Raw genomic sequence first — 55,432 nt, forward strand, 5'->3', positions numbered from 1 at the left:
CACTGGCTCGAGAGCGAGATTAGCCTGGTGCGACCCGCGGCGGTGATTGCGTTGGGCGCTACCGCAGCCGCTTCGCTGCTTGGCCGCCATGTGCCCGTCATGGCGGAGCGCGGACAATGGGTCACCCGTGCCGATGGCCTCCGCGTGCTGATCACCCTCCATCCCGCCGCGCTCTTGCGTACTGACGAACACCACCAACCAGCGGCCTATGAGGCATGGCTGAACGACTTGCGCCAAGTTAGTGCGTTCATGGACCCGCCCATCATTTAAGCGGGCTTTCGCTGCTGCCCAACCGAGGGGGAAACCCCGATCAATGCCGACCTGCTGGCGTTCCTCTGGCGTGGTGACTGAAATATTGGCTTGAATACCTTGATTTTTGCGATGGGATAACTGGTTCGGGCTAAGCCGGCTTCGTCGTCGCTTTCAGACGAGCAAAGTATCACCAAGAAGGCAGCGTTGCGTGCGCAGAAAACGAATGAAGCAAGGCGGTTACAACTGGCAACGGCAAAAGCTCATAAAGTTCCGGGATAATAATTGTCAACCTTTACTTTTCACAAGGGCGCCGCCTGCCTGCATTCAATGCCTTCCACCTGCCAGGCAGAAAAAGGCGTTCATAACCCCGTTGATTTGGGCCCGCTTCTGTAACCGTTGGCTTTTGTTGTTTTAAATCAGGCGATCCCGTCCTTCCTGTTCATTCTCCACCCATGATTGTTGCCATGCGGGCTACTACCTCCGCCACCTTTGAAATCAAGAGCGCCAGCCTTCCGTTGGTCGCGCTGCTGCTTAAATCCCTGGATTTGCAGGCTCTAGCGAGCGAGTTGAAGCTTAGGTTTGGTGATATTCCCGATTTCTTCGATCAAGATCCGCTGATGATCGATCTGTCGCCGCTAGAGGCGTCAGCGCACGCGGACGTCGGCCCGGCAGAGATCGATTTTTTGGCACTCGTGGCGTTGCTTCGCAGCTACCGTTTGGTACCCGTGGCCGTGAAAGGCGGTAGTCCTGCGCAGATGGCAGGGGCGCAGCAAGCGGGGCTACTGTTTGCGCCGGACGCGCATCTGGTGGGGGCCCGACCTGCCCCTCCCTCTACCGCAGCACCGGCTTTAGCCTCTTCCACGGCACCTCTTGGAGCGCTGGTTATCGACAAACCGCTGCGATCGGGTCAACAGGTGTATGCCCGCGGGCGGGATTTGGTGGTCATGGCCATGGTCAATGCGGGGGCCGAGGTCATTGCCGACGGGCACATTCATGTTTACGCGCCATTGCGCGGTAAAGCCATGGCTGGCGCGCGAGGAAACACCGATGCGCGCATTTTTGCGCTGGCGCTGGAGGCTGAGTTATTGTCTATCGCGGGTGTCTACCGCACCAGCGAAAATCCACTCCCACCCGGCGTGGCGGGCCAGCCTGCGCAGGTGCGGCTGCTACCCGGTCCTGACGGTGACAGGTTGGTTATGAGTGTCATGACCCACTGAAAATGACGCTTCGCCGATCGTTACTGCCCGCAGTGCGCAACCGGGCGCACGCTCCGCACGAACACCTCTCTATTGTTTTCAAAAGGACTTTTATCTGATGGCAAAAATTATTGTGGTCACCTCCGGCAAAGGCGGCGTGGGTAAAACCACCACCAGTGCCAGCTTTGCAACCGGCCTGGCCCTGCGGGGCCACAAAACTGCAGTGATCGACTTCGACGTCGGCTTGCGTAATCTGGACCTCATCATGGGCTGCGAACGTCGTGTGGTGTATGACCTGATCAACGTCATTCAGGGCGAGGCCACGCTCAACCAGGCGCTTATCAAAGACAAGCAATGCCAGAACCTCTATGTGTTGGCGGCCTCGCAAACTCGAGATAAAGACGCTCTCACCAAAGACGGCGTGGAAAAAATTCTGAAAGACCTCGCCGCGATGGAGTTTGAATACATCGTCTGCGACTCGCCCGCGGGCATTGAAACCGGTGCGTTGATGGCGATGCACTTCGCCGATGAAGCGCTGGTAGTCACCAACCCGGAGGTGTCGTCGGTGCGCGATTCGGACCGTATTCTGGGCATGCTGTCCAGCAAGACCAAACGGGCGATTGACGGCGGTGATCCCATCAAAGAGCACCTGCTCATCACCCGCTACAACCCGAGCCGCGTCGATCAGGGGCAAATGCTCTCGCTGGAAGACATCAAAGACATTCTGCGCATCAAGCTGATTGGCGTAATTCCCGAGTCCGAGGCGGTGCTGCAAGCCTCCAATCAAGGCGTGCCGGCCGTCCATATGCAGGGCAGCGATGTGTCTGAAGCCTACAAAGATGTGATTGATCGCTTTCTGGGCGAAGACAAGCCAATGCGATTTATTGATCCGCAAAAGCCCAATTTCCTAAAACGCTTGTTCGGAGGGAAATAAAGCGTCATGACTTCATTCCTGTCCTTTCTGCTGGGCGAAAAGAAAAAAACTGCCAGCGTCGCCAAAGAGCGGCTGCAGATCATCCTGGCGCACGAACGTTCTGGCCGAAATAGCCATCAGCCCGACTACCTGCCTGCGCTGCAGCGCGACCTGATTGCCGTGATTTCCAAGTACATCAATATCAATCCCACCGACATCAAGGTAAATCTTGAGCGTCAAGACAACCTCGACGTGCTCGAAGTCAAGATCGAGCTGCCGGACGCTAAATAAGCGGCCGCCCGCCCGCAACCCAGTTAGCGCGGGTTTCAATAAACCGCGTTCGCTATGCTGCGCGTACAAGCCTTCGCCTGACAAACGTTGCGTACGGGCGCATTCCCGTTGCCGTTAAGTAGATAAACGGCAAAAGCGTGATTTAGGTCACGGTTCAGACTTAAATGTTTTGCACACTACCGTTGACTAAGTCCGAATGACTCGGTAAATCCTAGCAACTTTAAGTGAAAGCAAAAAGAAAATGAACAGATTCCAAAGCTTATTCAAGCCGCTGATGTGGCTGATGGCATTACTATTGGCCGGTTTTGCAGCCGGATGCGGCGGTGGAGGAGGAAATCAGATTGGCGCCGCTGCAGGCGCAAGCCCCTCGGCGGATGCCGCAAGCGGGCCGATAGTGCTTTCGACCAGCCCCAGTAATGGGGCTACAAATGTGGCGACCCGCACCAATAGCAGCGACAACGTTGTGACCGGGATCGCGGTGACAGCCACCTTTAGCCAGCCGATGGATCCGGCATCGATCAACTCGTTCCCGGCCGGAACGCTGCTAACGTTCACGCTGAAAGAGACCACCGGATTGAACGTCCCCGGCACTGTCGCCCTGAATGCCGCGAACACGGCCGCCACCTTTACGCCCACCGCGTCCGCGCTGATCCCGAATACCAACTACACCGCGACTGTGAGCACTGCGGCCAAGAACGCTGGCGGCACTCGGATGGCCAGTCCGGTTGTGTGGAGCTTTACGACCAACGCCATCGCCTCCACCGCTCAGGCACCGGTTAACCTCGGAAGCGCTGGTACCTTCGCGATTCTGAGCAAAACCGGAATCACCGACGTCTATAAATCGGCCATTGTTGGGGATGTCGGAACAAGCCCCATCACCGGTGCGGCGCTCCTTCTCACATGCGGGGAAGTGACGGGCAAAATCTACGTCGTCGATGCTGCGGGCCCACTTCCCTGCGCAGTGACTGATGCTACCGCCCTGACGGCCGCAGTGGGCAGCATGGAAACCGCGTTCACCAGCGCAGCCGGACGGACCTTACCCAATTTCACTGAGCTGGGTGCCGGGGAGATTGGCGGACTCACTTTGGCTCCCGGTCTCTATAAATGGGGTACCGATGTCCTGATTAGCACGGATGTCACGCTTTCGGGCGGTCCGAACGACGTCTGGATCTTCCAGGTAGCGGGTAAATTGGTCCAGGCCAATGCGAAACGGGTGACTTTGGCTGGCGGTGCGCTGGCGAAGAATATCTTTTGGCAAGTCGCTGACGATGTGTCCATTGGAACAACGGCTCACTTTGAGGGCGTTCTTTTGGCTAAAAAACTCGTTGCCGTGAATACCGGCGCCTCTGCAAACGGCCGACTGCTGGCGCAAACTGCGGTCACGCTTCAATCGAGCGCCATCACACAGCCGGCCCCGTGACGGAGCGAGAGCAACCGGACTAGACCAGGGCGACGGCAACGCGTCCGTTTGGTCTGGTCTCCGAACTTTTGATTTCCTGAGGTGCCCCGAAAGTTTGAACAGCGCCCAGTGAAATGGAGCTTCAATTGGGATGAACTAGGCCGTTTGCAGCCCTGCCGCACTTCGCCGCGACTGCTCAACGCTGTCGGCCTGGTTTGAAGACCGACTAGCGCTTTTTTGTTATGTCTTGGCTGCCGACACCCAAGTTGGCGTCGCCACCAGCAGACACCCCGCCGCTGGCATCGCCCGCGCTTTGCTGACGATGTTTGCCGCTTCCTACACCGCCTCTCACGCCATGGGTCGCACGTTTGCCGGCTACCGCCGCATCGTCTCCGGTGGTTTTCGCCGTGTCGCGTACAGCGCCGAGCTCCCGGCCTACGCCGTCGGTGGCTCGGTTCACGGCGCCTGGGGCCTGTATCTCGCCGCCACCTTGTGCTCCGACGCTGGCCCCCCCTGCGCCCATGCGTTGGGCCTGTTCGTCAGAGCTGACATTGCCGCTGGCAGCTGCGGGCGAAACGGCAACACCTTCCGCGCCAGCGTTGATAGCGGCGTTTCCCTTCACGGCACCACTACCGGCATTGCCACCAGTATTGGCACCCAGGCTTGCGCCACCACCTCCACCAAGTCCGGGGCCGGCCGCGATGGTCACGCCGGCGTTTGTACGCAAGACGCCATCGAGCCCTAACACGCCAGCTTGGGAGGAGGCCCCCCATGCCATCGCCGTGGTTAGCACGACTAATGACGGAATGGCCCGTAAAAACCGAGGGCGGGCCACGCGAATGGGAATTTGAAAGCTTGGGGACTGAGCGTGTTTAAAACCGTGCATTGGGGCTCCTGTGTTGAAGAAAAGTTCATCTTCCGCCTCCCCTATGTCCACGAAGTTTCTGGTTTGTTGACTTTGTAAGTCGATGCACAGTTACCGTTCTAATTGGTTTAATTGATAAGTGTGCGCATACATCGACAATGATCTTCACCATGCGGAACGACATTACCGCCAGTGTGTAGTCGCTGTCAGGACCCGCAACAGGATGAACGCCCCCTGGCTCCGAAAAGCTGTCTACTTAGTAGCTGCACGCGACCGTTCTTTATCGGTCGGCGGCTGATCTATCCATCTTTTCGGCGCCAGTACCGCCATCGTGATGCGCGACACGCAACTCAGCTCGCCAGCGTCGTTGGTAAGCTCGATCTGCCAGACTTGCGTGGTACGGCCTATGTGCACCGGGCGCGTGATGCCCGTCACCCAGCCATGCGTTGCGCCCTTGAGGTGGTTGGCGTTGATATCCAGTCCCACCGTACGGTGACCCTCAGGCGCCGCATACGCCGCGCCGCAGGAGCCCAGCGTTTCAGCCAGCACCACCGACACACCGCCGTGAAGCAAACCGTAAGGCTGGACAGTGCGGTGATCCACCGGCACGCGCGCGCGAATGAAATCATCGCCGACCTCCAAAAACTCTATACCGAGGTGGGCGACGGCCGTATTCGCGCTAATCGCGGTCAGCAATTCGACGGAGACGGGTTGTTTCCAGATGCGCATGGGGACTCCAGGGTTTGGGTGCCTCCACTATAAGGGGACTACCCTCAGCGGTCGGCTTGCGCCGGCCGGCGACGATCGTCAGGGTTGCCGCGCGGAACCATGAAGTTTCACGCAATGGGTAAAAAAATTCGGTATCGACCCAGGGCTGCATCCACGTTTCGCAGGGCAAAATCCGGGCGTTGGCTCCAATTACTCTCCTCAACAGGCTCACATGCACAGAGTTACCCCCATTTTGCAGGCTGATGGTCTTTCTTTTGGCTACCCCAATGCCTCTGATGGCACCCTGTTCGATGGCCTGGACGTCCTTTTGCCACCCGGCGTGACTTGGGTGTCCGGGGATGAGGGTGCTGGCAAAACCACCTTGCTCCAACTGCTGGCGGGCGCCTTGCCGACGACCGGTCAGATCGAGATCAACGGGGTGAGCCTGCGGGAAAATGCGACGGCCTATAAAGAGCAGGTGGCCTGGTTCGATCCGCGTGACAACGCGCTGGACCAGCACACGGCCCGGCAACTCTTCTCCACCCTGCCCCAGCGCTACATCGGCTGCGACCTGGATTCCCTGCGCACCCATCTAGAGGGGCTGTCCCTCGCGCCCCATTTAGACAAGCCGCTTGCCACGCTCTCCACCGGCACCAGACGCAAAGTCTTGCTAGCCGCCGCCCTGGCCAGCCAGGCGGCCGTCATTCTGCTCGACCAACCCTTTATGGCGCTTGATCGGCCCTCCATCGATTATGTGCTGGGCGTGTTGGCGGAAGCGGCACGCCATCCAGACAGGGCTTGGGTTGTGGCCGATTACGAAGCCCCCATAAACGTCAGACTTGCAGGAGTTCTCAAGTTGAAGCAGTAAGGACAAAAGGGGAAGGAAAGAACCTTCAACGCTGCCGCACCGGCATGATGTGAACCGCTGCGGGTGGAATGTGCAAATACAGCACGGAGCCCGGGCTTGCGTTCAATTTCCGCAGCATCGCAGTGGACAAGTTCAGGGTGACGCGTTGGGACGGCAGTTGCAGCGGCACCAACGTACACAAGGTGATTTCCCCAAGCGGCAGCACTTCACGCAGCGTACAGGCCAGGGTGTTGATCGCGCCTGCATCCGCCTGGACCTGCAAGTCCAGCAGCTCGCCAGCAACCACCCACGACACCTCGACGCCGTCGTCGATCCGATGTTTGTCAAGCACGCGCAAAGTAAGCGGCGGCTCGCACGAGACGTCCGTGTGCCACAGTAAGCGGCCGAAACCGGGTGCCTCGGCGGAACCATTCGAAAAAAACTGGCCTTTGAAATGATTTTGAATGCCCACCAGCTCGGCCACCCGGGCGTTGCGCGGACTGGCGAATACGCTGGCGGGCGGCCCGATCTGGAGCGACTCGCCCCGATCCAGAATCACGACCCGGTCAGCCAGCCGGCGAGCTTCCTCCAGATCGTGCGTAACCAACACCATCGGAATTGCCACGCTTTGCCGTAGCGCTGCCAGCTCGCGATAAAGGGTCTGGCGTGTCGGCGCATCCACCGCCGAAAAGGGTTCGTCAAGTAGCAGCACCTGAGGTTCGCGAGCGAGCGCGCGCGCCAAGGCGACGCGCTGCTGCTGGCCACCGGACAGCTGGGACGGTCGACGGTTCTGGAGGCCCGTCAGACCCATGCGCTCAAATAAGGCGTCAAAATAATCGCTGGTCTTTTCAGGCCGGGCCGCAAGTGCGACATTTTCGAGCGCGGTGAGATGCGGAAACAGCGCGTAGTGCTGAAACACCAGTCCCACTCGGCGCTGCTGCGGTGCCTGCCAGAGGCCGCGTGTGCTGTCGAACCAGACCTCGTCGGGTTGTTCTCCGATACTGACCCGGCCCTGCAAACCAGGGGGTTTCAGCAGGCCGGCAATAGCGCGCAGCACACTGGTCTTGCCGCTGCCTGAAGGACCGACCAGCGCGAGTAACTCGCCTCGAGCGCAGCCAAACTCGGCGTTGAGCCGGATCGGCCCGTCATTTTTTAGTAAAACCTGCAGCATGAGCAATGAGGACGTGCGCAGTGCGCTATCTTTCTTGGAGTGGCCGGACTTTGTCCGCCGCAAAAACAAACACCAGCGCAGCGAGCGAGCACCCCACCAGTGTCAACGCCATGATGTGGGCAGCAGCCATGTCAAAGGCTTGTACGCGGTCATAAATGGCAATCGACAACGTCTTAGTTTCACCGGCGATGCTGCCGCCCACCATCAGCACCACACCAAACTCACCCAGCGTGTGCGCCATGGTCAGCGCCACGCCGGCGAGCAGGCCCGGCCAGGCCAGTGGCAACTCAATTTTCCAAAACGCACGCCAAGGACTCAGACCGCAGACCCAAGCGGCCTCGCGCAAACTGCCCGGAATGGCGACGAAAGCACGCTGCAGTGGCTGCACCATGAAAGGCAGGTTTACCAGCACGCTGGCCAGAAGCAAGCCCTCAAAGCTGAATACCAGCCGCAAGTTGATGCTAGCCGCTAGCCAGCCGCCCACCAGGGACCCCTGGCCCAGCGTGGTCAACAAATAAAAGCCGATGACTGTCGGCGGCAGCAGCAGCGGCAGCATGAGCAAGGCCTCCACCAGCGGGCGGCCGCGCCATGACGTGGCGCTTAGCCAGCGCGCCAGCCAAACGCCAAGCGGCAAAAGCAAAGCGGCTGTGAAAACAGCGAGAAGCAGTGATACGCGCGCGGCTTGCCAATCCATAGCGAGATTATGCAGGCTCTGAACCGATAACGTCGTTGTTTATGCTACTAAAAGCATAGCAACAATGACCCGTAAATCTGCGTTTATCAGTAGGTTTCACGCTGAAAATCCATAGCGGCGAAGGATCTCGCGCGCCGCTGCACTTTGCAGGTAGTCATACAAAGCCACCGCCGCTGGTGCGGCAGACTTCAGCAACACCATGCGCTGGCGAAGCGGTGCGTGCAGGCTGGCAGGCAGTGCCAGGTGGCGCCCGGCGCGGGCGACTTCAGGGGCCAGCGCCAGTGAAAGTGCCGTAATGCCCGCTTGGGCGGCACCTGTCGCCACGAACTGGGTCGCCTGGCTAATGTTTTCCCCCATCACCAGCTTGGGCAAAACTTGCGCCCACAGACCTAGCTTTTGCAGCGCTTCACGTGCGGCGCGGCCATATGGTGCATGTTCGGGATTTCCGATGGCAAATTTGTCGATCTGGCCCCACTGGGCCTTCAGCCCGTTGAGTCCGACATCCAGCACCAACGTGGAATGAATGGGAACGTACAGCGCGATGCGGCCCACGGCGTACAAGGCACCACGGTCAGAGGTCTTGCCCCTCGCACCGGCGACCTCGCGGGTCAAGCCTGCATTGGCCAGCTGGAACACAAAGTCCTCATCGGCGGACAGGAATAAATCCACCGGCAGGCCTTGCTCAATCTGCCGGGCGAAGCTACCCGAAGAACCGAAGCTGGCTTCTACCGGATGGCCGGTTTCGGCTTGAAATTGCGCCAATACCAGGGAAAGCGCGAACTTTAGATCACTCGCGGCGGCAAGCCGCACAGGGATGACAGATTGCGCCCGGGCTCGCAGGGGCTGCTGCAGCACCAACGCCGCTAGCAGCGCCGCCGACATCCAGCGTCGCTTGGAAATAGCGGACTGCAAGCAATGCTGAGGGTCAATGTGAAGCGTGTTACCTGGCAAATTCGACATGAATTTTCCCTAATTTTTAGCACATAACAGCATGCAACTTTTGCATATCTTTTGGACGTAACGGCGAAGTATCTCAGGCTGAAGTTCTTAAAATGACCCTTCTGACCAACCCGTGGACCCTGAAAAGCAACACACAAACTGCTTTTCTGCTGGTTGCGCCGCAGCCCATCCTCAGCTGCGGTTCCGCTCGCCGACCGAAACTTGGTTACTCTTTGATCGTACGCGCTGCTTCTTTCTGGCTGTGACGGCCTCATTTGAAGCGTCGTCGAGCGTCATTTTGACAAACGTCTGGATGGGCAGTTGCCGATGCTACTGCCCATCGCCAGACGTTTATCGAAAAAACGCTTTTTAACTTTGGAGTTTTTCGATGAATCAACTTGTGATGCAAGGGCTGAAGCTCAACACGCCCAGCTACGTCCGGAATGCGAAACTGATCGCCTGGGTCGCCGACATGGTGGCTTTGTGCAAACCCGATGAGGTGCACTGGTGCGACGGCAGCGACGCCGAATACCAACGCCTGTGCCAGCAGCTGGTGGAGACAGGGACCTTTAAAAAGCTCAATCAAAGCAAGCGTCCCAACAGCTTTCTGGCGCAGAGCGACCCGAGCGACGTGGCGCGCGTAGAAGACAGTACCTACATTTGCTCGGCCCAAAAAGAAAACGCTGGCCCGACCAACAACTGGATGGCTCCGGCCGAAATGCGCGCCACGCTGCAGCCTTTGTTTGATGGCTGCATGAAGGGGCGCACCATGTATGTTGTGCCTTTCAGCATGGGCCCGTTGGGCTCGCCGATTGCGCACATTGGCATGGAGTTGACAGACAGCCCTTATGTGGCCGTCAACATGAAAATAATGACGCGGATGGGCAAAGCCGTGTTTGAGGTGCTGGGCACGGATGGCAACTTTGTACCTTGCGTGCACACGGTGGGCGTACCGTTGGCCGAAGGCCAGAAAGATGTGAAATGGCCGTGTAACAAGACCAAATACATCGTGCATTACCCCGAGACCCGCGAGATCTGGTCCTTCGGCTCTGGCTATGGCGGCAACGCGCTATTGGGCAAAAAGTGTTTTGCGCTGCGCATTGCGTCCAACATGGGCCGTGACGAGGGCTGGCTGGCCGAGCACATGCTGATTTTGGGCGTCACAAATCCCGAAGGCAAAAAATACCACGTGGCGGCCGCTTTCCCGTCTGCCTGCGGGAAGACCAACTTCTCGATGCTGGTGCCGCCCGCGGGTTTTGAAGGCTGGAAAGTCACCACTATTGGCGACGATATTGCCTGGATCAAACCCGCTGCAGACGGCAAGCTTTATGCCATCAACCCCGAGGCGGGGTACTTTGGCGTGGCACCCGGTACCAACCTGCTCACCAACCCAAACTGCATGCGCAGCCTGGATCGTGACACGATTTTTACCAATGTCGCGCTTACTGACGATGGCGACGTGTGGTGGGAAGGGATGGAGCGGGATGCGCCCGGCAAGGCACTGCCTGCTCACCTGATCGACTGGCAAGGCCGGGACTGGACGCCGCAAATCGCCAAGGAAACCGGCGCCAAAGCCGCCCACCCCAATTCCCGTTTTACCGTAGCTGCCACCAACAACCCGGCGCTCGACAGCGCCTGGGATGACCCGAAAGGCGTGCCGATCGACGCCTTCATCTTCGGTGGCCGCCGTTCCACCACCGTGCCACTGGTGACCGAAGCCCGCAATTGGGTGGAAGGCGTGTACATGGCTGCAACCATGGGCTCCGAGACCACCGCCGCCGCCACCGGCCAGGCTGGCGTGGTGCGCCGCGACCCGTTCGCCATGCTACCGTTTACCGGCTACAACATGAGCGACTACTTTCAGCATTGGCTGAACATGGGTAAAAAGCTGGCAGCGGCAGGTGCTACGCTGCCGCGTATGTACACCACCAACTGGTTCCGCAAGGGCGCAGACGGCAAGTTCACGTGGCCTGGCTACGGCGAAAACATGCGCGTGCTGGCGTGGATAATTGGCCGTATTGAAGGCAAGGCCAAGGGCCAAGAAAACATCACCGGCATCAGCCCCCGTTATGAAGACCTGAACTGGACCGGCCTCGACTTCAGCGCTGAGCAGTTCAACACCGTCACCAGCATGAACAAAGCCGACTGGCTCAAGGAGTTGGAACTGCACACGGCGCTATTTAAACAACTCGAGCATCATTTGCCAAAAGAGCTTGCGGAGACCAAAACCGCGATTGAGCGCCGTCTGGCAGCCTGACCGGCACGCTGGAAGCGCTGAGGTGACGCCTCGGCCAAGCCGCCCGTACGCAAAAAAGCCACCTGACCGGGTGGCTTTTTTTACGCCCATAAAAATACGAACCGGTTTAAGAATCGGCGACGACAAGCCTGAGTAAAACTGTCTGCTATTGTGGCGCCGGATTGACAAACATCAAAAGGAGCAGAAGAAGACGGGCGTAACCTTCAATGCCATGCGAAGGCTCTGCTTTGGGGTCGGCATCAGAACCCTATCTGCATGGAATCCTCGACTTCACTTACTTCGGCTGTGGCGCCTTCCGACCCCGCCACTTCTGGTCTCCGACCGTTGGAGCTGGTGTGCCCGGCCGGAAGCCTGCCAGCCCTGAAAGCCGCTGTGGACAATGGCGCCAGCTGCGTCTACTTGGGCCTGCGCGATGCCACCAACGCGCGCAATTTCGCCGGTCTCAATTTTGACGAGGTCGCCATCGCCACAGGTCTTCGCTACGCCCACCAGCGCCACTGCAAGGTCTTCATGGCGCTCAACACCTACCCCCAGGCGTCGAAGCCAGAGCCCTGGCGAACGGCTTTGGACAAGGCCGTCGATCTTGGCGTGGATGCCGTGATTTTGGCGGATCCGGGACTGATGCAATATGCAGCCCTGCAGCATCCGCAATTACGCCTTCACTTGTCGGTTCAAGGCTCTGCCACCAACCATGACGCCATTAATTTCTACCGCGAACAGTTTGGCGTGGTGCGTGCCGTACTGCCACGCGTGCTGTCGCTGGCGCAGGTGCAGCAGGTGGTTGAAAAGACGCCGGTCGAGATCGAGGTGTTCGGCTTTGGCAGCCTGTGCGTGATGGTGGAGGGGCGTTGCGCGCTGTCGTCGTACGTCACAGGCGAGTCGCCGAACACGCACGGCGTATGTTCGCCCGCCAAGGCAGTACGCTGGCAAGAAACCCCTAAAGGGTTGGAGTCGCGTCTGAACGGCGTGCTGATTGACCGCTATGCCGAGGGCGAAAGTGCCGGCTATCCCACGCTGTGCAAGGGGCGCTTCGAGGTGGGCAGCGAAGAAAGCTATTACGCCATCGAAGAACCCACCAGCCTGAACACGCTCGAGTTGTTGCCGCAACTGATGAAGATTGGCGTCCGTGCCATCAAGATTGAGGGCCGCCAACGCAGCCCCGCTTATGTGGGGCAAGTCACCCGGGTCTGGCGAGAAGCCATCGACAACTGTGTCGGTAATCCGCACCGCTACTCGCCGAAAGCGACCTGGATGAGCAGTCTGGACAAGGTGGCCGAAGGCCAGCAGCACACGCTCGGTGCCTACCACCGGCCCTGGAAATAATACTTTGAACCGACGTACCACGGGCTTGAGAAGCCGGAAATCCGCACCATGAAAATTGCCTTGGGCCCACTGCTGTATTACTGGCAGCGCGATACCGTTCTCAGTTTCTACAGCACTATGGCCACCGCGCCGATCGACGTGGTGTACCTCGGCGAAACTGTGTGTTCGCGCCGTCATGAACTGCGCCTTGCCGACTGGCTGGAGATCGCCGCTCGCTTGCGTCATGCGGGCAAAGAGGTGGTGCTTTCCTCGCAGGTGCTGCTGGAGTCGGGCGCGGACGTGGGTACGATGCACAAGATCACGGACAACGGCGATTTTCTGGTCGAAGCCAACGACATGGGCGCCGTGCGCTGTCTGGCGGGCAAGGGGCCGTTCGTGGCCGGGCCGCACCTCAACCTCTATAACCTCGCCTCGTTGCGGTGGATGGCGTCTTTAGGCGCGAGCCGCTGGGTCATGCCGCTGGAGATGAAGCGGGAGGATCTGGCCCAGCTTCAGCAGGAGCGTCCCACCGGCCTGCAGACCGAGGTGTTCGCATACGGCCGCATGCCGCTGGCTTATTCGGCACGCTGTTTCACCGCAAGGCATCGGAATTTACCGAAAGATGACTGCCGCTTCAGTTGCATGGATCATCCTGATGGCCAGATGCTCAGGACACGCGAGCGTGAAGAATTTCTGGTGCTTAACGGCACGCAAACGCAGTCCGCGCGGGTCTACAACCTGGTGAACACGCTTGGCGACATGCGCGCGCTGGGCGTGGAGGTGATTCGCCTAAGTCCGCAGGCGCACCACATGGCGAAGGTGATCGATGTGTTCGATGCAGCGCGCACGCAGGCGCTGTCGCCGAAGGAGGCGTTGGCGCGCACGCAACCCCTGATGCCGGACCAAGGCTGCAACGGCTACTGGCACGGCCGTCCTGGCATGGAGCAGACCGTACCGGTCTGAGGCCATGTATTACGGCGAGATTTTTAGCTCCGTCTGCCATCGCCTGCGGCGCCTGTTTGTGCTGGACTGCACCTCTCATTTCTTTACCGCGCAGTGCTGCGCGGTATCACCTTCTGGACTGCAATGAACTCGTCGTCTTCTTTTGTGCTTCCCGTCGCCGCGGCATCGCTACTGGCCCGTCTGCCCGCCTACCCGGGCTCGGTGCTGCTTGTGAGTGCGCTCAATGTAGGCTTGGCGCGCCACCTTCCTGCCGACGTGCGCCAGTTTCTGTTGGAAAAAAAACTGCGCATCCATGTTCGTGATGCGCGGCTGACGTTCGATTTTGCGTGGAGGGGTCAGTGCTTCGCTGCCTGCCCCGAGCAACAGTCCACCGACCTGATCCTGAGTGCCAGCGCCCATGATTTTCTGCGCCTCGCCCAGCGACAGGAAGATCCGGATACGCTGTTCTTTAGCCGCCGGCTGTCGATTGAGGGCGACACAGAACTGGGCCTGGTGGTCAAGAACGCGCTTGACGCTTTGGAGCTTCCCGTGCTCGATCTGCAGCACTGGATGCCAAAGCAGCTGCTTGCCCGGTTCACCCTCTGGCGGTCTGCCGGAGAGGCCCCGCGCGATTTCCGAGAGAAGGCATGAGCACCTTTGAAACACGCCTTCCGCTGGTGTATTCCTGTTCGGGTTGCTCTAGCGCCGCGCAGCTGGCCAACCAGGTTGCGCTGCAACTGGACCGGCGCGGTGTCGCCGAAATGTCCTGCATTGCCGGCGTCGGCGGCGACGTGCCCTATCTACTGAAGATTGCACGCTCCGGCAGGTCCATTGTTGCGCTCGACGGGTGCTCGCTGGTCTGCGTACAAAGCTGTTTGGCGCGTCACGGCATCACCGCCGACCGCCACTACCAGCTGCAGCAATACGGTGTGAAAAAACGCCAACATGAGGACTTTGATGCAGAGCAAGCGCGACGGGTGCTTGAGCGCGTCGAGGCTGATCTGCGGACCGCAGCGCTGGCGAAGGCTGCTGCAGAACCGGCGCAGGCCCATGGCTGATAGTTCACCCTCACGCCGTATCATCGTCGCCATCTCGGGTGCGAGCGGCGCGGTATACGGTGTGCGCCTGCTAGAGGTATTGCGCACCCTGCCGGGCATTGAGATCCACTTGGTGGTGTCGGATGCTGGCTGGTGCAATCTCCACCAGGAGCAGAGCAGCAGCCGCGCTGCTGTCGAGGCCCTGGCCGATCAGGTGCACGATGTGCGCAACGTGGGCGCCACGATTGCCAGTGGCTCCTTTCCTTGCAGCGGCATGGTGATAGCGCCTTGCTCGATGCGCACACTGGCGGCGGTGGCGCACGGCCTGTCGGACAACCTCATCACCCGCGCAGCCGACGTGGTGCTCAAGGAGCGTCGGCGCCTGATCCTGATGGTGCGGGAATCGCCGCTGCATCTGGTTCATCTGCGCAACATGATCAGCGTGACCGAGATGGGCGCTATCGTCTGCCCGCCGCTTCCCGCATTCTATTTACGCCCGCAGTCCGTGAGCGATATCGTGGACTACAGCGTGGCGCGCGCGCTAGACCTGCTCGCGGTGCCCCATAACCTGGCGCCGCGCTGGGAAGGGCTTGCAAGGCCCGATGCAGCGTGTAATCCACCCCCGGATTGACATGCCCTATCGTGACCTGCGTGACTTCATGGCTCAGCTGGAACAGACCGGCGGCCTGCGCCGGGTGGCTGCGCCGGTATCGCCGTATCTCGAGATGACGGCGTTGTGTGACCGCGTTTTGCGCGTCGGCGGGCCGGCCCTGCTGTTCGAGCACCCCACTGGGCACCAGATGCCCGTACTGGCTAATCTGTTTGGCACTCCCGAGCGCGTCGCGCTGGCCATGGGGGTGTCAGACCTGCGCGCGCTGCGCCCGTTCGGCGAGGTGCTGGCCTCGCTCAAGGAACCGGAGCCGCCCAAGGGATTCAAGGACATGTTGGGTCTGGGAGGTCTGCTCAAGACCCTGTGGCATATGGCGCCCAAGGAGCTGGGATCTGCCCCATGCCAGCAGGTGGTATGGGAAGGCGCTGATGTGGACTTGGCGCGGCTGCCGGTGCAGCATTGCTGGCCCGACGATGTGGCGCCCTTAATTACCTGGGGCTTGGTCATCACGCAAGGACCGCACAAACCGCGCCAAAACCTGGGCATCTATCGCCAGCAGGTGCTGTCGCGCAACCAGCTCATCATGCGTTGGCTCGCGCATCGCGGCGGCGCACTTGATTTTCGCGACCATTGCGCCCTGCACCCAGGGCAGCCGTATCCGGTGGCAGTGGCGCTGGGCGCGGACCCGGCCACTATCCTGGGTGCCGTCACGCCGGTGCCCGACAGCCTCTCGGAATACCAGTTTGCCGGCTTGCTGCGCGGCGCCCGCACGGAGGTTGTACGCGCTTTGGGCAGCAGCCTTCGCGTGCCAGCGACGGCCGAAATCGTGCTCGAAGGCCATATTTACCCCGATCCCAACCACCCCAGCGGTTTTGAGCATGCGCTCGAAGGCCCGTTTGGCGACCACACAGGCTACTACAACGAACAGGCCTGGTTCCCGGTGTTCACCGTGGACCGCATCACGCTACGCCGCGACCCGATCTATCACTCCACCTACACCGGTAAGCCCCCAGACGAGCCGGCGGTGCTCGGTATGGCCTTAAACGAACTGTTCATTCCGCTCCTGCAACGCCAGTTTCCCGAAATCACCGATTTCTACCTTCCGCCCGAAGGCTGTAGCTACCGCATGGCCGTGGTGCAGATCAAGAAGGCCTACCCCGGCCACGCACGGCGCGTCATGATGGGCGTGTGGAGCCACCTGCGGCAGTTCATGTACACCAAGTTCATCGTTGTCGTGGACGAGGATGTGGACGCGCGCGACTGGTGCGAGGTGATCTGGGCGCTGACGACGCGCATGGACCCGGCACGCGACACTCTACTGGTCGAAAACACGCCTATCGACTATCTGGACTTCGCCTCGCCCGTGAGTGGACTGGGCAGCAAGATGGGGCTCGACGCCACCAACAAGTGGCCAGGCGAAACGCAGCGCGAGTGGGGCCGCCCGATCGTCATGGACGCTGCCGTTCAGGCACGTGTCGACGGCATCTTCCAGTCATTGGGACTGTGATCAGTGAGGATGCAAGTCACTCGGCCCGACGCGTGTCGCCTGCGTTCTGACAGCGCGCCCTGACGCTTGGACAATACGGCATGGACTTTGCCCATTCCCCCAGAGCGCAGGCTTTGCGCCAGCGCCTTGAAGCTTTTATGCAGCGCTATCTGCTGCCTTACAACGCCGCCTGGTACCGGTCGGTGCAAGAGGGCGTTTACCCGCCGCCTTTTTTAGAAGACCTCAAAGCCTTGGCGCGCGAAGAAGGGTTGTGGAATCTATTCCTGCCCGATTTGCAAGAGGACGAGCCCGGCACGCGCCTGGGCCACCTTGACTATGCCCCGCTGGCAGAAATCATGGGCCGCCTGCCCTGGGCTTCGGAAGTGTTTAACTGCAGTGCACCCGACACCGGCAACATGGAGCTACTGCATCGTTTCGGCACACCTTCACAACGCGCGCAGTGGCTGCAGCCGCTGCTGGAAGGCCACATCCGTTCCGCCTTTGCCATGTCAGAGCCCGACGTTGCCTCGTCTGATCCCACCAACCTGCAGACCGCGGTACGGCGAGAAGGCGGGAAACTGGTGCTCAACGGCCGCAAATGGTTCATCACTGGTGCCGCGCACCCACACTGCAAGCTGCTGATCGTCATGTGCCGCAATGGCAGCGATGTCGACGACGCGAAGGCTGAAGCGGGATCCCAAGGCCGCGCCCACCATCAGCACAGCATGGTGCTGGTGCCACTGGACACGCCTGGCGTGCAGGTGGTGCGCAATATTCCCGTGGTCCACCACCACGCGCCAGAAGGGCATTGCGAAATTCTGCTGCGCGATGTCCGCGTGCCATCTGACCACTTGCTGGGACTCTGGGGCGAAGGCTTTGCCATGGCGCAGGCCCGCTTAGGCCCGGGGCGCATTCATCACTGCATGCGGGCTATTGGGCAATGCGAGCTCGCGCTGGAACTGACCACCGAGCGCACGCTCGAGCGGCAAGCCTTCGGAAAATATCTGTCGGATTTTTCGAACGTGCAGGACTGGATTGCCGAGTCCCGCATCGAGATCGATCAAGTGCGGCTGCTGGTGCTGCGCGCCGCCTGGACGCTCGATCAACAGGGAGTCGATCCGGCACTGCTGCGCGCGCAGGTGGCCGCGATCAAGGTGGTGGCGGCTCGCCTGCAGACGCGCGTGGTGGACCGCGCTATGCAAGCGTTCGGCGCCATGGGCTTGTCGCCCGATACCCCGCTGGCTTATTTTTGGACTTGGGGCCGCGCTCTGCATCTGATGGACGGACCCGATGAGGTCCACCTGCGCACCGTAGCTCGATACGAGTTGGCGCAGGCACGCGCCCACAAGGGTGACACCGCCGCCTACTTCACCACCCCCGAACAGTTGCAGGCACCGCCACGCATCCGGTAGGCGGGCATCAAAAACCTAGACGCATCGCAGGCCAAAACTAGCCTGTCAGGCACAACGGCCGCATTTTCTTTATGCGAGTTCGGCTTTGGCTTCCTCGCGCAGGATGGCCATTTGGAGGTCGCTCATGACGCGAGAGTCGCTCTTGGCCAGAGCCCACAGACGCTGGTCGGAGCGCTTTTCGGCCATTTTGCGCCACCAGCCACTCAGGCCGACTTTCAAGCGCGCGGCTACATTGGTGGCCATGCCCGCAAAGAGCGCGAGGGCAGTAAATGCCACGGCCCATAGCGCCATCCACATTACGACCAGATGGCCTTCCGTCACGCTGCCCAGTAAGCGGTAGGCAATCACCATGACGGCGGCGGCCATGGCCGAAAGCAGGAAAGTAGCCAAACCGCGGGTGCCGAAGAAACCTTGGCGCATCTTCCGCGCAGTGTCATAGGCCGACTCGGCATGGCCATCGACCAAGTGCTGAGCAGAATATTTGAGGTTGACGAAAGCAGTCATGAAAGACTCCGGTTATTTAGCTGAACCACTCCCAAAGAGCTACAGCGGATATCGGCATATTAGGGTTAATACTAATGTTATTCAACTTTATCTTTGTGATGCTACTCATTTGAGTTGGTGATAACTTATTGCGCCATACAGCGAAAACCTGAGGACCGTTCTTGAGTTCCCCCAACTTTCGTACTCTGGACCTGAATCTGCTTCGCGTTTTTGACGAAGTCATGGCCGAACGGAGTCTCACCCGGGCGGCGCGCAACCTGTCGCTGACCCAGCCTGCCGTGAGCAATGCCCTGCGCCGTCTGCGCGAAACGCTGGGGGATGAATTGGTGCAGCGCAGCGGCCAAGGCATGGCCCCTACCGCTCGCGCTATTGCCATCTGGCCCGCCGTGCGTGATGCGCTGGAGCAGTTGCAGGCGACGATCGCACCAGGCGCGTTCGTACCGGGCCAGGCCACCACCACCTTCGTGCTGGCCATGGCCGATGCCACCGCAGCCGAGCTGATGCCCGGGCTGATTGACATTCTTGAGCAGGAGGCGCCTGGCGTGTCGATGCGCGTGGTGCCGCTGACGACGCGCGATCCGCGCGGTCTGCTCAACGATGAAGTGGCTGACCTGGCGGTGGGACATTTCCCGTCCGTGCCAGCCGATCTGACGGTGCGGGCGCAAACTGGCGAGGCGGTCGCTTTTTCCCACGAGCGCCTATACGACGGAGAGTATGTTTGCGTTATGCGCGCAGGCCACCTTCTGGCGACCGGCCCTTTGTCGCTCAACCAGTATTGCGCAGCGCGCCACATGCTGGTGAGCTTTTCCGGTCGACCTTACGGATTAATTGACGAAACGTTGGCGTCCCTGGGCCGCGAACGCCGGGTGGTTTTGACCGTGAATCAGTTTTTTACTGCGGGTCGGGTCGTTGCCAACTCGAATCTGCTCACCGTGTTGCCGCGTCATTTTGTGCGGGTAACCGGCATCGCTGAACAACTGGTGCTCAGTCCGCTGCCTTTTGATGTATCCCCCGTGCATGTCGATGCAATGTGGCACCGCCGCTCGCAACAGCTTAGTTCGCATCAATGGTTGCGGCAGATAATCGGCCGCGCGGCGGAAAAGGCGTTCACCGTATAACTTCATTGACCTTGTACTGATCTAAAACATAAGACGGCGCCCGTAAAGCCCGGTAGCTCCGGCGCAGTCCAAAGCCTGGACTGACCTGCTGGCTTGTCCACCGTCAATACGGAACTTCAGCGAACGACGCTAAGGTAGGCGCAGGCAGCACTGCGCAGTTCTTGGGCCTGATGCGGGTTACGGCCTGCATCAGCCTCGGCGCGCTCCATCAGTTTTTGCGCCACGTCATTCGAAAGCGTCGCGCGGGTGGGTTGCGATGAGGAGAGTAAACGGGCGAGGTGGGAAAGAATGTTTTTCATATAAATTGACCAACTCTCTAGGGAAAGATTCCGATGAGTTAAAGATAAGGGTTTTCCCTTGTCTTTACAAGCTTCGGTCGTCAGTTTGTCATGCATAAAAAGCATAGATAACAGAATTGAGGAACATATCGCGCTCAATAACGAGCGCCTAAAGCGTGATTCGCGGATACCGATCACCAGCCATCGGTAGCTGGGAAAACCAGCATGCGGCAGCTACCAACGAGGTGCGAAAAAGCGGATTAACTGGGCCGATACCGTTTTTCAGCAAGTCCTCTGCGTGAAGGAGGGATGGGTTCTCCCGCACAATCACCGGGTGAATATCCAGCTCCTCTCCGACATACACCTCGAATCAAATCCCCATTTCAAAGCGCAGCCGCTAGCCGGCGCAGATCTGTTGGTATTGGCCGGTGACATCGGTTCTTACCAGAGCGGTTCGCTGCTGGGCAGCTTGAACATCAGCGACTTTGGGCTGGCGCGATTTTCGCCCCTTCCGGTTAGCCAAGGTGGCGCAGGCTGGCCGACACCGGTGGCTTTTTTGCCCGGCAACCATGAGTACGACGGGCTCGACTTTGACGATACGCATGCGCGGCTGCGTGAGACTTGCGACCGATTGGGCTTGGTTTGGTTGGAGCGCGAAACGGTGGTGATACACGGTGTGCGCTTTGTGGGCTGTACGCTGTGGACAGACTTCGATGCGTTAAGCGTCGATCACGCGCGGACCGGAAACGTCACTATCGGAGAGCAACTGGCGGCGCGCGAAAAAGCATTTCGTGCTGCCAATTTCTATTTAAGGAAGAACCACTCTCTTCGCGAAGGCCGGCCCCTGATGGCCGAGGAGGTGCGCGAAGAAGGGTTGAAGAGCCAGGCCTGGTTGCGGCAGGCGCTGGCAGTGACGTTTAAAGGGCCTACCGTGGTGGTGACACACTTTGCGCCCAGCCTGCTGAGTGCTGACCCCCGCTATGGTCTCACGCCGGGCACGGCTGGATTTTGCAATTCCATCGACGAACTATTGCCACGGGCGGAGCTGTGGTTACACGGGCATCTGCACTGCTTCAATGACTACGTGAGTCACGGCTGCCGCGTGGTCGCCAACCCGCTGGGCTACGCGCGCAAAGCAGAACAGCTGGGTTTCAAACCCGATTTATTGATCGAAATCGACTCGTAGCCCCGACGTGCATTCGTTAGGCGCTAAAAATCGGGTCAAAATTAGAAGTCTCCGTGCAAAGGGACGATTCGTAGCCTTGTCCAACAAGGTGGGAGTGTGAACAGCTCGCGTATTTCCAAGCAGGAATGAGCCTGAGGCTGATCGTGATTTCCGGCGCGTGGGGTAAGCCTTGGCCTGGCGTAACCGGCGCACTGGAAATTGCTCTCTAGAAAAGCGCATTTTGGTGGTGAACCTGACAGGCAGGGCGTTACTGCGGGTCGGGTGAGGGTTTTGAAGCGCAACGATGACAGATCAACGCTGCGATAGTCGGCCGCATGCGGTCGAAATGTCTATCCGTTTATCCGTCGAATGAGTTTTGCGTTCACTCCGCGTCAATGTGCCCAAGACGGGAACGTGACCTTACGTCGACCTTCGATCAGCCATCAGCAGGTTTCACAGGCGCGGCCACCTCGCCGGTAAAGCCGTAAAGCAGTCTTTTGGTAGTCGCCTCGATGCGACCTTCTGCCGGCACATTGGACACGATCTCCCAGCCATTGTCTTTGGCCAATGCCAGCGCTTGCGCAAACGCCTGGTTTGGCGGAATAGCCAGTTTCAATGAGGCCAGGTCTGGATAGGCCTCGCGCTGCAGGGTAGCAACCTTCGCCCAGGGGTAGTCTGTAGGGACAGGAGTGGCCAAAAAAAAAGGCATCCTGGGTATCGGTGCCTATGTCATTGATGGCCGGATAGGTCCGGCCCGCATACTCCCACTGGATGGCCATTACGATCAATGCCAGCGATGCAGCGATGCCCAGCACCTTTCACCCAAGTCTGCAGCCCGGCAACGTCCAAGCGGTCGCGCCACGCCATGGCCAAGCCGATGATGGCCAGAAGTCCCAGAATCAGGAACCAGCGAAATAAAGTCCTGTTGATTATGAAATGTGGTGATCAGACCAAGTCCGGTGGTTGATGGCGTAGTCCCGCACTTCACCCTTGAACGGCATCATCAGCACGCCATCCAGACGTGCTACCTCACGCGGATCGGTATGACCGTGAATACCAAAAGTCATACCCAGTTGGCCGGCGCGGGGCTGCTCGCGATAGGTGCCTAACAGGCGATCCCACCAAGACAAGTTGAATCCAAAGTTGGAGTTGGTCTCGTCATCCTCGATGGAATGGTGCACGCGGTGCATGTCGGGCGTGACGATGATCCAGCGTAGCATGCGGTCCAGGGTTGCAGGCAGACGGATGTTGCCGTGGTTGAACATAGCCGCCGTGCTGAGCACTACCTCAAAGATTACCACCGCGACGATAGGCGGACCCAGGACGGTGATGGTGGCAAACTTAATCAGCATCGACAGCACGATCTCTACAGGGTGAAAGCGCGACCCGGTGGTCAGGTCGTAGTCCAGGTCAGCGTGGTGCACACGGTGTAGCCGCCACAGCGCAGGGACGGCGTGAACCATGACGTGTTGCAGCCAGATAACAAAATCCATGGCGATGACGGCTAGCGGCACGGCGAGCCAAAACGGCACCTGAAAATGGTTGAGTACACCCCAGCCATTGGCCGCGCAATAGGCTGCCACTCCCACCGCCGCGGCGGGCCAAAGCAGTCGCAGTAGCACCGTATTGAGGACTACCAAACCAAGGTTGCTGCCCCAGCGCAAGTATCTGGACAGGGTCAACACACGTTGAGGCGCCAACGCCTCCCAAATGCCAATCAAGGCGAAACCGCCAAAGAAGAGACTCAGCCGGATTGCCGGCTCGTGCGCAAGGACAAACTGTTCAAATTGCATAGTCGTCTCCACTTATCTATCGCAAAAATTTGCGTTAGTTTATTAATCATTCATTCTAACGGATGTTAGAATATTAATCATGAACAATCGATCACTCAAAGACCTTTTGTACGAGCAGGTCGCCCGTGTGGGGAAGGCGCTTTCCAGCCCGAAGCGGCTGGAGATCCTGGAAATGCTGGCTCAGGGTGAGAAGGCAGTGGAGACGATTTCCGCTGAAGTGGCCATCGATAACAAGCTGGCCAGTGCGCATCTGAAGGCATTGAAGGAGGCCCGCCTGGTACAAACCCGTCGCGATGGCAAACGCATGTTTTATAGCCTCACCGGGAGCGATGTTGCTCAGCTAGGCGTCACGCTTCGCCAGGTGGCGGAGGAGCATCTGGTCGAACTGCGCATGGCGCTGCAGCAGATGATGGCGGAGCCGGACCGCATGGTCAGCGTGGGAGGCAAAGAGTTGATGGCTCAGGCCAAACGCGGCGAGATCATCGTGCTCGATGTCCGCCCCGAGAACGAATACAACACGGCCCATCTGCCGCATGCGCGCTCATTGCCGTTGTCGGAGCTGGCCCATCGCTTGGCCGAGTTGCCCCGCGACGTCGAGATCGTCGCGTACTGTCGCGGCCCGTTTTGCCTGATGTCTAACGAGGCGGTCAAGCTGCTGCAAGCCCGTGGCTACCATGCCCGAAAAACATTCGATGGGGTGAGCGAGTGGCTGGCAGCAGGTCTGCCGATTGCAAAAAACTGATTACTTAGGGAGAAACTTATGCCATCGATCCTGTTCATCCTCAACGATGCCCCTTATGGCAACGAGCGAGCTTACAACGCACTTCGTCTGGCGGCAGCGGTAGCCGGCAAAGAAGGACAGCAAGTTCGGATGTTCCTGATGGCCGATGCGGTGACCTGTGCCAAAAATGGGCAGAAAGTACCGGAGGGTTATTACAACGCGCAACTGATGCTGGGCAAGGTCGCGCGCAAGGGCGAAGTGCTGCTGTGCGGCACCTGTATGGACGCACGTGGTCTGCGGGTTGAAGAGATCATGGAGGGGGCCCAGCGCGGCACTCTGGCACAGCTAGCCGACTGGACCGTCGAGGCTGACAAAGTGCTTGTGTTCTGAATTTAATGACTGGAGGAAAACATGAGACTACCCCTGATCACAGCCACGCTGCTGGCTATTGCCTTGCAAGTCAGGCCGTTTCCTGCCGTTGCTGAAGAAAAAGCCGTCGTAGAGGCGATGGAGTCCTATCTGGATTTCGTTGACTATGGAGGCGCCACCATCTTGCCGGAGCAAATACCGAAGGGTGACTGGAAGAAATTCTTCATCATTGACACCCGTGATAAGGATCAGTTCACCAAAGAACACATTCCCGGCGCCGTCAACATCGAATGGCGCCGCACTCTAGCCGAGCGAACTCGCATTCCAAAAGACAAGCCAGTGCTGCTTTATTGCAACACGGGATTGTTGTCAGCCCAAGCTGGCTTTGCGCTGCGGGTAGCCGGCTATGAGAATGTGTGCATCTTGTAAGGCGGCTTTGCTGAATGGAAAGCCAAGGAAGGTACCGATACGGCTGAAAAAGCAACTACCCCTTGAAGCGGTTTGCTACCATTCTGGGTGCAGGCGCTGATTCGCGCATTGGCCGGTCACCGTCGGCATACCCCGCTATCGGTGGCGACTTGCCCTCTCCTGGAGTTTTACATGAGCAGCGAATACATTTTTTTCGACGAAGCGCTCCGAGACCGTTTCATTGGCTTTGTTACCAATCACGGAATTTCCAGCCAGGTTCGGCCTGACCAGATCGAGGGGTTTGTGGTTGAACTACCTGATGGGCTGTCAGAGGACATCCAGTCGGCCATAGAGGCAGAAAACGAGGTGTTGATGGAACTGCAACGAGATATGGTCAACGCTGCAGAGGGCGACGAGGCTCGGGATGTGATGGGCATTACCGTGACGTTGCCTGACGGCCAATCTTGCTTGGTTCGTCTACCGGCCGCTTATGGACGCCGTCTGGTCGAGCACTTCACCTTCCAGGAAATTCACGAGCTTGTCTCTGTCATTGCCCAGAACGTGGCTAATCCAGTGACCGGATCTTTGTGTAGCCAAACTTGACGCTAAGGAGGGTCAATATTCAAGCGGCGCCGACAGTTGGGAAAACCAGCGCGCGGCAGCTACCGTTGAGGTGCGAAAAAACGGTTCAGCTGGGCCAACACCATTTTTCAGCAAGTCGCCTGCGTGAAAGACAGGTGGGTTCTCCCGCACAATCACGGGGCGAATATCCAGCTCCTCTCCGACATACACCTGGAATCAAATACACGCCGGCTACGCGCGCAAAAGATAACAGCTGGGTTTCAAGCCCGATTTATTGATCGAAATCGCCTCGTAGCCCAGACGCGCATTCGTTGCGCGCTAAAAAGAGGGTCAAAATTAGAAGTTTCCGTGCAATGGGACAATTCGCGCAATGGAGTTATTGATTGTTTCGTTCGCCTCCTTGGCGGCAGGGTTTGTGGACTCGATCGTCGGGGGCGGCGGCCTGATTCTGGTGCCGACCCTGTTTGCCGTTTTTCCCACCACGCAACCGGCCACGCTGTTCGGCGTGAACAAGGGGGCCTCGGTATGGGGCACGGCTGTGGCTACCGCTCAGTATGCCCGGCGCGTGAACTTGCGATGGGCAGCGTTGCTACCCGCGGCAGCAATGGGATTTGTCGCTTCGTTGGCTGGTGCCTGGTTAGTCACAAGCATTTCCGCAGGATTTTTACGCAAGGCACTGCCCTTCGTGTTGCTGGCGGTGCTGATCTACACCTTGGTCAAGAAAGAACTGGGTCGGCACCATACGCCTCGTTTTACGGGCCATGCCGAAACGGCTGTTGCCTGTTGCATAGCTCTGTTGCTGGGTTTCTACGATGGATTTTTCGGCCCGGGGACTGGAAGTTTTTTAGTCTTTTTGTTTGTGCGCTGGCTAGGCTACGACTTTCTAAACGCCTCAGCTTCCGCCAAGCTCCTCAATACCGCCACCAATCTGGCGGCGCTGGCGCTGTTTGCCTACACCGGACATATCTGGTGGCATTTCGCCTTGACCATGGCGGTGGCGAATGTGGCGGGCAGCTTGCTCGGCACGCGGCTGGCGCTTAAACACGGCGCGGGCTTCGTGCGTCTGGTGTTTATCGGGGTAGTAAGCACGCTAATTTTGAAAACCGGGTTTGACGCTTTTCTGAAATAGTCGTGACGTCGCTAGGACCATGGTTAAAGCCCCAAGGCCTGCGCCCGATCTAGTCCGCGTTCGGGTCGAGCGCCGTGACGGGTGGTACGAATTTGCTGACCGCTTCGGCAATCGCCGTCGCTTTCTTGGCGGCCTTAGCCACTTTTGCCGCCGCCGCTGCAGCCTGCAGCCCCGCCGGGGGTACAGGCGCTGCACCGCCCACCCCGGTTACAAGCAGCCCGGCCATGTCAGCCGCCAAACGTGGTTTGCCAATCGGTGCGCCAGCCAACCCTTTCTGCACCGCTGCCATGTCTTCCTCGCTGGGATACTGGCCGAGCAGCACATAGTCGAACACCCGACGGGCAATGGGCGCGGCCACACCCGCACCCCAGCCGGCGTTTTCAACGATTACCGCCAGCGCAATTTTGGGGTTGTCAGCCGGCGCAAATGCCATATACACCGCGTGATCGCGCTGGTGCTCCTCCAGCTTGGCACCGTTATATTTGTCCTTCTGGCCGATCGTCACCGCCTGTGCCGTACCGGTTTTTCCGGCACTCAGATAACCCGCCCCGGCAAACACTCTGGCCGAAGTGCCTTCCAGCGTCACGCCCACCAACGCTTTGTGGACAATGGCCAGGTTTTCGGCCTTGTAGCCTAAATCGACGGGAGGTTCTGCGGGCAGCGGGTGCATCGTGTGCGTCAACGGGTCTTGCGTGCCGATCACCAGCCGCGGCTTGTGCTTGATGCCATTGTTAGCCAGAATTGCGGTGGCCTGCGCCAGCTGCAGCATGGTGAAAGTGTTGTAACCCTGTCCAATTCCCAAGGAAATGGTCTCACCCAGATACCATTTTTTCTGCTCTGGCTTTTTATAGGTATTGCGCTTCCATTCCTGGCTAGGCAGCACTCCGCGCACTTCGCCGTTAATGTCGATACCAGTGATCTGCCCAAAGCCCAGCGGCTTCATGAAGTCATGGATCGTGTCGACGCCAAGGTCGTTGGCCAATGAATAGAAGTACACGTTGCTGGATTTCACGATGGCGCGGTACATATCCACCGCGCCCAACGCGATGTCGCCGTGGCTGCGGAAGGTGTGCCCTCCAAATGTGTAGGAAGCGTTGTCATTGACGATAAAGCTTGGCGAACGCTTGCCGGTTTGCAGCGCTGCCATGGCCATGAACGGCTTGTAGGTCGAGCCAGGCGGGTAGGTGCCGCGAAGTGCACGGTTCAACAACGGCTTATCAATAGACTCGTTCAGGGCCTGCCAGCTTTCGGTATCAATACCGTCAACGAAAAGGTTGGGATCGAACGTCGGCTTGCTCACGAACGCCAACACGTCGCCGGTCTTCGGATCCAACGCCACCAGCGCACCTCGACGGTTCCCGAACATGTCTTCGACTAATTTTTGCAGCCGGATGTCCAGCGACAGCATGACGGTATCGCCGGGCGTGGCGGGATTGGTGGCAAGCTTGCGCACGGCCCGACCGGCGGCGGACGTTTCGACCTGTTCGACACCCGTGGTGCCGTGCAGTTGCTGTTCGAAACTTTGCTCAACGCCGAGCTTGCCAATGTAGTCGGTGCCGCGGTAATTACCTTCATCGTCACTATCCTGGATGATCTCCTTCTCCGCCGGGTTGATGCGCCCCATATAACCAATTACGTGGCTGCCCAACTCCCCAAGGGGGTAGCTGCGGAACAACCGGGCCTTGATGTCTACACCCGGAAAACGAAAGCGCTGCGCCGCGAACCGTGCCACTTCCTCGTCGGTCAGGCGGGTGCGTATGGGCAGTGATTCAAAATTCTTCGACTCATCGCGCAGGCGTTTGAAGCGGCGCTTGTCGCGCAACTGGATGTCCACCACCTTCCCCAGCGCCGTGATGGTTTCATCCAGATTGTCGATCTTGGACGGTGTAATCTCGAGCGTATAAGCCGAGTAGTTGGACGCCAGTACGACGCCGTTGCGGTCCAGAATCAAGCCGCGGTTGGGGACAATAGGAACGATGGCGGTGCGGTTGCTTTCTGCCTGTTCGTTCAAGTCCTCGTGGCGAACCACCTGCAGAAACACCAGCCGCGCGATCAGCAACGCGAAAGCAAAGAGCACCACCAGACTGGCCACCAGTACACGTGAACGGAAGCGGCACAGGTCAACTTCAACGTTTCTAAGTTCAGTCATGGACATGAGACTGGGCGCCCGCTAATAAGTGCCGCGAAACGCAGGTGCAAGGCAGAAAAATCGCCTCGCTCCCTCGGCCAGCAGCAGGCGGCGCGAAGTGAACAGCGCGGAGGCCACATTCACAACGGTCGATTCTCATCCGGGTCGGGCGCGCGGCGCTGGGGCACCAGCAGCAGCACGCTGACGACCGGCCACAACAAAGACTCCGCAAGCGGGGCCACCAGCAGGACCCAGCCCGGAAAAATCCCGCCGCCTAGCATGCGGATAACGAGCTCCACGCCGTGCGCTGCTGCAAAAATTGGAAGCACCTGCAGTGCCTGCGATGGCACCGAGAACCAGAGCAGTCGGCGATGAATAATAGAGGCGAAAAAGCTCAGCGCCGTGTAAGACAGCGCATGCTGCCCGAGCAGGGAAGACTGGTGCACATCCATGGTCAGGCCGAAGATAAAGGCGACGCCAATTCCCACCCGCAGTGGTTGGTGCACATTCCAGAAAACGAGCACCAACGCCAGAAAGTCCGGCATCCAGGGCACGCGCCCCAACGGCAGCATGTCCAGTAGCATCGCTGCAATCAGGCTGAACCAAATAAAGACCGGATTGGCGGGTAACAGCAATTGCTGCCCGGTTCGCATAATCATTTGGCAGCTCTTTTCTTGGCGGGAACGTCTGGCGCAGCGCTATCGGGCCGAGGCGGTATCTGATTCGTGAGAGGCTTAACCACCATGACGTGCAGTGCGCCTGAGACGAGCGCTTGCGGCGTGCAGTAAATTTTGGCGAAAGCCGACTGAGCGCGCCGCTCAATCCGGCTGATCTTGGCCACGGGCAAACCCGGAGGGTAGACGCCATCGACCCCGCTGGTGGTCAGCAAGTCGCCCTGCTGCAAGTCAGAATTGCTGCCCATGAAGCGCAACTCCAGCCCGCTGCCGGAAGCGGTGGGGTCGCCATAGGCCACACTGCGCGCGCCGGTCCGCACATTGAGCACGGGGATGGCCAGATCACGGTCCACCACCAGCGTGACTTCGCTGACCAGCGGATAGACGCGCGTGACCTGCCCCAGGACACCGGATTCGTCCAGCACCGGCGAACCCAGATCCACCCCCTGGAGCAAGCCTTTGTCGATAATGACTTTGCGCGTGTAAGGGTCCGCCGCGTCATACAGCACTTCGGCAGCCATGACCGACGTAGCGAGCTGTTTGCGCAATCCCAGCAAGTTACGCAACCGGTTGTTTTCGAGAATCAGCTGCTCGACCTGGCCGGCGCGCAACGATTGCAGCGCCAATTTTTTGCCGGCGTCTTCACTGTCGGATTTAGCCTGGGTCAGACTGGTCAAGTAGTTGTTACCGCTTTTGAATAAATGTACCGGTTGCAGAGCCAGCCACTGCACCGGGTACAAGGCCGTGATCAGCACCGCGCGAACCGGCTGGGTGATTTGAAAGCGTGCGTCGGCGACCATCAGAAGCAGCGACAGTGCGCTAAAGAACACCCATTTTGAAAACGCCGTAGGTCCCTGTTTAAAAAAGGGCGGAGGTGATTTATCGAGGGTTCCTAAGGACATGGTTCGCGGTCAAGCGGTACCCGCTTCCTGCGGTCAGTGTGAAGGGCGGCGTGAGGGTCGTAGTGAGAGGGCTGCTATTCCGAGGTGAAGATCGAACCCATCCGGTCCATGCGCTCCAGCGCAATGCCGCAGCCGCGCACCACGCACGTCAGCGGGTCTTCGGCCACCAGCACTGGTAGACCGGTTTCTTCGGCCAGCAAGCGGTCCAGGTCGCGCAGCAGGGCACCGCCGCCGGTCAGCATCATGCCGCGGTCGGCAATGTCGGCCCCCAACTCGGGCGGCGTCTGCTCAAGCGCGTTCTTCACCGCACTGACGATATTGTTGAGCGGGTCGGTCAAGGCTTCGAGAATTTCGTTGCTCGAAATGGTGAAGCTTCGCGGCACGCCTTCCGACAGGTTGCGGCCCTTGACTTCCATTTCCTTGACTTCTGAGCCCGGAAAGGCTGAACCGATGCACTTCTTGATGGCTTCAGCCGTGGGCTCGCCAATCAGCATGCCATAGTTGCGGCGGATGTAGTTGATGATGGCTTCGTCGAAGCGATCGCCACCCACCCGCACACTGCCTTTGTAAACCATACCGCCCAGCGAGATGACGCCTACCTCAGTGGTGCCGCCACCGATATCGACCACCATGGAGCCGCTGGCCTCCGAAACAGGCAGGCCCGCGCCGATGGCTGCCGCCATCGGTTCCTCAATCAGGTACACGTCTCTCGCCCCGGCGCCCAAGGCGCTCTCACGGATTGCCCGACGCTCGACCTGGGTAGAACCGCAAGGCACGCAAATGATGATGCGGGGGCTGGGCTTGAACAGGCTGCGCGGATGCACCATCTTGATGAACTGCTTGAGCATCTGCTCGGTCACAGTGAAGTCGGCGATCACGCCGTCTTTCATGGGGCGAATCGCTTCGATGTTGCCGGGCACCTTGCCCAACATCGCTTTGGCTTCGCGGCCAACGGCCTGGATACTTTTTTTGCCTTGCGGGCCCCCTTCGTGGCGAATCGCCACTACGGAAGGCTCATCCAGCACAATGCCGCGGTCCCGCACGTAAATTAAAGTGTTGGCGGTGCCGAGGTCGATCGCCAGGTCGGTGGAGAAGTACCGACGGAATGCTTCAAACATATGCAAAAATCCGGTTGGGCATGAGCAATCTTCGTTGCTGCATCGCCTTTATATATTTAGTTAATGATTCAGGGAAGTTAGGCGACAGTCTTTCGAAAGACTGTTTTTGGCACTTATAAACCGCCTAATGAGTGCAACCAGTCCCGATTTCACACCAAAGGCAGGATAATAACGCATCCCCCGCAAATCTAGAACGCCGCAAGCAACGTTTTCTCAGCCTTACGCCTCGTTTCAGTTCCAGTTTCTTGCAGTCCTCCTTCGCCTGAAATCATTCATTACCACCCATGGCATTGACATCCCAAGACATCGCACGCGTCGCCAACCTAGCGCGACTTGAGTTGCGGCCCGACGAAACCGCGCACACCTTGCAACAGCTGAACGGTTTTTTCACCCTGGTGCAGCAGATGGGAGCGGTCAACACCGATGGTGTGGAGCCGCTGGCTCACCCGGCTGCGGTGCTCGGCGAAGTCGCCCTGCGCTTGCGCGACGACATTGCGAGCGAAACCAACCAGCGCGAGGCCAGCCAGGTCAGCGCCCCCGCAGTGGAACGCGGCCTGTTTCTCGTTCCCAAGGTGATCGAATGAGTTCGAACATCCGCCACACTCCTCATGCCGACCTGCATGATCTTGGCGTAGCGCAACTTGCCGCCAAGCTGGCTTCCCGCGAAGTCTCCAGCGTGGAAGTGACACAGCATTTTCTTGCACGGATTCAGCAGTACGACAGCCTGGGCGCTTTTCTGGCCACGAACGCCGAGGTGTCGCTGGCGCAAGCCCGTGCCGCTGATGCGCGGCTGGCCGCTGGAGAGCGGTCGCCCTTGCTGGGTGTGCCGCTGGCCCACAAGGACGTGTTTGTAACGCGCGATTTCGCCACCACCGCCGGCTCGAAAATGCTGGAAGGTTACCGCAGTCCCTTTGATGCGACTGTGGTCAGCAAACTTGGCGTCGCAGCCGGGGGCGCCGGCATGGTCACGCTGGGCAAGCTCAATTGCGATGAATTTGCGATGGGTTCCGGTAGCGACAACAGCGCTTACAAACCCGTGCACAACCCTTGGGATACCTGCCGCGTGCCTGGCGGCTCCTCTGGCGGCTCTGCTGCGGCCGTGGCGGCACGCCTGGTGCCCGCTGCCACCGGTACCGACACCGGTGGATCGATTCGCCAACCCGCCTCGTTGACGGGCATCACCGGCATCAAGCCCACCTACGGCCGCTGCTCCCGCTACGGCATGGTGGCTTTCGCCTCCAGCCTGGATCAAGCCGGTCCAATGGCACACAGCGCTCTGGACTGTGCGCTTTTGCTATCGGCCATGGCCGGCCCCGACCTTGACCGCGACTCGACATCGCTGGACCTGCCGGCCACCGACTACGCTATGAATCTAATAGCGGCTTGTGAGCAAAAGAAAGACGCTACGCCCCTAAAAGGTTTAAAAATAGGGTTGCCTACCCAGTTTTTTGGAACGGGCTGTTCGCCCGACGTGCTCGCCGCCGTTCGCGCCGCGTTGGCCGAATTTGAAAAGCTGGGAGCCACGCTGGTCGACGTGAGCCTGCCGCTGACCGAGCTGTCGATTCCGGTCTACTACGTTATTGCACCGGCCGAAGCCAGTAGTAATCTGAGCCGCTTCGACGGTGTGCGTTATGGCCACCGCGCCGCGCACTACACGGACCTGACCGACATGTACAAAAAGTCGCGCTCGGAAGGCTTTGGCGACGAAGCCACGCGCCGCATCATGATCGGCACCTACGTGCTCTCCCACGGCTACTACGACGCCTATTACCTAAAAGCACAAAAAATCCGCCGCCTGATTGCCCAGGACTTTCAAAAAGCGTTTACCCAATGCGACGTAATTGCAGGGCCTGTCTCCCCTACTGTGGCCTGGAAGATCGGTGAAAAATCGGACGATCCGGTGGCCAGCTACTTGGCTGACATCTACACACTGTCCTCTAGCCTTGCGGGTCTGCCCGGCATGAGCGTTCCGGCAGGTTTCGGTGCGTACGGCATGCCGGTCGGCCTGCAATTGATTGGCAACTACTTTAAAGAAGCGCAACTGCTGGGCACTGCGCACCAGTTCCAGCTGGCGACGGATTGGCACGAAAGAACGCCGGGAGCTATGACATGAGCAATGACGCTAAATCGCTGCTGGTGCAGGGCTACGAAGTCGTCATCGGATTCGAAACCCACACCCAGCTGACCACGCAATCGAAAATTTTCAGCCGTGCTTCCACGGCCTTTGGTGCGGCGCCCAACACGCAAGCCTCTGCGGTGGACTTCGCCCTGCCCGGTGCCCTGCCGGTGATGAACAAAGGCGCGGTTCAACGCGCCATCGAGTTCGGACTGGCCGTGAACGCGCATATTGCGGAGCAAAGCGTCTTTGCTCGCAAAAACTACTTTTATCCCGACCTGCCCAAGGGCTACCAGATCAGCCAGTTCGAGATTCCGGTGGTGCAAGGCGGCAGAGTGGAGTTTTTTCTTGGTGACGAGAAAAAATCTGTTCGCCTGGTGCGTGCCCACTTGGAAGAAGATGCCGGCAAATCATTGCACGAAGACTTCATCGGACTCAGCGGCATCGACCTTAACCGCGCCGGTACGCCGCTATTGGAAATCGTGACTGAACCCGACATGCGTTCCAGCGCCGAAGCCGTGGCCTACGCCAGGGAGCTGCACAAAATCGTGACCTGGATCGGCATTTGCGACGGCAACATGCAGGAAGGCAGTTTCCGCTGCGACGCCAACGTGTCGGTGCGCAAACCGGGCGCGCCATTGGGCACCCGCCGCGAAATCAAAAACCTCAATAGTTTCAAATTCATGCAGCAAGCGATGGATTACGAGATACGCTGGCAGATTGGGCAGCTTGAGGATGGCCACGCGATTCAGCAGGCCACGGTGCTGTTTAACGCAGATACTGGCGAAACCCGTGCCATGCGAAGCAAGGAAGATGCGGCGGATTACCGCTACTTTCCCGATCCGGATTTGCCGCCACTGATGATCGGACGGGATTGGGTGGAGCGCGTCCGCTCGGAAATGACGGAGCTGCCGCGTGTGATGGCTCAGCGGTTCGTGGCCGATTACGGATTACCGACCTACGATGCCGGGCAACTCACGCAAAGCAAGCCCATCGCAGCGTACTTCGAGGCCGTCGCGCTAGCGAGCAAGCAACCCAAGCTGGCCAGCAACTGGGTGATGGGCGAGCTGTCGCGCCGGCTCAATGCCGAAGAAAAGTCCATTGAAGTGTCAGGCATCAGTGCCCACCAACTGGCCGTTCTGATCGGCCGGATTGCCGATAACACGATCTCCAATAATGCGGCTAAACAAGTGTTTGAGGCTTTGTGGACCGGCGAGGGGAAAGACGTTGACGCGCTGATCGAGGCGAAAGGCCTCAATCAAATGAATGGCGCCGACGAGCTCGAAAAAATAATTGACGAGGTGCTGGCGGCTAACTCCAAAAACGTTGAAGAAGTCCGTGCTGGCAATAGCAAGGCCTTTAACGCACTCGTCGGCCAAGCGATGAAGGCGACCAAAGGCCGGGCTAATCCGGCGCAGGTCAACGACCTGCTGAAGAAAAAGCTGGCTTGACGGGCGACAAGCTGCGGATCGACCGAAGGGTCGGGCCGGCCTCTAATTTGGCATTGAAAATATAGCGATAGACATCGTATTCCGGGGCCTCGTCAGAGTGACCTGCAAAATCAATTTCCAGCAGTGACTTTTGCGGGCATGACGGCGGCGTTGGCTGGCACCCCACCTGTCAACGCCCAGAGTTGATTGAGTTTGAGCAGCTCTTGGTCAAAACGCAGGTTAACCCGTTTCTTTTCCAGCTCCTGGTCCGCAATGAACTTCTTTTGCATCAGCATGCTGGCGTCGTTCTCTTGCAACCTGCGTTTAAGTGAAAACGGGGCCTTGCCCGGATCTTTGACGTAAAACTCGAATTCACTATTCATGGCCTTGCGTTGTTCGGTCAGTTCCGCCGCTTTGGTGGCCGCAGCCTTTGTGACCTCATCAATCTGGGCGAGCGCCGTGCCGCGCTCCTGGTCGTGCACCGTGCGGCTGCTATAGCGCAGCAGCAGCGCGCGGTCGCGGCGCTTGTCTTCAGCAACGCGCGCGCGCTCCTCGGCTGCCAGTTTGTCTCTTTCTTCTTGAGCGACCCGTTCCTGCCCCGTGAGAGCCGGGTTGACCTGACGCTTCACGTAGCCCGAGCTGGTCAGTTCCTGCTGTGGGCGGTCCAGACACTCGGCAATCGGTCGGTCGGCCGTGATCTTGCGGCCTTTCCCGTCCACACAGGTGTAAATGTTCTGGGCCGCGGCATCGGCGCACAAGCATGCCACTCCTACCAGACCGGCCGCCAGCGATGATTTATAAAACAACTTGATTCCTCAATCCACGCCGTAGCGTTGTCGGTAAGCCAGCACTGACTGGTAGTGCGTTTTTGCGGAAAGCGCGCCGGAAGCCGCTTCTCCCGGTGCACCGCCTTGCAGCGCCAAATACTGCAGCAAGTCAGTCAGGCGCGCAATGGAACAAACTTGCAAGCCCAGTTGCGTCGTCACATAGTGCACAGCGCTGTAATTCACGTCGACCCCATTCTCGGTCGCTTTTTCCTGTCGGTCCAGTGCGATCACCAGGGCATGGGGTAGTGCGCCAGCGGCCTGGATGATGGCTATAGATTCGCGCACTGCTGTACCAGCGGACATCACGTCATCCACGATCAGCACTCGACCCTTAACGGGCGCACCGACGAGCGTGCCGCCCTCGCCGTGGTCTTTGGCTTCCTTGCGGTTGTAGGCAAATGGCAGATTGCGGCCCAGCCGCGCCAACTCAACGGCCACCGTCGCCGCCAGGGGAATGCCTTTGTATGCGGGACCAAAAATCATGTCAAACTCCAGCCCGCTGCGTTCCTCTTCGGCCAGTAGCTGGCGCGCATAAAATTGCGCTAGCCGCCCCAGTTTCGCACCGTCGTCAAATAATCCGGCGTTAAAAAAATAGGGGCTGATGCGCCCGGCCTTGGTTTTGAATTCACCAAAGCGCAACACGCCCGATTCAACGGCGAACTGCACGAATTCCTGCGCCAGCGCTGTGCCTCCAGAAGTCGCCGGAACCCGGTCGCCCATTTGTCCTGCCGTAGTCATTGGAAGCCTTTTGTTCAAATTAACCAGTCTCAATCTCAACGGTATTCGTTCCGCCGCCAGCAAAGGCTTGCAGGACTGGGTTGCCCAGTCCATGCCGGATTGTATTTGCGTGCAGGAACTGAAGGCGCAAGCCTTTGACATAAGCAACCGCTTTGAGCAAATCGCCGGCCTGAAAGGCTATTTCCAGTTTGCTGAGAAAAAGGGCTATTCCGGCGTGGGTATCTATACGCGCCATGAGCCCAGTGATGTGATGGTCGGCTATGGCTCTCCTGAATTCGACACTGAAGGCCGCTACGTGGAGTTGCGCTTTGACCGCCCTGGCCGCAGGCAAAGCCCCAAGCTTTCGATCATCAGCGGCTACTTCCCCAGCGGTTCGTCGGGCGAAGAACGGCAAGCCGCCAAGTTTCGCTTTTTGTCCGAGCTCTATCCGCACCTGGCGGCCCTGAAACAAACTCGCGACTTTGTGCTCTGTGGCGACATCAATATCGCGCACCAGGAAATCGATTTGAAGAACTTCAAGAGCAACCAGAAAAACAGCGGCTTTTTACCTGAAGAGCGGGCCTGGATGACCGAATTGCTGCGAGATTCCGAATTGATGAACGAAGCGGCCGACGAATTGACTCAGCGCGCAGACCGTTCGCTTCGAGGCGGTGGCATGGTGGATGTGTATCGCAAACTGCAGCCCACGACGACGGACGCTGCCTATACCTGGTGGAGCAACCGCGGCCAGGCGTATGCAAAAAATGTCGGATGGCGGCTGGACTATCACCTGGCTACGCCGGCCTTTGCGGCGTTAGCGCGGAGTGAACACATTTATAAAGAGCAGCGTTTTTCAGACCATGCGCCCATGACCGTGGACTACGAGTTTGCACCATGAATGTTTCGGTTCCTTCTGCAGCGTGGGCGTGTCCTTCTAGTTTTTAAAAGAGCGGCCAGCCTCAACTCTGAGAGGCCCAGATACGCGCGATTTGGGCGGAAAGCTCCATCGGGTCGAAAGGTTTGGAAATCACTTCCAGCGCCCCCAGCTTCTTGTACACCTCCACCTCCGCGACCTGTACTTTGGCGGTCATGAAGATGACTGGAGTGTGGGCTGTGGAGGGGATTTCTCGCAGTGCCTTGAGTGTGCTGATGCCGTCCATGCCAGGCATCATGACGTCCAGCAGCAACAGGTCAGCCCGCGCGTCCGGCGCGGCGATCAGTGCTTCCAGTCCGGAGGCGCAGGCGCTCACAGTGAACCCTCCCACGGCTTCCAGGGCCATCTTCGCCACAACGCGGATGTCAGGTTCATCTTCAACATAAAGAATGCGGTTCAGAGGTACGGGCATGGGTCAGGTCAGGGATTGGGAACGGCTGGCCCGGAGGCTCCGGAAATCTGGAGAACGCGTCGAATGGTATCAAACAGCTCCGCGTTGGAGGTATGGGTTTTCAGAAGCACCGCTTCGGTCTGTTTCCCATCGTCCGGGTCATCATCGCTGGCCGAGAACACGATCACCGGTGGCCGTGGATTGAGTGCATCGATATCCTCAAACAGGTCCCAACCCGAATCTTTGCCCAGTCCGAGGTCTAGCAGCACCAAGTCAAACTGGTGTTCGCGCAGTCGGGTTCGGGCTTGCTCCAGTGTGGCTGCAAATTCGACGTTTGCGAAATCCCGGACGATCGCCGCGACGATGGACTGGATATCGATATCGTCTTCGACATGCAGGATGCGCGGGTTGCCACTTGGCAAACCTGCGATGGCCCGTCGCACGCTGAGAATTAGCTGCTTTTCATTGATCGGTTTTTTAAGCCAGTCGGAGACTGTGAGCGGTTTGCGCTTGAACTGCAGCTGCCCTTCCTCGGCCATGACGGAGATCACCACCACAGGCAGGTCGCGCGTTTTTTCGTCGCTGCGCAACACATTGATGAAATCCATGCCGGTTTGGCCCGGCAGTTTCAAGTCTACCGTCATCGCATCGTAGCGAGTGTGGGCGAGGCAAACCAGCGCTTGCTCCGCGCTATGCGCCGTATCAACCTCAAAACCGGCTTTTCTCAGCATGATGCTGATGAGCTCTGCAATGGCTGGATCGTCCTCGCAGACCAGTATGCGTGGTTTGACGAAAGCTACTTCGGTCCTGAGCGGCTGCCGCAAAGGCGCCAAGGTCTGCCATTCGGGCACCTCGAGGAAGAACGTGGTTCCGGCACCGGCCTCGCTGCTAAAGCCAATATGACCCCCCATTTTCTCGATGAGGGCCTTGGAAATGTTGAGCCCCAGACCGGTTCCACCTTTCTGCCGGGTGTCGGACGAATCCGCTTGCGAAAACTTCTGGAATATTCGGTTGCGAAATTCTTCGGGAATACCAGGGCCATGGTCCGCTATTTCTATCCGCACGCCTTTCGCCACACGCGTCACGCGCACCTCTACCGCCTCCTGCGGGGGCGAAAACTTCACCGCATTGGAGAGTAGATTGGTCAGCACCTGGGTCATACGGTCGCGGTCAATCCGCACCTGCAGCAGCTCATCGGGCGCTTGCAGCACCAACTTGACGCGGTATTGGGTTGCAAAGCCCTGGTTGGAGACCAGCGCTTGCTCGACCAGTTGCTTGATATCGACAACCTGCAGGTCCAGGCGCATCTTGCCCGACTCGATTTTTTCGCTGTCCAGAAGTTCGTTGATCAACCGGATCAGGCGTTCGCAGTTGTTCTTGGCAATGTCTACCAGGTTCTTCACGGCTTCGGGCAATTCGCCGGCGACGCCGCCAGCGATCAGTCCCAGCGAACCGCGGATCGAGGTCAACGGTGTGCGCAACTCGTGGCTAACCGTCGAAACAAATTCAGTTTTCATGCGGTCAATGCGCTTGAGCTCGGTGATGTCCGTGCCGAGCGAGTAGAACCCCACGACTTTGCCTTCGTCCACGCCTTCACCATAGCGCGGGAAATATTGCATGGCATAGTTTCTGAGATCGCCCTGAGGCGTGATTTGTATGCGCTCGTATTGGGCGGGGTATCCATGCAATACTTCGTCGACTTTGGTCTGCGCCCGCTCATAGTCCTTTGGACCGAGCACATCCGCCAGCAGGTGGCCTGTGATCTGCCCGGAGCTCAAGTCAAAGACCTCTTCGTAGGCTTTGTTGTGAAAGCAGAATCGTTGTTCAGTATCCAGGTAGGCGATCATGGCCGGCACGGTGTCGGTCATTTCGCGCAACTGCAATTCACTTGCATGCAGTGCTTTGGTGATCAGTTCCCTGTCGGTGATGTCGCGCACGGTCGCGACGAACAGCCGGCTGGCGTCACTCTGTACCACCAGTTGCAGGAAAACAGCGACCGGGAAATCGGTACCGTCTTTACGCCGATGCACCGAGTCATAGCGCAGTGAGGCTTGTTCACCGGAAAGGAGAGGGGCGATAAATTGCCTAAATTTGGCCTCGGGTAAAAGCGGATTGATTTGGCACGGCATCATCCCGAGAAGCTCATCCCGGCGATAGCCCATACCCAGTACCGCCCCCTGATTCAGGTACACAAAGCGAAGGGTTTCTGGGTCGAACATGAAAATCATGTCCAGCGTGTTGTCCAGAACATTCTTGAACCGAAGAAGTTCCGCCTCAGCACGCGCATGTTCTAGCGCAATGCGGGCCAGTCGAGTGGCGGCGGCAATCAACTCCAGATCTTTAGCCTCAGGCTTGCCTGGCGCGCGACGGTATATCGCGAAGGTCGCCAGCACATCGCCCGCAGTCGACATCACAGGAGTCGACCAGCAAGCGTGCAACTCGTGGGCCCACAGCAGTTCGCGGTAATCCTGCATCAGCGGATCGCGCCCGGTGTCTTCAACCACGACGGTCTCTTTGCGAAATGCGGCGGTGCCACAGGCGCCCACGCCCTCACCGATTTGCAAACCTTCAATGGCTTGAGTAAAGCTGTCCGGTAAGTTTGGTGCGGCGCCGTGATGCAGTTGTTGGCCCTCTACCAGCAGGATCGAACACAGACTAATGGGTGAACTCTTTTCTACCAGCTGTACTACCGCCTCAAGCGATTGCCGCAGCGGCGCGCCACCGGCGATCAATTCCAGTACCTGCTCCTGCGCCAGCACAAACATCTCGGCCGCCTTGTCCTGGGTGATATCACGCACGATCGCGAAAAATCGGCCGCCTCCGTCGCTTTGCAGCACCAGTTGCAGAAAAATAGAGACCGGGAAATCGGTGCCGTCCTTACGCCGATGCACGGTTTCAAAGCGAAGCGATGACTGGTCACCCGACACCAGCGGCGCGATGAGTTGTCGAAAGGTGGACTCGGGCATGAAGGGGGCGATCTGGCAGGGCGTCATTCCGAGAAGCTCTTGCTGGCTATAACCCAGGTTCAGGGCTGCCCCCTGGTTCAAGTACACAAAGCGAAGAGTGTCTGGCTCCGCCATGAAAATCATGTCCAGCGTATTGTCCAGAACATTCTTGAACCTGAGCAGTTCCGCCTCGGTTTGCCGATGCTCAGCGAACTCCCTGCTGAGTACTTTGGTCATGTGGCCGGCCAGCGCGAGCGCGCGCCGGCGTTGAGTGGAAAACATCCAGATGAACGTCGAGAACATCACACTCAGTAGCATTCCGAAGAGTGCTTCTTCGGGTCTTTTTGCGGCTAAAAAAGTCGCGAGCAAGCCAACCAGCAGCACTGTCCATACCGCATACTCTTTGCAGATCGTTGCACCTACCCGCACCCAAAAAGACGGCGGTGGACTTTGCTCCGAGCTTGGCATATTTTCTGAATCTATCGGGCGGTCTGATTCGAGCATTTCGTCATTCGCTTTGTGTATAGGAGTCAAGTTAATTTACGCAGGCTTTGCTTCACTCACGCGGGCGACTGCAACCGGGAATTGAGACTGTCAGATTTTTCAACCCGGATAGCTTTTGACGGGCCGCGTTTTCAGCATGACCGCGAGGTCATACTGGCGCAGGCCACACTTGAAAGGCCACATAAAACGTAGCCCCGGTACCTTGGCTGGCGTCGAACCAAATGCGTCCACCCATTTTTTCCACCAAAGCTTTGCTAATGCTCAACCCCAGACCGGTACCGCCTTTTCTCTGGTTATCAAAAGAGTCTTCGTGAGAAAACCGCTGAAAAATCCGGCTCTGAAACTCGGCGGGTATGCCTGGACCTTGATCGGATACTGAAGTCGTAATCCATCCGTCAGCGCTGGATACCTTGATGTTCACAACGCCTACAGGTGGCGAAAACTCTATTGCATTGGATAAGAGATTTGACAACACCTGCGCGAACCGATCGGCGTCGATACGAACCATGGCCTGCGGCGCCATAGTCATAAAATTAAAGCCTACGGAGTACTGTTCCCCATAAGGTCTGATCGCGTCGATGGCCTGTTCAATCAGCGCCTTCAGTGGGTGGGGTTTTAAGTCATATTCCATTTTGTCCGAGGTAATTTTTTCAATGTCCAGTAGATCCTTGACCAGTGTGGACAGACGCTCGCTGTTGAGGTACGCGATGCGGACCAGGCCTTTGGCTTTGTCCGACAACTCGCCCGCCAACCCGCCGTTTACCAAGCCCAAGGCACCGCGAATGGAAGTCAGGGGCGTGCGCAGTTCGTGGCTCACCACGGAAACAAATTCGCTCTTCATTTGCTCAATCTTTTTACGTTCGGTAATGTCGCGAATGATGCTGATGAACTTACGACGACCCTCCAAGTAAAACTCCGAAACCCGGATTTCGATCGGAAAAATGGTTCCGTCCTTGCGCTGCGCGGTCTGTTCGCGGCTGACGCCCAGCATGTGCGAATGATCCGTATGGAGATAGCGCGCCAGGTGGCCATCGTGCTCCCCGCGAAAAGGCGTCGGCATAAGCATGGACACGTTCTTGCCGATAACTTCGTCACCGCGGTAGTCGAACAGGCGCTCCGCAGCCGGGTTGAAGAGCTCAATAATGCCGACTTTGGAGGTGCTCACGATGCCTTCATCCACATTGTTCAGCAGTCCCCGCAGGTTACGCTCGCTGTCTCGCAAACTCGCATTCATCTTGCGGGCTTCTGCTTCCGAGCGAACCAGCCTGCGCACCAGCGGAATGAGTTGCCAGCGCAACATCAGCAGTGCGATGACGAGCAGGCCGAACAGCAGCGGAATCAGATACCGCAGCTCTCGCCATACCGGTGCATAGAGTTCTGCACTGTCTATTTTCAGCACCATTCCCAGCCCGAGATTGCCCACTGGGGCGTAAGCCGCCGCAACCTTCTGGTCGCGATAATCACTCGCGGTGGCAAACCCTGTTTCACCTGACAGGGCATGTGCGATGGGCAGCAGATCGCCTTTCGCAGAGCGGTTGGATAACGTCATCACCTGCGAATGGAGCGTTGTTGGAAAACACTGCAACTTGAGGCCGAAGGGCGCACACAGACCAAGTTCTCCTGTTTTGCCCAGATGCTTGGCATCGTTTAATGCCCCCATGGTGGCCGGCAATAAGGTCTCTGTCATGACCTTGCCAACCACGCCTCCCTGCTGCTTCATATCGACTTCGACGCGCAACAAAAAATGCTTGTTCCACAGTAATTGCACGCGCCCAGGAAAGTTAAGCGGTATGGCCAGCTCCGCCTGCTGCGTAAAGGTCCCCGCATGCGCCAACTCGCGTCCGTTCTTGTCAAACAGCGCTATGGCCGTGAACCCAGCCAGGAGAAAGGAGGGCGCTATCCTTTCAAGCTCTGCAGTGACAGCGCCTTGATCCGCACCCGTATTCACCTGTTGGATCTGATCCATCAGCAAAGGACGCGTCGCTATAAGCCGCGTTCTATCAAAACCTGCGCCAAGTTCAGTGAGGGTCAGTTGTACGCGACTCTGAAGCGACGACTGCAGGCCGTTACTCAAAAGCGATTCAGCGTATCGCAACATGACAAAAAAGACGGTAGTGCCCACCAGCAAGGCCACGATAATCAGCAGCACGCCTGCGACCAGACTGATTCGATGGGGATGATTTTTTGAAGACTGCATGGTTTGCGGGGGCGTATCAGGGGAGGGCATGAGACCTGTATTGTCACAGGGTTAGCTACCAGACCCCCTACATTTCGATATTGCCGGATGAATCGGGCTGAAGTGATTCCGCGCGCCAACTCTGGCCGCTCCGTTCATTGAATTTTAAAGCGGGGAGGCACTCCGGAACGGATTCATGGTGATGTTTCATCGTCAGCAGGTGCTGCGGAGGCCGAATGCCAGGCATCGAGTTGCGAAGTTTCCTGGGGGTAAGGTCCCCGCGCAGCCTGGGTTTTAACCGCGCGCGCGCTGGTACAGGCCTTGGACTTTCGGCACATTAGCCTGAAGCCGCTGGATTCGATCCGGACCGGAGGGATGGGTGGACAGAAAGCTGGGTCCGCCTGCGCCCCCGCCCGCTTGCGCCATCTTTTCCCACAGGCTAACCGCAGCTTGCGGGTTATAGCCGCCGCGCGCGGCCAATTCAAGCCCCACCAGATCGGCATCGGTTTCATCTTCTCGGCTAAAGCGCAGCGTGAGTAATTGCGTGCCGATATTGGCCGCCACGTCGCCTAGTTGGCCCAAACCAAGCAGTTGTACGCCCAGCGACAGCAGGGTACCGGTGCCCTGACTTTTGGCGATGCGGGCGCGCGCATGTTCGCGCAACGCATGCGCCATTTCATGGCCCATGATCATGGCCGCCTCGTCGTCGTTAAGCTTGAGCTGGCTCAAAATACCGGTATAGAAGGCTATCTTGCCGCCCGGCATGCAAAATGCGTTGATCTGCTTGCTGCCGATCAGGTTGACTTCCCAGTGCCAGTCCCGCGAGCGCTCATTCCATTGGGCCGCTTGGGGCACCAGACGCGCTGCAATACGACGCAGCCGCTGCAACTGCGGATTGCTTGAGGGCGCGAGGGCACCCTGGCTTTGAGCCTGCTCCAGCAGCTTGGAATATTCCTGCGTAGCGGCATCTTCCAGTTCTTCGGCTGGTACCAGATTGCGCAGCTCTGAGGGCCTGCCGACGTCAACTTGTGCCTGCAAAGGAAGAGCAACGGCGGTAGCCGCCGTGCCGGCAGATGCCAAGAGGAATGCTCGGCGGCTCGACCAAGCGGAATGTTTAGCCTCGCACAAAAAGCACATGCGTCAATAATAGTCACAAATTGAAATGCCCATGTCAGAAAAAACCAGCCCGTCTGAATTGATTCTTCCCGATCCTGCCGGTGCCCCCAGCGCCCCCGGCGCCCCCAGCGCTTCCAAGACTGGCAAGGCCGACAGCCAGAAACCTGCCTGGCGAGACGTTTGGCGTGTTTATGCCGAAGCCGCCACGCTTCGCATGTTGTTGCTGGGGTTTTCGGCGGGACTGCCGTTGTTGCTGGTGTTTGGCACGCTGAGTTTCTGGCTGCGCGAGGCGGGCATTGACCGCACCACGATTGGCTACCTGAGCTGGGTTGGCCTGGCTTACGGCTTCAAGTGGGCTTGGGCCCCGCTGGTGGACCGAATGCCCATTCCGCTGCTCACTCGCCTGCTCGGACGTCGGCGTAGCTGGTTGCTGCTGTCCCAAACGATCATCGGAATGTCTTTGGTCGCCATGGCGCTCACCGACCCCAAACTGGCGTTGCAGCCGATGGTGTGGTGCGCGCTGGCGGTGGCGTTCGGCTCGGCCACTCAGGACATTGCGCTCGACGCCTACCGGATTGAATCGGCCGACATGCGGCGCCAGGCCGCACTCGCCGCCGCCTACCAAACGGGGTACCGCATCGCGATGATCTGGGCTGGCGCAGGCGCCCTGTGGATTGCCGCCGCCGCCGAGAGCCCCCTCGTGGCGCCCAATGTGTCAGGCTATCAGCACAGCGCTTGGCAGGCTGCCTATCTGGTGATGGCGGCCTCCATGCTGCTCGGGATGGTGACAGTGCTTTTTTCGCCGGAACCCGCGCGCCGTGAATTGCCGCCGAGCAAAAATGCCGCCGACTGGCTTAAAGGGGCGCTGATCGATCCGTTTGCTGATTTTCTGGGTCGTTACGGCAAGCAGGCGCTTTTGATCCTGGCCTTGATCGCGCTTTACCGGATCAGCGACGTTGTCATGGGCATCATGGCGAATCCGTTTTATGTGGATATGGGCTACACCAAGTCAGAAGTCGCGACCGTGACCAAAATCTACGGCGTCATCATGACGCTGGTAGGCGCCTTTTTGGGCGGCGGACTGGCCATGCGCTTTGGCGTGATGAAGGTGCTGATGCTGGGTGCCGCGCTGAGCGCGGGAAGCAATGTGCTGTTTGCCTGGCTGGGAACACGCGGACACGATGTGAACGCGCTGATTGTGGTGATTTCTGCTGACAATCTCTCCAGCGGCATCGCTTCTGCCGCTTTTATTGCCTACCTTTCCAGTTTGACCAACATCAAATATTCAGCCACCCAATACGCCCTTTTTAGCTCCATGATGCTGCTGTTGCCGAAGTCGCTAGCGGGCTATTCAGGCAAATATGTCGATGCTTTTGGTTACAGTAATTTCTTTACCGCAACTGCTTTATTGGGTTTGCCCGTGCTGCTGCTGGTCTGGTTTGCTTCAAAGAAAAAAGCTCCTGATCTCGAATAGATTCGGGCATCAAGAGCTATCAGTTAAATAGCATTTTAGAAAGACTTGAGCGGACACTCGTACCAGGCAGTGGCCGACCAATGCAGTGCGGTTTACTGCAACTTTACGATCTCTTCAAGCGCTATTGTTACGTTGCTAGCATCATCATCGCAAGGGCGATTGATTCAAACGCACCCCGTATTGCAACCGAGGACCGGCCCATGACCCAACAGCTTTTAATGATTGAAGACGACACTCGCCTCGCGGCCATGGTGGGTGAATATTTGCGCCAATCAGGTTACGGTTTTTCGCATGCCCCCGATGGCGCCAGCGGCCTCGCTGCTTTGCAGGCCAGTCCCGCTGATCTGGTGATTCTCGATTTGATGCTGCCCGACATGGATGGCCTGGAGGTGTGCCGCCGCATCAAGGGCCAAGGAAGCGAGTCGTCGCACACCGCCGTGCTGATGCTGACTGCAAAAGGTGACCCGATGGACCGCATTGTGGGGCTGGAAATTGGCGCGGACGACTATTTGCCGAAACCTTTCGAGCCGCGTGAACTGTTGGCACGGATTCGTGCGGTGCTGCGTCGCGGTGGCGAGGTTAATGGGGGCGCCACAGCGGGAAGCGACCACAAAGTGATGCGCTTCGGCTCGCTCGAAATCGACCGCGACGCGCGCACGGTGTCGGTCTCCGGCAACCCCTGTGAGCTGACGTCTTACCAGTTCGACTTGCTGGTGGCTTTGGCTGAACGGGCCGGCCGCGTGCTCAGTCGTGATCAGATCATGGAAGCCGTGCGCGGCCGCGAGCTCGAAGCGTTCGACCGCTCCATTGACGTGCACATGGGTCGTATCCGCAGCGCCATTGAGGTAGAAGCTAAAGATCCGAAACGTATTTTGACGGTGCGCGGAGTCGGCTACGTGTTTGCCAAGCAACAAGACTGAACTGAATCTGATTGAGTGCGCCTATGTGGACCCGTTTTACCTCGCATCTGTATGTGCGAATCTGGCTCGCGGTGGTGGCGACCGTTGTGGTCCTGACTTTTCTGGTGGGTGGCGCGTGGCGGCTGACCGCCGATCTGCCTCAGCTGCCCATACGAGAAGTTCTGGTACACAACACCGCAGGCGAAATCATTGGCACGGCCCAAACCAAACCGGACCGCAAGCTCGGCGAAGACCTGGAATTTGATGTGGTTACAAGAGACGGCCAGATCCTGAACCTGCTGCTGCCGCGGCCCAAGCGTCCCCCTGGCAACCCGTGGAACCGCCCTCCTTTTGGTTTCGGCTCTATGCTGGTGCTTGTCGGGCTCGCCGTGGCGCTAGGGGCCTACCCGGTCATTCGCCGCTTGACGTTACGGCTTGAGGCGTTGCAGCGCGGCGTGGAGCGCTGGGGTGCGGGCGATCTTTCGGCGCGTATCACTGCGGGCGGACACGACGAGGTGGCGTTTCTGGCCGGGCGCTTCAACCATGCGGCCGAGCGAATCGAAACCCTGATGGATTCTCACCGGTCACTGCTGGCCAATGCCTCGCACGAGCTGCGCTCGCCGCTAGCGCGCATCCGCATGGGACTGGAACTGATGGACCCCGCCGCCGCGTCACCCCAGCGCCGGGAAATTTCGCGCAGCATCAATGAACTGGACCAGTTGATTGATGAAATCCTGCTAGCCAGTCGGCTAGACACCCGGCAGGCTGATGCCGAGCCGTTTGAAACACTCGACTTGACGGGTCTGGCCGCGGAGGAATGCTCCCGCGTGAATGCGGAATTAAAGGCTGAACTCCAAGCGGAATTGCAAACAGGAATGGGAATTGCCAGATCAGGGCACAGTCTCATGGTGCAGGGTTCCCCGCGGTTGCTGCGCAGGCTCATTCGCAATTTGCTGGAGAACGCCAGGCGCTACAGCAACGGTGATATCAGCCTGGAATTGGCGCAAATTCGTGTCGGACGCCAGCAGCTCGCCGTGATCAAGGTCCATGACCGGGGTCCGGGCGTGCCGGTCGAACAGCGGGAACGGATTTTTGAACCCTTTTATCGCTTGCCAGGCGCCAGCGAGCGTGAAGGTGGCGTGGGTTTGGGGCTAGCACTGGTCAAGTCCATTAGCCTGCGCCACAAAGGCACTGTTCGCTGCGAGGCCCGGCCCGGCGGCGGCGCTTCGTTCATTGTCGAGTTGCCACTGGCGGATCAGGAGGCGTGAGATAAATCAAGCCGCAGCTTGTTTAACTCAAAAAAACTCGCCGCTATCCTCTGTTTGGGGGATAGGCAGAAGCGAGCCGGTACGGCATAGTTCGTTCGTTGCTGTCACAACAAGCTGGAGCTCGAGGGGAAGGGGTTGGAAAAAACTAAACACGTCGGCGACGCGTTAAAGTAATTTGTGGGATTTCCCATTAACGTTCTCTGTTTCAAGAGAACTTTACAAGGCTACTGCGAGGTAGCCTTTTTTTCGGCTGTTTTGGCAACTGGCGGATGTAAATAGACCTCGGGCAGGGCGCCTTGAAGCGCCCGCGTTGCCTGCAATACCTGCGCTGGACTGAGGTCATTCAGGCACCGGGTATGGCCGAGGGGACATTCGCGCTCAAAGCAAGGTGCGCAGTCCAGCGGAGGCTGATAGGCTGGGTCCGTCTTCAACCACAGTACGCTGGCCCGATCGCTCAACGGCGGCGTATGCAGAGGACTTGACGAGCCAAAAATAGCCACCTGCGGCACGCCCAGCGCGGCGGCCACATGCATCAGACCAGAGTCATTGCTGATGGTGCTTTGGCTGGCGGCAATCAGGCACAGCGCCTGAAGCAAAGAGGTTTTTCCGGCAAAGTTGAGGCAGCACCCTTCCCGCACCGCGTTGACGGGCGCCGCAATCTCATCACACAAAGCCGCCTCCTTGGCGGATCCAAGCAACACCACCGGCAAATCCAGGGTCACTGCCAGCGCTGAAAAATGTCGGGCGGGCCAGCGCTTGGCCGGCCCGTACTCGGCGCCCGGCGCAAAGACAACATAACCACCGCGCTGCAAGCCCAGTTCACGCAGCGTTTGCTCAATGTCCGCCGGCTTCATGAGCAATTGCGGCCGGTCTTGTTCGAGATTTCCTTCGCCGCTGAGGGCTGAATAAAACGCCACCATCGGAGGTTTGTTTTTGGGGTTTTTAAGCCGATGCGTGAGTAACCCCACCCGCGCTTCCCCAAGATAACCGATCCGCTTTGGAATACTGGCCAAAAACGGCAGCAACGCGCTCTTCAGCGAATTCGGGCAGACGTAGGCGTTGTCGAACTGGCCTTCGATGCGCTGCGCAATGGCGCGTCGCGCCTTTAACTGCAGGCCACCATGTGCGAACGGGAATTCGATGACGTCCGCCACTTGCGGCATGGCGCGGTACACCGGCGCTACCCATGGCAAAGCGCCCACCGTGATGCGTTCGCCGCGAGCGTGCAGCCGGCGCAGCAGGGGCTCGGTCATCACCGCGTCGCCGATCCACTGCGGCGCGATGACGAGGGAGTTATCAGTGATGCCCGCCAAAATGTTCACCGTCTTTAAGCTTGTAAACGGTACCGCAGTAAGCGCACTTGGCCTCGCCCGTGCGTGCCACATCCAGGTAGACCCGCGGGTGGCTGTTCCACAGCGCCATGTCGGCTTTGGGATTCGGGCAGTACACGCCCCCCTGGTCGTTAAGGTCGGCCGCCAGCAGCTCAACAAGGAATGATTTGCTCATAGTCGGATTTCCTTCAACCTTGTTTAAACTTTGCTCAGCCATGAGGCGTAACGCGGATTTTTTCCGTTCACGATGTCGAAGAAAGCGCCCTGTATTTTTTCGGTGATGGGCCCGCGTGAGCCGCTGCCAATTTCAATCCGGTCCAACTCGCGAATCGGTGTGATTTCAGCGGCCGTGCCCGAGAAAAATGCTTCATCGGAAATATAAATTTCATCGCGGGTAATAGGCTTTTCCTTAATTTCCAAGCCCAAGTCCTTGCAGATGGCAAAGACGGTGTTTCGGGTAATGCCGTTGAGCGCACCGGCGCTGGAATCCGGTGTGTAGACCACGCCTTTGCGCACAATAAACAGGTTTTCACCGGCGCCTTCAGAGGCAAACCCTTGCGGGTCCAACAGCAACGCCTCGTCATAGCCTTCGTCGGTCGCTTCCATATTGGCCAAAATCGAATTGGTGTAATTGCTGACCGCTTTGGCGTGGATCATGGTGATGTTGACGTGGTGTCGCGTGAAGCTGCTCGTTTTGACGCGAATGCCGCGCTTCATGCCTTCTTCGCCCAGGTACGCGCCCCAGGACCAGGCCGCGACCATCAGGTGAATTTTGTTGCCTTTTGGGCTGACACCGAGTTTTTCCGAGCCGATCCAAATCAGCGGGCGAATATAGCCGCTCTCGAGGTGGTTTTCGCGCACCACCGCGATCTGCGCAGCCATAACTTCCTGCGGCGTGAACGGAATCTTCATGCGCAGGATCTTGGCGCTGTTGAACAGCCGCTCGGTGTGTTCCTCAAGCCGGAAAATGGCCGTACCGTCGGCTGTTTTGTAGGCGCGCACACCCTCAAAAGCGCCGCAGCCGTAATGTAGCGTGTGGCTCAACACGTGGATCTTGGCGTCGCGCCAGTCGACCATCTGGCCGTCCATCCAAATTTTGCCGTCGCGGTCGTCCATGGAAGGTGCTACTGGGGACATGGTGCTGATCCTGTGGTGAGGGAGTGAAATAGGGTTGGGAGATCGCAAGCAGTCATCCGGCGGTAGTCGGCGGCGGGTTGGCAGATCCGAATGACTGATTTTACGGGGCAGAAGGCGTCCAGGCCGGCTTGGCGTGCGAATCGGTCGCCTCAGGCCTGAATAGCGCATGCTCGGCCAGCTTGCCACAGACGAAAGTACAGGTGACTTGAGACTGCGTGTCATCGGACCAGCCAAACACTTCGGGTTGAGCTTCTTTCCCGGATTGCCGCTCACCGAGGGCTCGCGTCATCGCCACAACCTGCAGCAGCGTCATGCCGGGCTTGAGTTTGGCGTTGAGCATGACGGCGCTGTCGACATAGCCGATCGGCCGGTTGGCGGCGCGTTTGAGAACCTGCATCATGCGGGTGAAGTGCAGCAGCAGCCACATCACTCCAGCAGCAGCGACTGCCGCGACGCCGGTCCGGCCATAAAGTTGATAAGCCCATGCTACCGCCCCCACGCCAGCCGCAGGAACGAGAATTTTCTGGAAGTTCATGGTCGTATTTTCGCTGTCTGCGTCGCCACGGTCTTTGTGAAGAAATAAAAATCCGAAAAGCTTGTTGTAATTCGCGCTCTAGTGGTCGCTGTACGTGCATACGCCGCTCTCATCTTTATAGCGTTTAAGTTATGCCGAGCATTTTACAAACCCGCTCGCCAGCGCATGCGCCCAGTCAGCACGCTGGTTGCGGGCCGCCAGCTGGGCTTGTGCCAAATGGTCATAAGGCACGGTCCGCAGATCGACCTGCCAGCCCTGACGGGTTTTTTCCAGCACCGCATAGCGCGCATCCGGAGTGCCGTTTTCTATGACATGCCGGTAAGGACGGTCGTCTTCATACGCGGGAAGGCCCACGCTGCCGGGGTTGACGATCAGTACCCCGCTGCATCGCACTTGGCGCGGCACATGGGTATGGCCACACAGCACCACGGCATGTTTTTCCTTGCCGAGCCGCTCGGCCACCTCGCTGGGGCTAGCAGGTCGTACGCCCCGGCCTTCCCCGCGTTCAAAACCGGGCACCACCGATTCGAGCCAGTACTGCAGATCGCTGGCAGGGGTGCCGTGACAAAGCCAGATCTCGTCGTTGAGCGCCAGCGAGACAGGGAGCCGCTCCAACCATGCGGCATGCACCGGTGATAGTTGGGTAGCGGCAAATCCGTCACTCGTGATCGGGTCAATTTGTCCCGAAGGCCGGTCCAGCAAGGCCAGCAGTTGCCGCTCGTGATTGCCCCGAATCGTCGGGAAATTCTGCGTCATCAGCAAGTCCGCCGTTTCGGCAGGCTGCAGCGGACCACTCAAGAGATCGCCAAGATTCACCGTTTGGTCAACACCCTGGCGAGTGATGTCCGCCAGCACCGCCTGCAGCGCCAGCAGATTGCCGTGGATGTCAGAAATGACGGCGAGTTTCATGGTGCATTTTGGATCGCAGGCCGAGTCATCGGTTCAACTCAGGCCGCGCACTACCTCCATGGCCTCCTCGATGCGCTCTACCGCATGGATAGTCAGTCCTTCAATCGGTTTCTTTGGGGCATTGGCTTTGGGCACCACTGCCACGCTAAAGCCAAGCTTGGCGGCTTCCCTCAAGCGCTCCTGGCCGCGCGGCGCGGGCCGGACTTCGCCTGCCAGCCCCACTTCGCCAAATGCGATGAAACCCTTCGGCAAGGGCTTGCCGCGCAGGCTGGAGGTGATGGCCAGCATGACCGCCAGATCGGCCGCCGGTTCGCTGATACGAACCCCGCCGACAGCGTTCACAAACACATCCTGATCCATGCAGGCTACCCCGGCGTGGCGGTGCAGCACGGCCAACAGCATGGCCAGGCGGTCGCGATCCAGCCCCACCGACAGGCGGCGCGGGCTGGGGCCGCCACCGTCCACAAGGGCCTGAATTTCAACCAGCATGGGCCGCGTGCCTTCCAGCGTGACCATGACGCAGCTGCCGGGCACTGGTTCGCTGTGCTGGCTCAAAAAAATCGCACTCGGGTTGCTCACGCCTTTGAGGCCCTTTTCGGTCATGGCGAAGACGCCGATTTCGTTGACCGCGCCAAAGCGGTTTTTGATGGCCCGCACCAGGCGGAAACTCGAATGCGTGTCACCTTCAAAGTACAACACGGTGTCGACCATGTGCTCCAGAACGCGCGGGCCAGCCAGCGCGCCTTCCTTGGTCACGTGACCGACCAGCACGATGCAAACCCCGCTGGATTTGGCCGCGCGCGTCAGGTGCGCCGCGCACTCGCGCACCTGCGCCACCGAACCGGGGGCCGAGGTGAGCTGGTCTGAATACACCGTCTGGATGGAATCGATCACCGCAATCGCCGGTTGGGTCGCGTCCAGTGTGGCGAGGATTTTGTCCAGTTGGATTTCAGCCATTACCTTGACCTGGGAACCATCGAGCCCCAGCCGCCGGGCACGCAGCGCCACTTGGGCGCCGCTCTCTTCGCCCGTGACGTACAGCGTAGTCAGGCCCGCCCGTTGCAGCGAATCCAGCGCCTGCAGGAGCAAAGTGGATTTGCCGATGCCGGGGTCACCGCCGATGAGCACGACACCGCCTTCCACAATGCCACCGCCCAGCACGCGGTCCAGTTCGTCATGGCCGGTGGGTGTTCGCGCCATGTCGGTGGCGTCAATGTCCGCCAGCGCGATCACATCCGAGGCCTTGGCCAGCGAGTGGAACTGCGGGCTGTAACGGTGCTTCCCGGCGCTACTTTCGGCGACGGATTCGATCAGCGTGTTCCAGGCGTCGCAATGCGGACATTTGCCCAACCATTTCGGGCTGATGCCGCCACATTCGTTGCAGGTGTAAATCGTTTTTTCTTTGGCCATAGGTCAAATATAGCGGCGCCGGGGAGCCGCATGAATTTGTAGGGCGCCGGCCCGGTTCGCGCTGGCTTAGGTTCTCGCCTGCTGCCAACGTGATGACAAGCTATGCGCAGTTGGCGGAGAATCAGACTCGATAGCAAGAGTCGCTCCATGCGCTTCGCTCACCTCACCTGCAATAGGAGACATCAAACGTGAGTTTTCGCACCACGATTGGGCAGCGGGTTTACCGCTTCGGCAGCCTCCGCGAGGTCATGGCCAAAGCCACGCCACTGCGCTCGGGGGATTGTCTGGCAGGACTCGCCGCCGACAGCGCGGAGGAACGGGTGGCGGCCAGATGCGCGCTGGCTGACCTGCCCCTGTCTGTCTTTTTGAACCAGGCCGTGGTTCCTTATGAAGACGACGAGGTGACTCGGCTGATCATCGACACCCACGATGCCAGCGCTTTTCTGCCTGTCGCGTCGCTCACAGTGGGCGGTTTTCGCGACTGGCTGCTGTCTGAGCGAGCCACACCTGACGCGCTAAGGCGTCGGGCACCGGGTATCACGCCTGAAATGGCCGCGGCAGTCAGCAAGGTGATGCGCAATCAGGACCTGATTCTCGCGGCCAGTCGCTGCGAGGTGGTCACGCGCTTTCGCAACACCCAGGGCCTGCGCGGGCATTTGTCCGTGCGTCTTCAACCGAATCACCCCACCGACGACCCAGCCGGCATCGTCGCCTCGCTGGTAGACGGGCTGATGTATGGCGCGGGCGATGCGGTGGTGGGGGTCAATCCGGCCTCGGACAGCATGCCCGACTTGATCCGTCTCATCCACCTGCTCGACGACGTGCTTGCGCGCGGTGAGGTGCCCACGCAGGCTTGCGTGTTGACTCACGTCACCAACACCATGCAAGCGATGCAGCAAGGCGCACCGGTTGATCTGGTGTTCCAGTCGCTCGGCGGCACGGAGTCGACCAATCAGTCTTTTGGCGTCAGTCTGGCACTGCTGGACGAGGCTCACGCCATGGCGCAGTCGCTGCAGCGCGGAACGGCCGGCAACAACGTGATGTACTTTGAAACCGGACAGGGCAGCGCGCTGTCCGCCAATGCGCATCACGGCGTGGACCAGCAAACTTGCGAGGCCCGTGCCTACGCGGTCGCACGCCGTTACCGCCCGTTGCTGGTCAACACCGTGGTGGGCTTTATCGGACCTGAATACCTGTATGACGGCAAGCAGATCATTCGGGCCGGGCTGGAAGATCATTTTTGCGGCAAGCTGATGGGCTTGCCAATGGGTTGTGATATTTGTTACACCAGCCATGCCGAAGCGGACCAGGACGACATGGATAACCTGATGGTGCTGCTGGCGAACGCAGGGCTGAATTTCATGATGGGCGTGCCCGGGGGCGATGATGTCATGCTGAATTACCAAAGCACGTCATTTCACGATGCGCTGGTGCTGCGCGAACTGCTGGGATTAAAGCGTGCGCCCGAGTTCGAGGTCTGGCTTCAGCGCATGGGCGTGACCGACCCGCAAGGCCGGCTGAGTCCACCGCAGTTGCACCATCCGCTGGTGAAAACCTTGCAAGCGCCGCAAATCCACGACATGCCACCAGAGCCAGAACCAAAGCCACCATGAAACTGCCCAACGCTTCGGCAACCCCGCGCGTGTCCCGGTCTGACACGGCGGAAGAGGTCAACGCACGGACCGCTCCGGTGCTGCCTGACCCGTGGCTGCACCTGCGCCGCCACACGCCTGCCCGGATTGCGCTGGGGCGCACTGGGGTCAGTTTGCCCACGTACGAGGTGCTGCGCCTTACGATAGCGCACGCGCAAGCGCGCGACGCCATCCAAGTGCCGCTAAATACCGAAGCACTGAACGATGAACTGGTGACTCACGCCTGGAACGATGTCGTATTCCTGGAAAGTCAGGCGCGGGATCGGTCCGAGTATTTGCTGCGCCCCGACAAAGGTCGTCGCTTGCGCCCTGAAAGCGCGATGCGCCTGGGCGCGTTGCGGTGTTCCGCCCCAGACTTGGTTCTGGTGTTGGGGGACGGGCTTTCATCGCTCGGTATTCAGCAGCACGGCGTGGCTCTTTTAAACGCCATTCGCGCTGCACTAGATCCGCC

55 protein-coding genes (2 of these 55 cut by a window edge) are annotated in these 55,432 nt (G+C 58.9%); 31 read left to right on the forward strand and 24 right to left on the reverse strand.

The features are described from left to right. The 6 genes from HHJ16_RS02325 to HHJ16_RS02350 form a co-directional block, all read left to right on the forward strand. A protein-coding gene (locus HHJ16_RS02325; RefSeq protein ID WP_293640341.1) for a UdgX family uracil-DNA binding protein crosses the window boundary here: on the forward strand, positions 1-270 show its 3' end. Its footprint begins 1,251 nt before the window's first position; 270 of the gene's 1,521 nt are visible here — the last part of the coding sequence; its start codon lies beyond the left edge, outside the window; it ends in the stop codon at positions 268-270. 434 nt (positions 271-704) lie between these two features. Then, complete coding sequence (minC, locus tag HHJ16_RS02330; protein ID WP_293640342.1) at positions 705-1,469, forward strand: septum site-determining protein MinC; 765 nt, start codon at positions 705-707, stop codon at positions 1,467-1,469. Positions 1,470-1,566: 97 nt separating this feature from the next. Then, positions 1,567-2,382 carry a septum site-determining protein MinD gene (minD, locus tag HHJ16_RS02335; RefSeq protein ID WP_293640344.1) on the forward strand — a complete coding sequence of 272 codons (816 nt, stop codon included), beginning with the start codon at positions 1,567-1,569 and terminating at the stop codon, positions 2,380-2,382. A 6-nt stretch (positions 2,383-2,388) separates the two neighbouring features. After that, the gene (gene minE, locus HHJ16_RS02340; protein WP_293640346.1) at positions 2,389-2,652 is read left to right on the forward strand and encodes a cell division topological specificity factor MinE; all 264 of its coding nucleotides are present in this window, start codon (positions 2,389-2,391) and stop codon (positions 2,650-2,652) included. Positions 2,653-2,893: 241 nt separating this feature from the next. Beyond that, entirely contained in the window at positions 2,894-4,072 is a 1,179-nt protein-coding gene (locus tag HHJ16_RS02345) for an ice-binding family protein (protein WP_293640348.1), read from the forward strand. 226 nt (positions 4,073-4,298) lie between these two features. Continuing rightward, the gene (locus tag HHJ16_RS02350; protein WP_293640349.1) at positions 4,299-4,796 is read left to right on the forward strand and encodes a hypothetical protein; all 498 of its coding nucleotides are present in this window, start codon (positions 4,299-4,301) and stop codon (positions 4,794-4,796) included. A 372-nt stretch (positions 4,797-5,168) separates the two neighbouring features. Here the strand turns inward: HHJ16_RS02350 and HHJ16_RS02355 are convergent, their stop codons facing one another. Beyond that, a complete protein-coding gene (locus tag HHJ16_RS02355) occupies positions 5,169-5,645 on the reverse strand; it encodes a hotdog fold thioesterase (RefSeq protein ID WP_293640350.1) in 477 nt (158 codons plus the stop codon). Between the two features lie 211 nt (positions 5,646-5,856). Between HHJ16_RS02355 and HHJ16_RS02360 the strand changes: the two genes are divergently transcribed. Then, positions 5,857-6,492, forward strand: coding sequence for an ATP-binding cassette domain-containing protein (locus HHJ16_RS02360; RefSeq protein WP_293640351.1), 636 nt, complete (start codon positions 5,857-5,859; stop codon positions 6,490-6,492). Positions 6,493-6,517: 25 nt separating this feature from the next. Here the strand turns inward: HHJ16_RS02360 and HHJ16_RS02365 are convergent, their stop codons facing one another. The 3 genes from HHJ16_RS02365 to modA all read right to left on the reverse strand — a co-directional run bounded on the left by HHJ16_RS02365 (position 6,518) and on the right by modA (position 9,296). Next, positions 6,518-7,642, reverse strand: coding sequence for an ABC transporter ATP-binding protein (locus tag HHJ16_RS02365; RefSeq protein WP_293640352.1), 1,125 nt, complete (start codon positions 7,640-7,642; stop codon positions 6,518-6,520). Between the two features lie 25 nt (positions 7,643-7,667). Continuing rightward, positions 7,668-8,336, reverse strand: a complete 669-nt coding sequence (gene modB, locus HHJ16_RS02370) for a molybdate ABC transporter permease subunit (protein WP_293640353.1) — start codon at positions 8,334-8,336, stop codon at positions 7,668-7,670. Between the two features lie 96 nt (positions 8,337-8,432). Further along, the gene (modA, locus tag HHJ16_RS02375; protein ID WP_293640354.1) at positions 8,433-9,296 is read right to left on the reverse strand and encodes a molybdate ABC transporter substrate-binding protein; all 864 of its coding nucleotides are present in this window, start codon (positions 9,294-9,296) and stop codon (positions 8,433-8,435) included. A 367-nt stretch (positions 9,297-9,663) separates the two neighbouring features. On the opposite strand from modA, the gene HHJ16_RS02380 reads away from it, so the two are divergent. From HHJ16_RS02380 to HHJ16_RS02415, 8 genes are all read left to right on the forward strand, one after another. Next, the gene (locus tag HHJ16_RS02380; protein ID WP_293640355.1) at positions 9,664-11,532 is read left to right on the forward strand and encodes a phosphoenolpyruvate carboxykinase (GTP); all 1,869 of its coding nucleotides are present in this window, start codon (positions 9,664-9,666) and stop codon (positions 11,530-11,532) included. Positions 11,533-11,787: 255 nt separating this feature from the next. Then, entirely contained in the window at positions 11,788-12,855 is a 1,068-nt protein-coding gene (locus HHJ16_RS02385) for a peptidase U32 family protein (RefSeq protein ID WP_293640357.1), read from the forward strand. A gap of 48 nt (positions 12,856-12,903) precedes the next feature. Continuing rightward, on the forward strand, positions 12,904-13,797 hold the full coding sequence (locus HHJ16_RS02390) for a U32 family peptidase (protein WP_293640359.1): 894 nt from the start codon (positions 12,904-12,906) through the stop codon (positions 13,795-13,797). A gap of 123 nt (positions 13,798-13,920) precedes the next feature. Then, entirely contained in the window at positions 13,921-14,427 is a 507-nt protein-coding gene (locus HHJ16_RS02395) for an SCP2 sterol-binding domain-containing protein (protein WP_293640361.1), read from the forward strand. Beyond that, positions 14,424-14,834 carry a putative zinc-binding protein gene (locus HHJ16_RS02400; RefSeq protein ID WP_293640363.1) on the forward strand — a complete coding sequence of 137 codons (411 nt, stop codon included), beginning with the start codon at positions 14,424-14,426 and terminating at the stop codon, positions 14,832-14,834. Before HHJ16_RS02395 ends, HHJ16_RS02400 begins: the two co-directional genes overlap by 4 nt. Beyond that, on the forward strand, positions 14,827-15,444 hold the full coding sequence (locus tag HHJ16_RS02405) for a UbiX family flavin prenyltransferase (protein ID WP_293640365.1): 618 nt from the start codon (positions 14,827-14,829) through the stop codon (positions 15,442-15,444). The genes HHJ16_RS02400 and HHJ16_RS02405 overlap by 8 nt, the downstream gene beginning before the upstream one ends. Position 15,445: 1 nt before the next feature. Continuing rightward, positions 15,446-16,930: a 4-hydroxy-3-polyprenylbenzoate decarboxylase gene (gene ubiD / locus HHJ16_RS02410; protein ID WP_293640367.1), complete on the forward strand. Its 1,485-nt coding sequence runs from the start codon at positions 15,446-15,448 to the stop codon at positions 16,928-16,930. An 80-nt stretch (positions 16,931-17,010) separates the two neighbouring features. Beyond that, complete coding sequence (locus tag HHJ16_RS02415; protein WP_293640369.1) at positions 17,011-18,321, forward strand: acyl-CoA dehydrogenase family protein; 1,311 nt, start codon at positions 17,011-17,013, stop codon at positions 18,319-18,321. Between the two features lie 69 nt (positions 18,322-18,390). On the opposite strand, the gene HHJ16_RS02420 is transcribed toward HHJ16_RS02415, so the two are convergent. Further along, the gene (locus tag HHJ16_RS02420; protein WP_293640371.1) at positions 18,391-18,825 is read right to left on the reverse strand and encodes a hypothetical protein; all 435 of its coding nucleotides are present in this window, start codon (positions 18,823-18,825) and stop codon (positions 18,391-18,393) included. 221 nt (positions 18,826-19,046) lie between these two features. On the opposite strand from HHJ16_RS02420, the gene HHJ16_RS02425 reads away from it, so the two are divergent. After that, positions 19,047-19,943, forward strand: coding sequence for a LysR family transcriptional regulator (locus HHJ16_RS02425; RefSeq protein WP_293640415.1), 897 nt, complete (start codon positions 19,047-19,049; stop codon positions 19,941-19,943). Between the two features lie 116 nt (positions 19,944-20,059). Here the strand turns inward: HHJ16_RS02425 and HHJ16_RS02430 are convergent, their stop codons facing one another. Beyond that, positions 20,060-20,242: a hypothetical protein gene (locus HHJ16_RS02430; protein ID WP_293640372.1), complete on the reverse strand. Its 183-nt coding sequence runs from the start codon at positions 20,240-20,242 to the stop codon at positions 20,060-20,062. A 313-nt stretch (positions 20,243-20,555) separates the two neighbouring features. Between HHJ16_RS02430 and HHJ16_RS02435 the strand changes: the two genes are divergently transcribed. Beyond that, complete coding sequence (locus tag HHJ16_RS02435) at positions 20,556-21,407, forward strand: metallophosphoesterase (RefSeq protein WP_293640373.1); 852 nt, start codon at positions 20,556-20,558, stop codon at positions 21,405-21,407. Between the two features lie 415 nt (positions 21,408-21,822). Here the strand turns inward: HHJ16_RS02435 and HHJ16_RS02440 are convergent, their stop codons facing one another. After that, positions 21,823-22,083 (reverse strand): hypothetical protein, encoded by a 261-nt coding sequence (locus HHJ16_RS02440; RefSeq protein ID WP_293640374.1) that lies wholly within the window; start codon positions 22,081-22,083, stop codon positions 21,823-21,825. Between the two features lie 232 nt (positions 22,084-22,315). Beyond that, entirely contained in the window at positions 22,316-23,179 is an 864-nt protein-coding gene (locus tag HHJ16_RS02445) for a sterol desaturase family protein (RefSeq protein ID WP_293640376.1), read from the reverse strand. A gap of 79 nt (positions 23,180-23,258) precedes the next feature. On the opposite strand from HHJ16_RS02445, the gene HHJ16_RS02450 reads away from it, so the two are divergent. The 5 genes from HHJ16_RS02450 (at position 23,259) to HHJ16_RS02470 (ending at position 26,388) form a co-directional block, all read left to right on the forward strand. Then, the gene (locus HHJ16_RS02450) at positions 23,259-23,921 is read left to right on the forward strand and encodes a metalloregulator ArsR/SmtB family transcription factor (protein WP_293640378.1); all 663 of its coding nucleotides are present in this window, start codon (positions 23,259-23,261) and stop codon (positions 23,919-23,921) included. Positions 23,922-23,939: 18 nt separating this feature from the next. Then, on the forward strand, positions 23,940-24,290 hold the full coding sequence (locus tag HHJ16_RS02455; RefSeq protein WP_293640379.1) for a DsrE family protein: 351 nt from the start codon (positions 23,940-23,942) through the stop codon (positions 24,288-24,290). Positions 24,291-24,311: 21 nt separating this feature from the next. Next, positions 24,312-24,698 (forward strand): rhodanese-like domain-containing protein, encoded by a 387-nt coding sequence (locus HHJ16_RS02460; RefSeq protein WP_293640380.1) that lies wholly within the window; start codon positions 24,312-24,314, stop codon positions 24,696-24,698. Positions 24,699-24,869: 171 nt separating this feature from the next. Then, positions 24,870-25,280, forward strand: a complete 411-nt coding sequence (locus HHJ16_RS02465; RefSeq protein WP_293640381.1) for a hypothetical protein — start codon at positions 24,870-24,872, stop codon at positions 25,278-25,280. 349 nt (positions 25,281-25,629) lie between these two features. Then, complete coding sequence (locus HHJ16_RS02470) at positions 25,630-26,388, forward strand: TSUP family transporter (protein WP_293640382.1); 759 nt, start codon at positions 25,630-25,632, stop codon at positions 26,386-26,388. Positions 26,389-26,437: 49 nt separating this feature from the next. Here HHJ16_RS02470 and mrdA read toward each other — a convergent pair whose 3' ends face one another. From mrdA to HHJ16_RS02490, 4 genes are all read right to left on the reverse strand, one after another. Further along, a complete protein-coding gene (gene mrdA, locus HHJ16_RS02475) occupies positions 26,438-28,537 on the reverse strand; it encodes a penicillin-binding protein 2 (RefSeq protein ID WP_293640383.1) in 2,100 nt (699 codons plus the stop codon). Positions 28,538-28,656: 119 nt separating this feature from the next. After that, on the reverse strand, positions 28,657-29,175 hold the full coding sequence (gene mreD / locus HHJ16_RS02480) for a rod shape-determining protein MreD (RefSeq protein WP_293640384.1): 519 nt from the start codon (positions 29,173-29,175) through the stop codon (positions 28,657-28,659). After that, on the reverse strand, positions 29,172-30,092 hold the full coding sequence (gene mreC, locus HHJ16_RS02485; RefSeq protein WP_293640385.1) for a rod shape-determining protein MreC: 921 nt from the start codon (positions 30,090-30,092) through the stop codon (positions 29,172-29,174). Before mreC ends, mreD begins: the two co-directional genes overlap by 4 nt. Before the next feature lie 74 nt (positions 30,093-30,166). After that, positions 30,167-31,210: a rod shape-determining protein gene (locus HHJ16_RS02490; RefSeq protein WP_293640386.1), complete on the reverse strand. Its 1,044-nt coding sequence runs from the start codon at positions 31,208-31,210 to the stop codon at positions 30,167-30,169. 284 nt (positions 31,211-31,494) lie between these two features. Here HHJ16_RS02490 and gatC point away from each other — a divergent pair, with 284 nt between their 5' ends. The 3 genes from gatC to gatB are packed head-to-tail and all read left to right on the forward strand — an operon-like array spanning position 31,495 to position 34,777. After that, the gene (gene gatC, locus HHJ16_RS02495) at positions 31,495-31,794 is read left to right on the forward strand and encodes an Asp-tRNA(Asn)/Glu-tRNA(Gln) amidotransferase subunit GatC (protein ID WP_293640388.1); all 300 of its coding nucleotides are present in this window, start codon (positions 31,495-31,497) and stop codon (positions 31,792-31,794) included. Beyond that, entirely contained in the window at positions 31,791-33,323 is a 1,533-nt protein-coding gene (gene gatA / locus HHJ16_RS02500; protein ID WP_293640390.1) for an Asp-tRNA(Asn)/Glu-tRNA(Gln) amidotransferase subunit GatA, read from the forward strand. The genes gatC and gatA overlap by 4 nt, the downstream gene beginning before the upstream one ends. Next, entirely contained in the window at positions 33,320-34,777 is a 1,458-nt protein-coding gene (gene gatB, locus HHJ16_RS02505; RefSeq protein WP_293640392.1) for an Asp-tRNA(Asn)/Glu-tRNA(Gln) amidotransferase subunit GatB, read from the forward strand. The genes gatA and gatB overlap by 4 nt, the downstream gene beginning before the upstream one ends. A gap of 110 nt (positions 34,778-34,887) precedes the next feature. On the opposite strand, the gene HHJ16_RS02510 is transcribed toward gatB, so the two are convergent. Next, a complete protein-coding gene (locus HHJ16_RS02510; protein ID WP_293640393.1) occupies positions 34,888-35,562 on the reverse strand; it encodes a DUF4124 domain-containing protein in 675 nt (224 codons plus the stop codon). A 9-nt stretch (positions 35,563-35,571) separates the two neighbouring features. Next, complete coding sequence (pyrE, locus tag HHJ16_RS02515; protein WP_293640394.1) at positions 35,572-36,321, reverse strand: orotate phosphoribosyltransferase; 750 nt, start codon at positions 36,319-36,321, stop codon at positions 35,572-35,574. Between the two features lie 10 nt (positions 36,322-36,331). Between pyrE and HHJ16_RS02520 the strand changes: the two genes are divergently transcribed. Then, the gene (locus tag HHJ16_RS02520; protein WP_293640395.1) at positions 36,332-37,198 is read left to right on the forward strand and encodes an exodeoxyribonuclease III; all 867 of its coding nucleotides are present in this window, start codon (positions 36,332-36,334) and stop codon (positions 37,196-37,198) included. Between the two features lie 61 nt (positions 37,199-37,259). Here the strand turns inward: HHJ16_RS02520 and HHJ16_RS02525 are convergent, their stop codons facing one another. The 4 genes from HHJ16_RS02525 to HHJ16_RS02540 form a co-directional block, all read right to left on the reverse strand. Continuing rightward, positions 37,260-37,646 carry a response regulator gene (locus HHJ16_RS02525; RefSeq protein WP_293640396.1) on the reverse strand — a complete coding sequence of 129 codons (387 nt, stop codon included), beginning with the start codon at positions 37,644-37,646 and terminating at the stop codon, positions 37,260-37,262. 8 nt (positions 37,647-37,654) lie between these two features. After that, positions 37,655-41,074, reverse strand: a complete 3,420-nt coding sequence (locus tag HHJ16_RS02530) for a PAS domain S-box protein (RefSeq protein ID WP_293640397.1) — start codon at positions 41,072-41,074, stop codon at positions 37,655-37,657. Between the two features lie 148 nt (positions 41,075-41,222). Next, positions 41,223-43,301, reverse strand: coding sequence for an ATP-binding protein (locus HHJ16_RS02535; RefSeq protein WP_293640398.1), 2,079 nt, complete (start codon positions 43,299-43,301; stop codon positions 41,223-41,225). Between the two features lie 243 nt (positions 43,302-43,544). Next, positions 43,545-44,387, reverse strand: a complete 843-nt coding sequence (locus HHJ16_RS02540) for a M48 family metallopeptidase (protein WP_293640399.1) — start codon at positions 44,385-44,387, stop codon at positions 43,545-43,547. Positions 44,388-44,418: 31 nt separating this feature from the next. Here HHJ16_RS02540 and HHJ16_RS02545 point away from each other — a divergent pair, with 31 nt between their 5' ends. The 3 genes from HHJ16_RS02545 to HHJ16_RS02555 all read left to right on the forward strand — a co-directional run bounded on the left by HHJ16_RS02545 (position 44,419) and on the right by HHJ16_RS02555 (position 48,007). Further along, positions 44,419-45,840 carry an MFS transporter gene (locus tag HHJ16_RS02545; RefSeq protein ID WP_293640400.1) on the forward strand — a complete coding sequence of 474 codons (1,422 nt, stop codon included), beginning with the start codon at positions 44,419-44,421 and terminating at the stop codon, positions 45,838-45,840. 200 nt (positions 45,841-46,040) lie between these two features. Then, positions 46,041-46,760, forward strand: a complete 720-nt coding sequence (locus tag HHJ16_RS02550) for a response regulator transcription factor (RefSeq protein ID WP_293640401.1) — start codon at positions 46,041-46,043, stop codon at positions 46,758-46,760. A 23-nt stretch (positions 46,761-46,783) separates the two neighbouring features. Beyond that, complete coding sequence (locus tag HHJ16_RS02555) at positions 46,784-48,007, forward strand: ATP-binding protein (protein ID WP_293640402.1); 1,224 nt, start codon at positions 46,784-46,786, stop codon at positions 48,005-48,007. 224 nt (positions 48,008-48,231) lie between these two features. On the opposite strand, the gene waaF is transcribed toward HHJ16_RS02555, so the two are convergent. The 6 genes from waaF to radA all read right to left on the reverse strand — a co-directional run bounded on the left by waaF (position 48,232) and on the right by radA (position 53,329). Continuing rightward, complete coding sequence (gene waaF / locus HHJ16_RS02560; protein WP_293640416.1) at positions 48,232-49,320, reverse strand: lipopolysaccharide heptosyltransferase II; 1,089 nt, start codon at positions 49,318-49,320, stop codon at positions 48,232-48,234. Continuing rightward, entirely contained in the window at positions 49,304-49,513 is a 210-nt protein-coding gene (locus tag HHJ16_RS02565; protein ID WP_293640403.1) for a zinc-finger domain-containing protein, read from the reverse strand. Before HHJ16_RS02565 ends, waaF begins: the two co-directional genes overlap by 17 nt. Before the next feature lie 23 nt (positions 49,514-49,536). After that, positions 49,537-50,475: a branched-chain amino acid transaminase gene (locus HHJ16_RS02570; RefSeq protein ID WP_293640404.1), complete on the reverse strand. Its 939-nt coding sequence runs from the start codon at positions 50,473-50,475 to the stop codon at positions 49,537-49,539. Positions 50,476-50,575: 100 nt separating this feature from the next. Continuing rightward, the gene (locus HHJ16_RS02575; protein WP_293640405.1) at positions 50,576-51,010 is read right to left on the reverse strand and encodes a glycerate kinase; all 435 of its coding nucleotides are present in this window, start codon (positions 51,008-51,010) and stop codon (positions 50,576-50,578) included. Positions 51,011-51,139: 129 nt separating this feature from the next. Beyond that, positions 51,140-51,919 (reverse strand): metallophosphoesterase family protein, encoded by a 780-nt coding sequence (locus tag HHJ16_RS02580; protein WP_293640407.1) that lies wholly within the window; start codon positions 51,917-51,919, stop codon positions 51,140-51,142. 33 nt (positions 51,920-51,952) lie between these two features. After that, the gene (gene radA / locus HHJ16_RS02585) at positions 51,953-53,329 is read right to left on the reverse strand and encodes a DNA repair protein RadA (RefSeq protein WP_293640408.1); all 1,377 of its coding nucleotides are present in this window, start codon (positions 53,327-53,329) and stop codon (positions 51,953-51,955) included. Positions 53,330-53,517: 188 nt separating this feature from the next. Between radA and HHJ16_RS02590 the strand changes: the two genes are divergently transcribed. Further along, on the forward strand, positions 53,518-54,942 hold the full coding sequence (locus tag HHJ16_RS02590) for an ethanolamine ammonia-lyase subunit EutB (protein WP_293640409.1): 1,425 nt from the start codon (positions 53,518-53,520) through the stop codon (positions 54,940-54,942). Beyond that, positions 54,939-55,432 carry the 5' portion of an ethanolamine ammonia-lyase subunit EutC gene (eutC, locus tag HHJ16_RS02595; RefSeq protein ID WP_293640410.1) on the forward strand. 334 nt of this gene lie beyond the right edge of the window, so 494 of the gene's 828 nt are visible here — the first part of the coding sequence; it begins with the start codon at positions 54,939-54,941; its stop codon lies off the right edge, out of view. The genes HHJ16_RS02590 and eutC overlap by 4 nt, the downstream gene beginning before the upstream one ends.

Source organism: Polaromonas sp., assembly GCF_012927485.1.
GTDB lineage: Bacteria > Pseudomonadota > Gammaproteobacteria > Burkholderiales > Burkholderiaceae_C > Polaromonas.

What these genes read in the sequence shown, in the direction of transcription:
- minC (WP_293640342.1), top strand. Translation starts at nt 705, where the DNA reads ATGATTGTTGCCATGCGGGCTACTACCTCCGCCACCTTTGAAATCAAG.
- minD (WP_293640344.1), top strand. Translation starts at nt 1,567, where the DNA reads ATGGCAAAAATTATTGTGGTCACCTCCGGCAAAGGCGGCGTGGGTAAA.
- minE (WP_293640346.1), top strand. Translation starts at nt 2,389, where the DNA reads ATGACTTCATTCCTGTCCTTTCTGCTGGGCGAAAAGAAAAAAACTGCC.
- HHJ16_RS02345 (WP_293640348.1), top strand. Translation starts at nt 2,894, where the DNA reads ATGAACAGATTCCAAAGCTTATTCAAGCCGCTGATGTGGCTGATGGCA.
- HHJ16_RS02355 (WP_293640350.1), bottom strand. Translation starts at nt 5,645, where the DNA reads ATGCGCATCTGGAAACAACCCGTCTCCGTCGAATTGCTGACCGCGATT.
- HHJ16_RS02360 (WP_293640351.1), top strand. Translation starts at nt 5,857, where the DNA reads ATGCACAGAGTTACCCCCATTTTGCAGGCTGATGGTCTTTCTTTTGGC.
- HHJ16_RS02365 (WP_293640352.1), bottom strand. Translation starts at nt 7,642, where the DNA reads ATGCTGCAGGTTTTACTAAAAAATGACGGGCCGATCCGGCTCAACGCC.
- modB (WP_293640353.1), bottom strand. Translation starts at nt 8,336, where the DNA reads ATGGATTGGCAAGCCGCGCGCGTATCACTGCTTCTCGCTGTTTTCACA.
- modA (WP_293640354.1), bottom strand. Translation starts at nt 9,296, where the DNA reads ATGTCGAATTTGCCAGGTAACACGCTTCACATTGACCCTCAGCATTGC.
- HHJ16_RS02380 (WP_293640355.1), top strand. Translation starts at nt 9,664, where the DNA reads ATGAATCAACTTGTGATGCAAGGGCTGAAGCTCAACACGCCCAGCTAC.
- HHJ16_RS02385 (WP_293640357.1), top strand. Translation starts at nt 11,788, where the DNA reads ATGGAATCCTCGACTTCACTTACTTCGGCTGTGGCGCCTTCCGACCCC.
- HHJ16_RS02390 (WP_293640359.1), top strand. Translation starts at nt 12,904, where the DNA reads ATGAAAATTGCCTTGGGCCCACTGCTGTATTACTGGCAGCGCGATACC.
- HHJ16_RS02395 (WP_293640361.1), top strand. Translation starts at nt 13,921, where the DNA reads ATGAACTCGTCGTCTTCTTTTGTGCTTCCCGTCGCCGCGGCATCGCTA.
- HHJ16_RS02400 (WP_293640363.1), top strand. Translation starts at nt 14,424, where the DNA reads ATGAGCACCTTTGAAACACGCCTTCCGCTGGTGTATTCCTGTTCGGGT.
- HHJ16_RS02405 (WP_293640365.1), top strand. Translation starts at nt 14,827, where the DNA reads ATGGCTGATAGTTCACCCTCACGCCGTATCATCGTCGCCATCTCGGGT.
- ubiD (WP_293640367.1), top strand. Translation starts at nt 15,446, where the DNA reads ATGCCCTATCGTGACCTGCGTGACTTCATGGCTCAGCTGGAACAGACC.
- HHJ16_RS02415 (WP_293640369.1), top strand. Translation starts at nt 17,011, where the DNA reads ATGGACTTTGCCCATTCCCCCAGAGCGCAGGCTTTGCGCCAGCGCCTT.
- HHJ16_RS02420 (WP_293640371.1), bottom strand. Translation starts at nt 18,825, where the DNA reads ATGACTGCTTTCGTCAACCTCAAATATTCTGCTCAGCACTTGGTCGAT.
- HHJ16_RS02425 (WP_293640415.1), top strand. Translation starts at nt 19,047, where the DNA reads ATGGCCGAACGGAGTCTCACCCGGGCGGCGCGCAACCTGTCGCTGACC.
- HHJ16_RS02430 (WP_293640372.1), bottom strand. Translation starts at nt 20,242, where the DNA reads ATGAAAAACATTCTTTCCCACCTCGCCCGTTTACTCTCCTCATCGCAA.
- HHJ16_RS02445 (WP_293640376.1), bottom strand. Translation starts at nt 23,179, where the DNA reads ATGCAATTTGAACAGTTTGTCCTTGCGCACGAGCCGGCAATCCGGCTG.
- HHJ16_RS02450 (WP_293640378.1), top strand. Translation starts at nt 23,259, where the DNA reads ATGAACAATCGATCACTCAAAGACCTTTTGTACGAGCAGGTCGCCCGT.
- HHJ16_RS02455 (WP_293640379.1), top strand. Translation starts at nt 23,940, where the DNA reads ATGCCATCGATCCTGTTCATCCTCAACGATGCCCCTTATGGCAACGAG.
- HHJ16_RS02460 (WP_293640380.1), top strand. Translation starts at nt 24,312, where the DNA reads ATGAGACTACCCCTGATCACAGCCACGCTGCTGGCTATTGCCTTGCAA.
- HHJ16_RS02465 (WP_293640381.1), top strand. Translation starts at nt 24,870, where the DNA reads ATGAGCAGCGAATACATTTTTTTCGACGAAGCGCTCCGAGACCGTTTC.
- HHJ16_RS02470 (WP_293640382.1), top strand. Translation starts at nt 25,630, where the DNA reads ATGGAGTTATTGATTGTTTCGTTCGCCTCCTTGGCGGCAGGGTTTGTG.
- mrdA (WP_293640383.1), bottom strand. Translation starts at nt 28,537, where the DNA reads ATGACTGAACTTAGAAACGTTGAAGTTGACCTGTGCCGCTTCCGTTCA.
- mreD (WP_293640384.1), bottom strand. Translation starts at nt 29,175, where the DNA reads ATGATTATGCGAACCGGGCAGCAATTGCTGTTACCCGCCAATCCGGTC.
- mreC (WP_293640385.1), bottom strand. Translation starts at nt 30,092, where the DNA reads ATGTCCTTAGGAACCCTCGATAAATCACCTCCGCCCTTTTTTAAACAG.
- HHJ16_RS02490 (WP_293640386.1), bottom strand. Translation starts at nt 31,210, where the DNA reads ATGTTTGAAGCATTCCGTCGGTACTTCTCCACCGACCTGGCGATCGAC.
- gatC (WP_293640388.1), top strand. Translation starts at nt 31,495, where the DNA reads ATGGCATTGACATCCCAAGACATCGCACGCGTCGCCAACCTAGCGCGA.
- gatA (WP_293640390.1), top strand. Translation starts at nt 31,791, where the DNA reads ATGAGTTCGAACATCCGCCACACTCCTCATGCCGACCTGCATGATCTT.
- gatB (WP_293640392.1), top strand. Translation starts at nt 33,320, where the DNA reads ATGAGCAATGACGCTAAATCGCTGCTGGTGCAGGGCTACGAAGTCGTC.
- pyrE (WP_293640394.1), bottom strand. Translation starts at nt 36,321, where the DNA reads ATGACTACGGCAGGACAAATGGGCGACCGGGTTCCGGCGACTTCTGGA.
- HHJ16_RS02525 (WP_293640396.1), bottom strand. Translation starts at nt 37,646, where the DNA reads ATGCCCGTACCTCTGAACCGCATTCTTTATGTTGAAGATGAACCTGAC.
- HHJ16_RS02530 (WP_293640397.1), bottom strand. Translation starts at nt 41,074, where the DNA reads ATGCTCGAATCAGACCGCCCGATAGATTCAGAAAATATGCCAAGCTCG.
- HHJ16_RS02535 (WP_293640398.1), bottom strand. Translation starts at nt 43,301, where the DNA reads ATGCCCTCCCCTGATACGCCCCCGCAAACCATGCAGTCTTCAAAAAAT.
- HHJ16_RS02540 (WP_293640399.1), bottom strand. Translation starts at nt 44,387, where the DNA reads ATGTGCTTTTTGTGCGAGGCTAAACATTCCGCTTGGTCGAGCCGCCGA.
- HHJ16_RS02545 (WP_293640400.1), top strand. Translation starts at nt 44,419, where the DNA reads ATGTCAGAAAAAACCAGCCCGTCTGAATTGATTCTTCCCGATCCTGCC.
- HHJ16_RS02550 (WP_293640401.1), top strand. Translation starts at nt 46,041, where the DNA reads ATGACCCAACAGCTTTTAATGATTGAAGACGACACTCGCCTCGCGGCC.
- HHJ16_RS02555 (WP_293640402.1), top strand. Translation starts at nt 46,784, where the DNA reads ATGTGGACCCGTTTTACCTCGCATCTGTATGTGCGAATCTGGCTCGCG.
- HHJ16_RS02565 (WP_293640403.1), bottom strand. Translation starts at nt 49,513, where the DNA reads ATGAGCAAATCATTCCTTGTTGAGCTGCTGGCGGCCGACCTTAACGAC.
- HHJ16_RS02570 (WP_293640404.1), bottom strand. Translation starts at nt 50,475, where the DNA reads ATGTCCCCAGTAGCACCTTCCATGGACGACCGCGACGGCAAAATTTGG.
- HHJ16_RS02575 (WP_293640405.1), bottom strand. Translation starts at nt 51,010, where the DNA reads ATGAACTTCCAGAAAATTCTCGTTCCTGCGGCTGGCGTGGGGGCGGTA.
- HHJ16_RS02580 (WP_293640407.1), bottom strand. Translation starts at nt 51,919, where the DNA reads ATGAAACTCGCCGTCATTTCTGACATCCACGGCAATCTGCTGGCGCTG.
- radA (WP_293640408.1), bottom strand. Translation starts at nt 53,329, where the DNA reads ATGGCCAAAGAAAAAACGATTTACACCTGCAACGAATGTGGCGGCATC.